Annotated in this window: 50 protein-coding genes and 5 pseudogenes (2 of these 55 cut by a window edge); 42 read left to right on the top strand and 13 right to left on the bottom strand. The window is 32.2% G+C overall.

Annotated features, from left to right (window positions below; genetic code table 11):
* The 9 genes in view from ACP7AV_RS13550 to ACP7AV_RS13590 are tightly spaced (at most 14 nt apart) and all read left to right on the top strand, a layout consistent with a single transcriptional unit that may run on beyond the window.
* Positions 1-1,851 carry the 3' portion of a SusC/RagA family TonB-linked outer membrane protein gene (locus ACP7AV_RS13550; protein ID WP_426092403.1) on the top strand. Its footprint begins 1,236 nt before the window's first position, so the window shows 1,851 of its 3,087 coding nt (coding positions 1,237-3,087); its start codon lies off the left edge, out of view; the stop codon is at positions 1,849-1,851.
* A 10-nt stretch (positions 1,852-1,861) separates the two neighbouring features.
* The gene (locus ACP7AV_RS13555) at positions 1,862-3,364 is read left to right on the top strand and encodes a SusD/RagB family nutrient-binding outer membrane lipoprotein (protein WP_426092404.1); all 1,503 of its coding nucleotides are present in this window, start codon (positions 1,862-1,864) and stop codon (positions 3,362-3,364) included.
* 6 nt (positions 3,365-3,370) lie between these two features.
* Positions 3,371-5,020, top strand: coding sequence for an alkaline phosphatase family protein (locus ACP7AV_RS13560; RefSeq protein WP_426092405.1), 1,650 nt, complete (start codon positions 3,371-3,373; stop codon positions 5,018-5,020).
* Between the two features lie 14 nt (positions 5,021-5,034).
* Positions 5,035-6,399: a (R)-1-hydroxy-2-aminoethylphosphonate ammonia-lyase gene (pbfA, locus tag ACP7AV_RS13565; protein ID WP_426092406.1), complete on the top strand. Its 1,365-nt coding sequence runs from the start codon at positions 5,035-5,037 to the stop codon at positions 6,397-6,399.
* 1 nt (position 6,400) lies between these two features.
* Entirely contained in the window at positions 6,401-7,993 is a 1,593-nt protein-coding gene (locus ACP7AV_RS13570; protein ID WP_426092407.1) for a metallophosphoesterase, read from the top strand.
* 1 nt (position 7,994) lies between these two features.
* Positions 7,995-9,095, top strand: coding sequence for a phosphoglyceromutase (locus ACP7AV_RS13575; RefSeq protein ID WP_426092408.1), 1,101 nt, complete (start codon positions 7,995-7,997; stop codon positions 9,093-9,095).
* Positions 9,095-10,399: a DUF5690 family protein gene (locus ACP7AV_RS13580; RefSeq protein WP_426092409.1), complete on the top strand. Its 1,305-nt coding sequence runs from the start codon at positions 9,095-9,097 to the stop codon at positions 10,397-10,399. The genes ACP7AV_RS13575 and ACP7AV_RS13580 overlap by 1 nt, the downstream gene beginning before the upstream one ends.
* Entirely contained in the window at positions 10,383-11,546 is a 1,164-nt protein-coding gene (locus tag ACP7AV_RS13585; RefSeq protein ID WP_426092410.1) for a TIGR03364 family FAD-dependent oxidoreductase, read from the top strand. The genes ACP7AV_RS13580 and ACP7AV_RS13585 overlap by 17 nt, the downstream gene beginning before the upstream one ends.
* Positions 11,543-12,226, top strand: coding sequence for a phosphonatase-like hydrolase (locus ACP7AV_RS13590; RefSeq protein WP_426092411.1), 684 nt, complete (start codon positions 11,543-11,545; stop codon positions 12,224-12,226). Before ACP7AV_RS13585 ends, ACP7AV_RS13590 begins: the two co-directional genes overlap by 4 nt.
* Positions 12,227-12,292: 66 nt before the next feature.
* On the opposite strand, the gene ACP7AV_RS13595 is transcribed toward ACP7AV_RS13590, so the two are convergent.
* Positions 12,293-12,874 carry a helix-turn-helix domain-containing protein gene (locus ACP7AV_RS13595; protein WP_426092412.1) on the bottom strand — a complete coding sequence of 194 codons (582 nt, stop codon included), beginning with the start codon at positions 12,872-12,874 and terminating at the stop codon, positions 12,293-12,295.
* Positions 12,875-13,537: 663 nt separating this feature from the next.
* Here ACP7AV_RS13595 and ACP7AV_RS13600 point away from each other — a divergent pair.
* The 3 genes from ACP7AV_RS13600 to ACP7AV_RS13610 all read left to right on the top strand — a co-directional run bounded on the left by ACP7AV_RS13600 (position 13,538) and on the right by ACP7AV_RS13610 (position 20,163).
* Positions 13,538-16,489 carry a SusC/RagA family TonB-linked outer membrane protein gene (locus tag ACP7AV_RS13600; protein ID WP_426092413.1) on the top strand — a complete coding sequence of 984 codons (2,952 nt, stop codon included), beginning with the start codon at positions 13,538-13,540 and terminating at the stop codon, positions 16,487-16,489.
* Between the two features lie 15 nt (positions 16,490-16,504).
* Positions 16,505-18,199, top strand: a complete 1,695-nt coding sequence (locus ACP7AV_RS13605) for a RagB/SusD family nutrient uptake outer membrane protein (protein WP_426092414.1) — start codon at positions 16,505-16,507, stop codon at positions 18,197-18,199.
* A gap of 164 nt (positions 18,200-18,363) precedes the next feature.
* On the top strand, positions 18,364-20,163 hold the full coding sequence (locus ACP7AV_RS13610) for an alkaline phosphatase (RefSeq protein WP_426092415.1): 1,800 nt from the start codon (positions 18,364-18,366) through the stop codon (positions 20,161-20,163).
* 68 nt (positions 20,164-20,231) lie between these two features.
* On the opposite strand, the gene ACP7AV_RS13615 is transcribed toward ACP7AV_RS13610, so the two are convergent.
* Positions 20,232-22,151, bottom strand: a complete 1,920-nt coding sequence (locus tag ACP7AV_RS13615; RefSeq protein ID WP_426092416.1) for a metallophosphoesterase — start codon at positions 22,149-22,151, stop codon at positions 20,232-20,234.
* An 849-nt stretch (positions 22,152-23,000) separates the two neighbouring features.
* On the opposite strand from ACP7AV_RS13615, the gene ACP7AV_RS13620 reads away from it, so the two are divergent.
* From ACP7AV_RS13620 to ACP7AV_RS13630, 3 genes and pseudogenes are all read left to right on the top strand, one after another.
* Positions 23,001-23,180: a hypothetical protein gene (locus tag ACP7AV_RS13620; protein WP_426092417.1), complete on the top strand. Its 180-nt coding sequence runs from the start codon at positions 23,001-23,003 to the stop codon at positions 23,178-23,180.
* 18 nt (positions 23,181-23,198) lie between these two features.
* Positions 23,199-23,621: pseudogene (locus ACP7AV_RS13625) on the top strand (IS110 family transposase); the annotation flags it as partial.
* 102 nt (positions 23,622-23,723) lie between these two features.
* Positions 23,724-24,008, top strand: a pseudogene (locus ACP7AV_RS13630) (transposase); the annotation flags it as partial.
* A 46-nt stretch (positions 24,009-24,054) separates the two neighbouring features.
* Here ACP7AV_RS13630 and ACP7AV_RS13635 read toward each other — a convergent pair.
* The 4 genes from ACP7AV_RS13635 to ACP7AV_RS13650 form a co-directional block, all read right to left on the bottom strand.
* On the bottom strand, positions 24,055-24,705 hold the full coding sequence (locus tag ACP7AV_RS13635) for a DUF6624 domain-containing protein (protein WP_426092418.1): 651 nt from the start codon (positions 24,703-24,705) through the stop codon (positions 24,055-24,057).
* 302 nt (positions 24,706-25,007) lie between these two features.
* The gene (locus tag ACP7AV_RS13640) at positions 25,008-25,865 is read right to left on the bottom strand and encodes a DUF3471 domain-containing protein (RefSeq protein ID WP_426092419.1); all 858 of its coding nucleotides are present in this window, start codon (positions 25,863-25,865) and stop codon (positions 25,008-25,010) included.
* A gap of 36 nt (positions 25,866-25,901) precedes the next feature.
* Positions 25,902-26,726, bottom strand: coding sequence for a serine hydrolase domain-containing protein (locus tag ACP7AV_RS13645; RefSeq protein WP_426092420.1), 825 nt, complete (start codon positions 26,724-26,726; stop codon positions 25,902-25,904).
* Between the two features lie 104 nt (positions 26,727-26,830).
* Positions 26,831-26,947, bottom strand: coding sequence for an SOS response-associated peptidase family protein (locus ACP7AV_RS13650; protein WP_426092472.1), 117 nt, complete (start codon positions 26,945-26,947; stop codon positions 26,831-26,833).
* Between the two features lie 1,412 nt (positions 26,948-28,359).
* On the opposite strand from ACP7AV_RS13650, the gene ACP7AV_RS13655 reads away from it, so the two are divergent.
* Positions 28,360-28,734, top strand: coding sequence for a response regulator transcription factor (locus ACP7AV_RS13655; protein ID WP_426092421.1), 375 nt, complete (start codon positions 28,360-28,362; stop codon positions 28,732-28,734).
* 73 nt (positions 28,735-28,807) lie between these two features.
* On the opposite strand, the gene ACP7AV_RS13660 is transcribed toward ACP7AV_RS13655, so the two are convergent.
* Complete coding sequence (locus tag ACP7AV_RS13660) at positions 28,808-29,284, bottom strand: hypothetical protein (protein WP_426092422.1); 477 nt, start codon at positions 29,282-29,284, stop codon at positions 28,808-28,810.
* 514 nt (positions 29,285-29,798) lie between these two features.
* Here ACP7AV_RS13660 and ACP7AV_RS13665 point away from each other — a divergent pair.
* From ACP7AV_RS13665 to ACP7AV_RS13695, 7 genes and pseudogenes are all read left to right on the top strand, one after another.
* Positions 29,799-29,903 carry a DUF4372 domain-containing protein gene (locus tag ACP7AV_RS13665; protein WP_426092423.1) on the top strand — a complete coding sequence of 35 codons (105 nt, stop codon included), beginning with the start codon at positions 29,799-29,801 and terminating at the stop codon, positions 29,901-29,903.
* A 405-nt stretch (positions 29,904-30,308) separates the two neighbouring features.
* Positions 30,309-30,521: a hypothetical protein gene (locus tag ACP7AV_RS13670; protein WP_426092424.1), complete on the top strand. Its 213-nt coding sequence runs from the start codon at positions 30,309-30,311 to the stop codon at positions 30,519-30,521.
* 585 nt (positions 30,522-31,106) lie between these two features.
* Positions 31,107-31,568: pseudogene (locus tag ACP7AV_RS13675) on the top strand (transposase); the annotation flags it as partial.
* Between the two features lie 55 nt (positions 31,569-31,623).
* Positions 31,624-31,944: a hypothetical protein gene (locus tag ACP7AV_RS13680; RefSeq protein WP_426092425.1), complete on the top strand. Its 321-nt coding sequence runs from the start codon at positions 31,624-31,626 to the stop codon at positions 31,942-31,944.
* A gap of 34 nt (positions 31,945-31,978) precedes the next feature.
* The gene (locus ACP7AV_RS13685; protein WP_426092426.1) at positions 31,979-32,317 is read left to right on the top strand and encodes an IS3 family transposase; all 339 of its coding nucleotides are present in this window, start codon (positions 31,979-31,981) and stop codon (positions 32,315-32,317) included.
* 9 nt (positions 32,318-32,326) lie between these two features.
* Positions 32,327-32,845: a transposase gene (locus ACP7AV_RS13690; RefSeq protein WP_426092427.1), complete on the top strand. Its 519-nt coding sequence runs from the start codon at positions 32,327-32,329 to the stop codon at positions 32,843-32,845.
* A 60-nt stretch (positions 32,846-32,905) separates the two neighbouring features.
* Positions 32,906-33,166, top strand: a pseudogene (locus ACP7AV_RS13695) (transposase); the annotation flags it as partial.
* Between the two features lie 257 nt (positions 33,167-33,423).
* Here ACP7AV_RS13695 and ACP7AV_RS13700 read toward each other — a convergent pair.
* Entirely contained in the window at positions 33,424-34,188 is a 765-nt protein-coding gene (locus ACP7AV_RS13700) for a response regulator (RefSeq protein WP_426092428.1), read from the bottom strand.
* Positions 34,189-35,568: 1,380 nt separating this feature from the next.
* Between ACP7AV_RS13700 and ACP7AV_RS13705 the strand changes: the two genes are divergently transcribed.
* From ACP7AV_RS13705 to ACP7AV_RS13715, 3 genes are all read left to right on the top strand, one after another.
* The gene (locus tag ACP7AV_RS13705; RefSeq protein ID WP_426092429.1) at positions 35,569-37,578 is read left to right on the top strand and encodes a PAS domain S-box protein; all 2,010 of its coding nucleotides are present in this window, start codon (positions 35,569-35,571) and stop codon (positions 37,576-37,578) included.
* Between the two features lie 108 nt (positions 37,579-37,686).
* Positions 37,687-37,851 carry a response regulator gene (locus ACP7AV_RS13710; protein WP_426092430.1) on the top strand — a complete coding sequence of 55 codons (165 nt, stop codon included), beginning with the start codon at positions 37,687-37,689 and terminating at the stop codon, positions 37,849-37,851.
* Between the two features lie 452 nt (positions 37,852-38,303).
* The gene (locus ACP7AV_RS13715; protein ID WP_426092431.1) at positions 38,304-38,654 is read left to right on the top strand and encodes an ATP-binding protein; all 351 of its coding nucleotides are present in this window, start codon (positions 38,304-38,306) and stop codon (positions 38,652-38,654) included.
* 89 nt (positions 38,655-38,743) lie between these two features.
* Here the strand turns inward: ACP7AV_RS13715 and ACP7AV_RS13720 are convergent.
* From ACP7AV_RS13720 to ACP7AV_RS13735, 4 genes and pseudogenes are all read right to left on the bottom strand, one after another.
* Positions 38,744-38,881 (bottom strand): annotated as a pseudogene (locus tag ACP7AV_RS13720) (IS1595-like element ISNia2 family transposase); the annotation flags it as partial.
* Between the two features lie 100 nt (positions 38,882-38,981).
* A complete protein-coding gene (locus ACP7AV_RS13725) occupies positions 38,982-39,368 on the bottom strand; it encodes a transposase (protein WP_426092432.1) in 387 nt (128 codons plus the stop codon).
* Positions 39,369-39,376: 8 nt separating this feature from the next.
* Positions 39,377-39,811, bottom strand: a complete 435-nt coding sequence (locus tag ACP7AV_RS13730; protein ID WP_426092433.1) for an IS3 family transposase — start codon at positions 39,809-39,811, stop codon at positions 39,377-39,379.
* A gap of 163 nt (positions 39,812-39,974) precedes the next feature.
* Positions 39,975-40,157 (bottom strand): hypothetical protein, encoded by a 183-nt coding sequence (locus ACP7AV_RS13735; RefSeq protein ID WP_426092434.1) that lies wholly within the window; start codon positions 40,155-40,157, stop codon positions 39,975-39,977.
* 213 nt (positions 40,158-40,370) lie between these two features.
* Between ACP7AV_RS13735 and ACP7AV_RS13740 the strand changes: the two genes are divergently transcribed.
* Positions 40,371-40,721, top strand: coding sequence for a helix-turn-helix domain-containing protein (locus ACP7AV_RS13740; RefSeq protein WP_426092435.1), 351 nt, complete (start codon positions 40,371-40,373; stop codon positions 40,719-40,721).
* Between the two features lie 304 nt (positions 40,722-41,025).
* On the opposite strand, the gene ACP7AV_RS13745 is transcribed toward ACP7AV_RS13740, so the two are convergent.
* Entirely contained in the window at positions 41,026-41,502 is a 477-nt protein-coding gene (locus ACP7AV_RS13745) for a UpxY family transcription antiterminator (protein ID WP_426092436.1), read from the bottom strand.
* 1,107 nt (positions 41,503-42,609) lie between these two features.
* Between ACP7AV_RS13745 and ACP7AV_RS13750 the strand changes: the two genes are divergently transcribed.
* The 15 genes from ACP7AV_RS13750 to ACP7AV_RS13820 all read left to right on the top strand — a co-directional run.
* Positions 42,610-43,044 (top strand): adenylyltransferase/cytidyltransferase family protein, encoded by a 435-nt coding sequence (locus ACP7AV_RS13750; RefSeq protein ID WP_426092437.1) that lies wholly within the window; start codon positions 42,610-42,612, stop codon positions 43,042-43,044.
* Positions 43,034-44,038 carry a mannose-1-phosphate guanylyltransferase gene (locus tag ACP7AV_RS13755; RefSeq protein ID WP_426092438.1) on the top strand — a complete coding sequence of 335 codons (1,005 nt, stop codon included), beginning with the start codon at positions 43,034-43,036 and terminating at the stop codon, positions 44,036-44,038. The genes ACP7AV_RS13750 and ACP7AV_RS13755 overlap by 11 nt, the downstream gene beginning before the upstream one ends.
* 19 nt (positions 44,039-44,057) lie before the next feature.
* The gene (locus ACP7AV_RS13760) at positions 44,058-44,399 is read left to right on the top strand and encodes a phosphomannose isomerase type II C-terminal cupin domain (protein ID WP_426092439.1); all 342 of its coding nucleotides are present in this window, start codon (positions 44,058-44,060) and stop codon (positions 44,397-44,399) included.
* 30 nt (positions 44,400-44,429) lie between these two features.
* Positions 44,430-44,804 carry a hypothetical protein gene (locus tag ACP7AV_RS13765; protein ID WP_426092440.1) on the top strand — a complete coding sequence of 125 codons (375 nt, stop codon included), beginning with the start codon at positions 44,430-44,432 and terminating at the stop codon, positions 44,802-44,804.
* A gap of 162 nt (positions 44,805-44,966) precedes the next feature.
* Entirely contained in the window at positions 44,967-45,917 is a 951-nt protein-coding gene (locus tag ACP7AV_RS13770) for a GDP-L-fucose synthase family protein (protein ID WP_426092473.1), read from the top strand.
* 140 nt (positions 45,918-46,057) lie between these two features.
* Entirely contained in the window at positions 46,058-47,182 is a 1,125-nt protein-coding gene (gene gmd / locus ACP7AV_RS13775) for a GDP-mannose 4,6-dehydratase (protein ID WP_426092441.1), read from the top strand.
* A 753-nt stretch (positions 47,183-47,935) separates the two neighbouring features.
* A complete protein-coding gene (locus ACP7AV_RS13780; RefSeq protein WP_426092442.1) occupies positions 47,936-49,348 on the top strand; it encodes a nucleotide sugar dehydrogenase in 1,413 nt (470 codons plus the stop codon).
* Positions 49,349-49,378: 30 nt separating this feature from the next.
* Entirely contained in the window at positions 49,379-50,365 is a 987-nt protein-coding gene (locus ACP7AV_RS13785) for an FAD-binding oxidoreductase (RefSeq protein WP_426092443.1), read from the top strand.
* Between the two features lie 23 nt (positions 50,366-50,388).
* Positions 50,389-51,165: a glucose-1-phosphate cytidylyltransferase gene (gene rfbF, locus ACP7AV_RS13790; RefSeq protein ID WP_426092444.1), complete on the top strand. Its 777-nt coding sequence runs from the start codon at positions 50,389-50,391 to the stop codon at positions 51,163-51,165.
* The gene (gene rfbG, locus ACP7AV_RS13795) at positions 51,144-52,232 is read left to right on the top strand and encodes a CDP-glucose 4,6-dehydratase (RefSeq protein WP_426092445.1); all 1,089 of its coding nucleotides are present in this window, start codon (positions 51,144-51,146) and stop codon (positions 52,230-52,232) included. The genes rfbF and rfbG overlap by 22 nt, the downstream gene beginning before the upstream one ends.
* A complete protein-coding gene (rfbH, locus tag ACP7AV_RS13800; RefSeq protein ID WP_426092446.1) occupies positions 52,232-53,557 on the top strand; it encodes a lipopolysaccharide biosynthesis protein RfbH in 1,326 nt (441 codons plus the stop codon). The genes rfbG and rfbH overlap by 1 nt, the downstream gene beginning before the upstream one ends.
* Before the next feature lie 4 nt (positions 53,558-53,561).
* Positions 53,562-54,443 (top strand): NAD-dependent epimerase/dehydratase family protein, encoded by an 882-nt coding sequence (locus ACP7AV_RS13805; protein WP_426092447.1) that lies wholly within the window; start codon positions 53,562-53,564, stop codon positions 54,441-54,443.
* Positions 54,440-55,468 carry a GDP-mannose 4,6-dehydratase gene (locus tag ACP7AV_RS13810; protein ID WP_426092448.1) on the top strand — a complete coding sequence of 343 codons (1,029 nt, stop codon included), beginning with the start codon at positions 54,440-54,442 and terminating at the stop codon, positions 55,466-55,468. Before ACP7AV_RS13805 ends, ACP7AV_RS13810 begins: the two co-directional genes overlap by 4 nt.
* Before the next feature lie 265 nt (positions 55,469-55,733).
* Positions 55,734-56,894, top strand: coding sequence for a hypothetical protein (locus ACP7AV_RS13815; protein WP_426092449.1), 1,161 nt, complete (start codon positions 55,734-55,736; stop codon positions 56,892-56,894).
* Positions 56,895-57,122: 228 nt separating this feature from the next.
* Positions 57,123-57,671, top strand: partial view of a lipopolysaccharide biosynthesis protein gene (locus ACP7AV_RS13820; RefSeq protein WP_426092450.1) — the 5' end (the start) only. It continues 741 nt past the right edge of the window; only the first 549 of its 1,290 coding nucleotides appear in the window; the start codon lies at positions 57,123-57,125; its stop codon lies off the right edge, out of view.

Consider the following 57,671-nt stretch of genomic DNA (forward strand, 5'->3'; position numbering starts at 1 on the left):
TATGATGTTAGAGATTTGAGAGATTACTGGCAAGAAGGAAAAGAAGGTTTACAAGTAAAAAGCTTTGAATATACGCGCTATAACAATCCTTATTTTATGGCTTATGAATGGTTAAAAGGATATTATAAAAATGACTATTCCGGACAAATTAGTTTAAATCATAAATTTAATACCAATTTTGATGTTATTTTAAGAACTAATGTGGCATTGAGTAATTTGTTTAGAGATGAGAAATTCGCGTATTCCATGACTACTTATGGAAGAGAAAAAGCACAAGGGGATTATAAGGAACAATACGATTACAAATTCAAAAATTATTCGGATTTGATGTTGAATTATACTAAAACCATCAATAATTTTGATATAAAAGCGACCCTTGGTTTGAATAATAACACGGAGAAGTATAGAAATTCCTATGCCACTACGAACTATTTAATTATTCCGGGATTGTATAACCTGAGCAATACTCAAACTCCAGTTCAACCTACTAATTATAAGAGTCACTTTGAAAGTAATAGCGCTTATGGTTCCTTAGATTTATCGTATAAATCATTCTTGTTTTTAGGAGCTACAGGAAGGTTTGATACTGATTCCAGATTGCCGAAACAAAATAATACCTTCTTTTATCCTTCTGTGGGTGTAAGTGCTATAGTAAGTGAGCTAATTAATATTCCTCATGTAGATTATTTGAAAGTAAGAAGTTCTTATGCAAAAGTAGGCAGTTCTTTAGATATTTATAGTAACCAAGATACTTATAGACTAAGAGATCCATTTACTATCGATGGAAAAACCTATAATGCAGCTTATGTTGGAGAGGTTTTATCCAATACGGATTTAGAACCTGCATTTAACTCTTCAATAGAAGTTGGTTTAGAAACCAGAATGCTTAAAAATAAATTTGGATTTGATGTCACTTATTTTGAAAATACCAATGGACCTCAAATTTTCGATTTAAAATATTCTGAAACTTCGGGATATTTAGGGAGTAAAGCGAACGGAATTACAACAAAAACAAAAGGAGTCGAAGTTTCTTTGTTCGTTAAAGCTATAGCAAGTAAAAATTTCAACTGGAATTTTAATGTAAACTGGTCTACTTATAAAGAGTATCTGAAAGAAGTTTATGCTGGTATTCAAAACAATGGTTTAATAAAAATTGGAGAACGAGTTGATGGGTTTTATATCTATGATTTTATGAGATCTAATACCGGAGCACTAATAGTGGGTGGTGACGGGAAACCTTTAATGAATTCGTATCAAACTAAGGTTGGGAACAAGACACCAGACTGGGCTTTAGGAGTTACTAACAATCTTAGTTATAAAAATTTTGGATTAAACTTCAGTTTTGATGGAAGATATGGTGGGAAAATCGAAAATTATGTCAATCTTAAAATGTGGCAAAGTGGTAGACATGAATTTAGTGATACTCCGGAAAGAGCCAATGATGTACAAGGCATTAAGTCTTATATCACGGATGGAGTAGTAGTTACTGGAGGAGAATTAGTCACTGATGGACAAGGAAATGTGTTGACAGATAGCAGAACTTATACCGCAAATACCACAAAAATGTATTTTCAAGATTATGCCAAATCATATCATGGTAAAACTGCGGCTAATATTATTGATAAAACCTTCTTTAAATTAAGAGAAATAAGTGTTACTTATAATTTACCTCAATCTGCGCTGAAAAATTCATTTATAAACGGAGCTTCTATCTCATTGATAGGAAGAGATTTATTGTATTTCTCTAAAAACAAGAACATCGATTTGGATCAATTTCTAAACGAAGGTTCTTCGCCTTTGCAAACACCAACCGTAAAAAGTTATGGTCTTAACTTAAACTTTAAACTTTAAAAATAAAAAGATGAAAACATTAAATAAGTATAAAAACATACTAATCATTGCACTAATTTTTATAATTAGTTCTTGTACCAATTTTGATGAATTAACGAATGATCCGAACAGAGCCACGAGTGTTCCGCCTTCCATGTTATTATCTGAGGTGTTAAGAGTGATGAATAATCTCGGTGAAGGTCCTTGGTCTGATGCACAAAGAGACAACCAATTTTGGACAATATCGTTTGATTATTACGGATCTCAAGATTATAATTGGGGATCAGCACCTTTGCGATATACGACCTTATCTAATGTTGTCGCGATGGAAAAAGAAGCTGCAAATTTAGATACCAAAAATAAATACGGTGCTTTGTCAAAGTTTTTTAAAGCTTACTTTTTAGATTATATGACAAAAAGAATGGGAGACATCCCGATGACAGAATCATTAAGAGCAACAGGTGTTGATGCCATTACACAACCTAAATACGATATCCAAAAAGAAGTTTACGTAGAAATATTAGCACTTCTTGAAGCGGCAAATGATCAAATAATTATTGCTAAGGGAGAAGTAGGAACTGGAGCTGTTGAAGGGGATTTTTTATTTCAAGGAGATTTAGACAAATGGCAAAAAACCATTAATGCTTTTCATCTAAGAGTTTTAATCAGTTTGAGTAAAAAAACAACAGAAATAGATGTTAAAACAAAATTTAATCAGATCGTATCCAATCCATCAAAATATCCAATTATGACCGGAATTGCGGATAATATGGCTCGTAGTTTTTCAGATGAGAATGGCAATAATTATGAATTAAACCCAAGTAGTTACGGTTTCAACAGAAACAGAAATATTATGGGAGGAACCTATTTAGATATTTTAAAACAAAATAATGATCCTAGAATCTACAAAGTAGCTGATCCTGCTCAATTTTATTACGATGCAAATGATCCCTTAAATTTAAACGTTTATATCGGTGCGAATACGGGTGATGACCAAGGTGCCATGCAAGTCGCATCAGATGAAGAAAAGTTTTCTTATCCAAACGAAAAAAGATTTTATAGTACTTACAGTGGAGAAGAGTATATCTTAATTGGGTATGCCGAACAACAATTTGGAATTGCTGAAGCCATTAATAGAGGATGGATTGCAGGTGATGCGGCCACTTATTATAATTTAGGGATTAAAGCTTCAATGGAGTTTTATGCTGTTTCCAAAACAGACATCGATACTTTTTTAGCTAGTGCCAATATTGTTTATAAGGGAAATACAGCAGATGGATTAGAACAAATTTTGAGTCAAAAGTATGTCGCCTTTTTTCAAAACTCAGAGCGCGAATCCTATTTTAATTATAGAAGAACAGGAATTCCCGTTTTTAATGTAGGGCCTGCCAATAAAAATGGGTTAAGAATTCCGATGCGATGGAAATATCCACAATCTGAATTTGAAACCAATAGTATGAATGTCAATGCTGCATTGACTAGTCAATACGGAGGATCAGATGATATCAATGCCATAATGTGGTTGTTAAAATAATCAAGGATGCACTATATAAAAATTTTAAGTATGGCCATAGGGATTTCTTCCTTATGGTCTTATACAGCAAAGGCGCAGATCAGCGCTCTTGAAGCAAAACCCAAGTATGTAATTGTGATTGGGTTTGATGGTTTGAGTCCAAGCGGGCTTGAAAATGCTGCAGCTCCTAATTTTCATAAAATCATGCAAGAAGGCGCTTATAGTCTTCATGCCAGGGCAGTTTTGCCCTCTAGTTCGAGCACGAATTGGGCTAGCATGATTATGGGAGCAGGATCAGAGCAACATGGTATTACATCGAATGATTGGGAAAAAGATAATTTCACTTTACCGGCAATTGTGCAAAGTGAAGATTTTTTGTTTCCTACTATTTTTTCTTTAATCGATAAGCAAATACCAAATGCTGAAATTGGAGCCATTTATCATTGGGACGATTTTGGTCGTTTATTCGAAAAAAGTGCCGTTGATTATGATGTGAACCCCAAAACAGAAGATGAAACGGCGAGAATTGCAAGCGAATACATAATCGCACGAAAACCGACTTTCACTTTTATCCATTTTGATCATATCGATCACGCTGGTCATGAATTTGGTCATGGTAGTCCAGAATATTATCAATCTGTTGAAAAAGCCGACGCGTTACTAGGGATGTTATTCCAAGCTATTAAAAAAGCTGGAATTGCCGATGAAACGATGGTGATTATTACTTCGGATCACGGTGGTATTGGTCACGGTCACGGCGGTGAATCTTTACAAGAAGTTGAAATTCCGTTTATTGTATGGGGCAAATCGATAAAGAAAAATTTTCAAATAACAAGTCCTGTTTATCAATACGATAATGCGGCAACGGTAGCGTATGGCTTAGGTATTTCTATTCCAACGGCTTGGATAGGAAAACCGGTTTTAAATGTATTTGAAGGACTAAATGTTACTGATGATTTTCCGGTAGTTTCGCGTTATTTGCCTCCTGTTTTACTTCCGGAAGGAAAGTTAAATAAAAAATCAGGTGGGCTTTTTGACAAAGAAACGGTAGTTGTTATCCAAAATTTAAACGCAAATGGGGCCGTTTTTTATACAACAGATGGTACTATACCTTCCAAAAAGGCTAACCTTTATACCGAAGCTTTCAAAATTACCAAAAACACAGTAGTCAAAAGTGCTGTTTTCAAAGATGGAAAAATAAACAGTTTGGTGTCAGAGGCTTTTTACAGAATTAAAGAGAAAGGTAGTGCGGCTCCTATTAATTATTCCGTTTACTATTTAGATAAACTAACCGATTTGCCTAATGTTGCCAAATTGAAACCTGATTTTAAGGGGCAATCTTTCGAAATCACTTCCGATGAAGTAAAAGCAGCAATCAAAGACAATACCGTGGTGCAGTTTTCCACTAAAATTAAAATTGAAAAAGAAGATAGCTATACTTTTTATTTACGCTCAGACGACGGAAGTAAATTATGGATTGATTCTAAATTGATAACTGACAATGACGGGGATCACGGTGTAAAAGAAAAGAGCGGTCAAATCGTATTGAAACCGGGGATTTATAGCTTAGAAGTTGGTTGGTTTAATGGTGGCGGTAATGGTTGGTTAGACGTTTTTTATAAAAGCAGTTTTATTCCCAAACAGATTATTCCCACAACAGTTTTAAACGCTCAATAGCTATTATAATTAAGATGCAACAAGAAATCCCCTTAAATAGTGTTACGGAAAGCGATATCAATCTAACAGCAGCGCGCAAGGATTGGTTGGCCACAGTAGTTGATGAAAAAACAAAAGCACTTTTAGATAAAGATGCCAGATATTTTTTTCATCAAGCTTTGTCAACACCTTGTCTGGATGTTTTAAGCGATTGTAATGATGCTACTATAACAGCTATTTCTGGTAAAAAATATTATGATTTTCATGGGAATAACGTACATCAAATTGGGTATTCGAATCCTAAACTGATTGAAAATATTAGCCAACAGTTACAAAGTTTGTCTTTTTCGCCAAGAAGATTCACAAACGAACCGGCCATTAATTTTGCGGAGAAATTAGCCAGTTTATGTCCGGGAAGTTTAAACAGAATCCTTTTAACGCCCAACGGAAGTTCGGCAGTGGGAATCGCCTTGAAATTGGCTCGAGCCATAACTAAAAAATATAAAGTTGTTTCTTTCTGGGACTCTTTTCACGGGGCTTCTTTGGATGCAATCAGTGTAGGAGGCGAGTCGGTTTTTAGAGAATTTATGGGGCCTTTATTGCCCGGCATTGAACGAATTACTCCTCCTGTCATCTATCGTGGTATTTTTGAAAACAACGAAAATAAATGTTTAGAATACCTGGAATATGTTTTTGCAAAAGAGGGAGATATTGGTGCTTTTATAGTGGAAACTATTAGAAATACCGATGTCCAAATTCCATCGAAACATTTTTGGAAAGTCGCCAGAAAGCTTTGTGATACCTACGGTGTTTTATTGATATTAGATGAAATACCAATTGCTTTAGGCAGAACCGGAAAAATGTTTGCTTTTGAACATTATGATATCGAGCCTGATGTTTTGTGTTTGGGTAAAGGTTTAGGAGGCGGTATTTTTCCACAGGCTGTAATTATTACCAGAGATGAATACAACGTTTTTGGCGCTGTTTCTTTGGGACATTATACCCATGAAAAAAGTCTTATAGGTGCTATTGCTGGGCTAACAACAATTCAATTTATTGAAAAAAATAATCTCTTAACAAAAGTACAGGAGGATGCCATTTATATGCAATCCGAATTAAATAGATTTCAAGAAAAATTCTCACTTATTGGAGATGTTCGAGGTATTGGCCTTTTGTGGGGCATAGAATTAGTAAAAGACCAAATCACCAAAGAAAAAGCGATTATTGAGGCTGAAAAAGTGATGTATGCTTGCTTGAAGCGCGGTCTTAGTTTTAAAGTTTCGGCGGGAAATGTATTGCAATTATCGCCGGCATTAACTATTAGTAGAGTAGAGTTGATGGACGCTTTACAAATTTTAGAAGAAAGTTTAACACTAGTACTAAATCAGAAAAACAATTAAAATGAAATATTTACGCCTATTATTAGCCCTCTTTTTGATCCCTTCTTTATCGATCCATGCACAAGAAAATCTAATGAAAATTACCATTCAACCCTATTTACAAGATGCTTATCCCAACTCTATAAAAATCCTTTGGGAAACAAATTCTGGAGAAGAAAGTATTGTAGAATGGGGATTGACAAGAAAATTAGGGAAAAGAACCTCTGGAAAATCTTTGGATGTTGATTATAGTTCTGCCAGAATTCATGAGGTGAAAATAGAAGGATTAAATCATTATACCGCTTATTATTACCGTGTATTTACGAAAGGAGTTCAATCGGATATTTTTGAATTTAAAACCCCACCTTTGTCAACTCAGGCGGAGTCCTTTAATATTATTGCTATGAGTGATATGCAAAAAGATCATAATAATCCAGACAAATTTTCGGAGATTGTAAATCAGGGAATTCTGGACTATTTACAAAAAGAATTTCCGGGTAAAATATCTAATAATTTAGCTATGGTTCTAATTCCAGGGGACTTGGTGGAAAATGGTACGAATTATTCCCAATGGAAAAATGATTTTTTTAATCCTGCCGAAAAACTTTTTTCTACAGTTCCTGTATATCCTGTTCTGGGAAACCATGAAAAAAACAGTATTTATTATTTTAAATATTTCAGTCTTCCAGAAAATGGTTCACCGGCTTATGCGGAACATTGGTGGCATAAAGATTACGGAAACACTAGAATCATTGGTTTGAACTCTAATGAAGGGTACGACGATAATAAACAGCAGTATGAATGGTTGCAAAAACTTTTAGATGAAACGGCTAAAAATCCTGAAATAGATTTTGTTTTTGCCCAATTGCATCATCCTCATAAATCGGAATTATGGATCCCGGGAGAATCTGATTTTACGGGTAAAGTAGTCCAATTATTAGAAGATTTTACCACCAAAACCGGAAAACCTAGTATTCACTTCTTTGGTCATACCCATGGCTATTCCAGAGGGCAATCAAAAGACCATAAACATTTGTGGATAAATGTTGCCTCAGCTGGAGGAGCAATAGATAATTGGGGAGAGTTTGAGGGAAAAGATTACGATGAGTTCACCGTTACACAAGACGAGTATGGGTTTGTAATGGTTGAGGTCGATGCCAATAAAAAAGATCCAAAGTTTACGATTAAAAGAATAAGCAGAGGAAATGAAGAACAATTTAAAGCAAATGAAGTAAGCGACCAAGTCGTTATTTATAAAAAAGAACGCCAACCCAATACTCCCATGCCTATTTCCCCTGATGATCCGGCAGCGGTTGATCTTAGCGGAGTGCTATTAAAAGCGGGTGTCTTTAGCAGCGAATTTGAAGGTGCTTTTCACGCTGCTTCCCATTGGCAAATTTCCAAAACAAAAGAATTTGAAAAACCTATTTTTGATAGTTGGAAACAACACGAAAACTGGTATTATAAAGAAAACAGACAAAAAAATGATGATCTTACCGATGAGAAGAGTAATCGATTGGAAACAAATGTTACCTATTATTGGCGCGTTCGTTACCGAGATCAGAATTTAAATTGGAGTGATTGGTCTGCTGTTGCAACATTTAAAACAAAATAACATGAAAAAATTAATTGTACTGACAAGTTTATTTGTCTTTTCCTTTTTAGGAACTAATGCTCAAAACCATACCGAAACCTCAAAAACAAAAGTTGTTCTAATCACTTTAGACGGTTTACGTTGGCAGGAACTTTTTAGCGGTGCCGATGCTAATCTTATCGAAAACAAAGACTTTGTGCGTGATGTAGCAGAACTAAAAACGGAATTTTGGAGAAACACCCCAGCCGAAAGAAGAGCGGTTTTGATGCCTTTTTTATGGAATAAAGTCACTCAAATGGGACAGCTACACGGAAACAGAAATGAAGGAAACAAAGTGAATCTTACTAATTCCAAGTGGTTTTCCTATCCTGGATATAACGAAATTTTAACCGGTTCGCCTGACGATAAAAGAATTGCGAGTAACGATAAATTCAATAATCCGAACACGACAGTTTTAGAAAAAATAAATAATATGACCCAATACAAAGGTAAAGTTGCCGCTTTTGGGAGCTGGGATGTGTTTCCGTACATCATAAACGAAGAACGTTCCGGAATTCCTGTAAATGCAGGTTTTGAATCTGCAACGGGAAATACTCTTAGTCCAAATGAAATTTTCCTGAACGAATTGCAAAAACAAATTCCGTCTCCGTTCGGGAGTGTGCGATTAGATGCTTTTACTTCCCATTATGCTTTGGAATACATGAAAAAAGAACATCCTGAATTGGTGTACATTTCCTATGGAGAAACAGATGATTTTGCGCATGAAGGCAATTATAGTGCGTATTTAACATCGGCTAATAATACAGATGCTTTGATTCAACAATTGTGGGATTTTACACAAAGTGATCCTTTTTATAAAGACAATACCGTTTTTATTCTTTCTACAGATCACGGAAGAGGGACACAACCATTAGAGACTTGGAAGAGTCATGGCTCAGATATAGCAGGAGCAGATCAAGTTTGGTTTGTAGTTTTCGGAAATAATGTTACCGCATTAGGCGAAGTTAAAACAACAGAACAGTTATTTAGTACTCAAATTGCACCTACCGTTTTACAGGTTTTAGACCGCAAATTGAAAGATGCTGAAATGAAAGGAAAAGCGATAAAAGTATTTGAAAATTAATGAAAAAGTCAGCGAAAAAATCGAATATTCCTTTTATACTGAACGCTTCACTGGCTTCGTTTGGTGCTTATTTTTGTATGTATGCCTTCCGGAAACCTTTTAGTGTAGCCACATTTAAAGGGATGGAAGTATTTCATATTGATTACAAAATTATTCTAATTATAGCACAAGTATTGGGTTATGCACTTTCTAAATTTATTGGAATTAAAGTGGTCTCCGAATTAAAAGCCAACCAACGAGCGTATTATTTGGTGGGATTAATTCTCATTGCGGAACTGGCTTTGGTTCTATTTGCTTTGGTTCCCAATCCGTTTAATGTTATTTTTATGTTCCTGAACGGAGTTCCTCTGGGTATGATTTGGGGAATTGTTTTTTCGTATCTTGAAGGCCGAAAATTCACCGAAATATTAGGGGTAGCCCTAAGTACCAGCTTTATAGTCTCGAGTGGGGTAGTGAAATCAGTTGGACTTTTCGTGATGACTTCTTGGGGGTTTTCAGAGTTTTGGATGCCTGCCATTACAGGAGCATTATTTGTTTTGCCCTTATTGTTTTTTAGCTGGTTATTGGAACGAATTCCAAAGCCCACACAAGAAGATATTGAACTGCGCTCCGAACGTATTCCGATGGCTGGAAAAGACAGGAAAAAGTTGTTGTTGCAATTTTTATTTCCAATAACGATATGGGTTTTATTTTACACGTTCCTGACCGCTTTTAGAGATTTTAGAGACAATTTTTCCCGTGAATTATGGGATACTATTGGGTATAAAGGTGATGTATCAGTCTATTCGAGTTCTGAAACATGGGTTGCTTTCATTGTATTGTTGGTTTTAGGATTTGCTTTTTATTTTAGAGACAATAGGAAAGCCTTATTTTTTTACCAATTTTTGCTTTTGATAGGATCCGTTTCCTTAGGATTTTCAACCTATTTATTTCACTTCGGAAATTTAAATCCATTCACTTGGATGGTCATTTCGGGCTTTGGATTATACATTTGTTACGTCCCTTTTAATTGTCTGTTTTTTGATCGTTTTATAGGAGCTTTCCGGATTAAAGGGAATGCCGGTTTCTTGATTTATCTTGCTGATGCCTTTGGCTATTTAGGAAGTGTTCTTGTTTTATTGTATAAAAATTTTGGTCAATCCGGTTTGTCCTGGATTAATTTTTTTATGTACAGCGCGTATTCGGTTGCAGGAATTGGAGTCCTTGTCACCATCTGTTCAACTCTTTATTTAAAAGGAAAATATAAAAAAAATAAAAATCATAATGAAAATTTTAAATTAGTATTAAATGAAACCAATGTATGATCTTATAGTTGTCGGTAGCGGAGTTTTAGGCACTTTTCATGCCTATCATGCCTTGAAAAAAGGACTTCGGGTAGCTATTATAGAAAAAGATAAAATGCCAAAAGGAGCTACAATTCAAAATTTCGGACAAGTTGTTCCCTCAGGAATGGACTCAAAATGGCAAGTATATGGAAGAGAAAGTTTAGCGATCTATAAAGAAATTCAAAGCCAATTTGATATCTCAATCCGTCAAAACGGCTCGGTTTATTTAGCTTCGAATGAGGAAGAAATGCAATTAATTGAAGAGTTGGCTCAAATTAACCAATCGAATAATTATCAATCCCATTTGTTAACTAAACAAGAATGTTTGGATAAGTATCCGGGTTTGCGTTCTGATTATGTAAAAGCAGGATTGTTTTTTTCCGAAGAAGTTACTGTGGAGCCCAGAATGATGATTTACAGATTACAAGAGTTTTTGATTCAGAATATGGGGTTAATGCTAATCACCAATACCAGTATTATTAATTGTGAATCTACGCCAAGCGGAGTCTCTCTTTTGAGTGCTGCAAGTGAGGAATTCTTAGCCAGTAAAGTGATTATTTGTAATGGGAATGAGTTTAAAAATTTGTTTCCAAAACTCTTTAACGAAAGTGATTTAGAAGTTTCTAAGTTGCAAATGATACAAACAAAACCGCAACAAAATTATACACTTGATGGTTCTATTCTTACGGGTTTGTCTATTAGAAGATATGAGGCTTTTTATGAATGCCCTTCCTTTAAATCAATTAAAGCAAGAGAAAATCCAGATAGCTTAGAAAAAAAATGGGGGGTGCATATCTTATTCAAACAAGCGGCCGATGGTTCCGTTATTTTGGGTGATTCTCATCAGTATGCCGACGCTAAAAACAGTGATGATTTGGGTTTTGATTTAGACATGGATATTGATAATTTCATGATCAAAGAAGCAAAAAAAATCATTGATTTACCCAATTATGAAATTCAAAACAGATGGTATGGCATGTATTCGCAATGCAAAACCAAAGACATTTTTGAGCACACAATAGGCGATAATATTCATATTATAACCGGAATAGGCGGTAAGGGAATGACTGGTAGTGCTGGATTTTCAAAAGAAAATATAAATAAAATTTTTAACACAAAAGAATGAAGCAAAGAATAGAATTAGTGGTCTTTGATATGGCCGGAACGACAGTAGATGAGGATAACGTTGTTTATAAAACAGTGCAAAAAGTAATTAATGATGAAGGATTTAATGTCAGTTTAGAAGATGTTTTGAAATATGGAGCGGGAAAAGAAAAACATCAGGCGATTACAGATGTTTTAAAAGAATATTCGCCCCTTATTAATGTTAGTCAGATTGCTGATGCTGCCTTTTCAAAATTTAAAATAGCGCTAAAAGAGGCTTATGTAACCTTGGAAATTAAAACGTTTGAAGGCACAGAACAGCTTTTCAAAGATTTAAGAAATAATCATTTTAAAGTTGTTTTAAATACGGGTTATGACCGCACAACGGCTCTTTTTTTATTAGAGAAATTAGGATGGATTGTAGGCGAAACCATTGACGGATTAGTAACAGCTGATGATGTAGAAAATGGAAGACCTGAAGGGGATATGATTCTTTTGGCAATGAAAAATACAGATGTAAATAATGCTGAAAAAGTAATGAAAGTTGGTGATTCAGCTATAGATGTTGAAGAGGGTAAAAATGCTAATTGTGGTATTACTGTTGGAGTGCTGACTGGCGCACAAAACAGAGCTCAAATTCAAGAAGCAAATCCAACTTACATTATAGACAGTTTAAATGAATTGAGAGCGATTCTTTTATGATTTTTGTTTAGTTTTTTTTTGAACTCTCCTTTTTGATATACTAAAAAGGGGAGTTTTTTTTAAAAATTATTCTTTTCCAGTGTTTAAAAAAAAGTAAAGCACTAGCATTTTAGCTGAAATTTTTCCTTTATTAACAGGCACATGAGGTATTCGTCCATCAAAAAAAAGAGAATCACCTTCTTTTAAAAGCACTTCTTTATCACCAATGATATAAGAACATTCGCCAGAAATCATGTATTTGAATTCATAAGCATCCGTTTCTACCTTGTCTCTTTGAGAATTAGGTTGCACTTCAAGTAAAACAGCTTCAAATCCAATTGAGGAAAGTTGTTTGCCAAAAATATATTTATAGGTAAAGCCTTTGGCCTCATCTTCCTTTTCGATAATCGGATTTTCTTCGGATCTAGATACAATATAACTAAGTTCTGAAGGTTTAGGCATACCTTCAAAAAAATCGGAAACGTTTATTTCTAACGCATTAATTATATTCAATAATACCGGTAAAGAGGGAATAGTTCTTCCATTTTCAATTCTGGAAATCAGGCCGTTACTTACCTCAGCAGCGCTAGCGACAGTGCTGATGGTTTTTTTATTGGCTTTTCGAATATCTTTAATTCGTTTCCCAATACCTATTAAATAGTCATTCATAACTTGTTTGTATTTATTACGAATATCTTAATTTAACTTGATATAAAAAAGCCGACCTATTGTTTTTAATCATTTTCTATTATCCGAATCAGAAAGGATATTAGAAAAGTTCATATGTTTTGGTACAGAGTATCTTAGGAATGTCACTTTTGCTTTAAAATAAATGAGATAGTTTTTTTTTTAAAATGGTAAAAATGATATTATACAAAGGTTAAATTTTTATTATCTGTTTAGTTTATTATTTTAATTTCTTTTTTAAGGCAAATTTTTCAAAATTTTTAATCTGAAAGTATTTTTTTGAATAAAAATTAGTAATCATTCCTAACTGCGGTAATCTCTTTAAAGAGTTAAATTTGCTTCTAATTTTCTAAAAAAAATATCTAATTCATTGTTTTTGTGTTTTTTAAAATAAAAAATCATCACTCTTTTTGGTATGAAACAGCTTTGCAATATAGTTTAGTAAATTAATGAAAGATAAAAAAAAAATAGTAATATTGTAAATTTAAAGAGTCATTTCGTTCGGATTTTACGCTGTTTGCATTTGTGTTTTTTTAACTAATATTCACTTTTTGTTTTTTAAATTTTACTTTTTCTTGTTTCGTAATTAACATTTGTTTGGCAATTAACGACTTCATTTGCCCATTATAAATAAATTGATGAATAATGAAAAAAATTAAATTTTTGATGCTATTTTTTTTAATGGTGTTTTCTGTGGCCTCTTGGGCACAAACAGAAGTGACAGGAGTAGTATTAGATGATGCAAATTCTCCAATACCAGGTGTTAATATTTTAGTAAAGGGAAATAAACAAGGAATAGTAACCGATTTAGATGGTCGTTTTAGTTTTAAGGCATCCGTTGGCGATGTTTTAGTGTTTTCTTATATAGGATTTGAAACACAATCAGTAATCCTTAAAAACTATAATAAATTAAATATAAAGTTGCAATCAAGCGCTATGCAATTAGCTGATTTGGTTGTAGTTGGATATGGTTCTAAACGAAAGAGCGATGTTACAGGTGCAGTTACTTCTGTAAAAAGTGATCAGTTTAATCGTGGTATAGTTACTTCTCCAGAACAATTGATTCAAGGTAAGGTTTCAGGGGTCAATATCACATCAGCAAGCGGAGAACCAGGAAGTAATCAAGCCATAAGCATACGTGGTCAAGGTGGTGTTCGTTCTGGAAGCACACCTTTATTTGTTGTCGATGGCTTTGCTCTTGATAATTCCGGTACAGGAGGAGCTACCAATCCGCTTAGTTTTATAAATTCGGATGATATAGAGTCAATTGATGTATTGAAAGATGCTTCTGCGACCGCTATTTATGGAGCAAGAGGTGCTAATGGGGTTATTTTGATTACTACCAAAAGAGGAAAAAAAGGGGTGTCTAAAGTAACGTATTCCACTAGTTTGGGGACTTCAAGTATGGCCAAAGAAATCCCGGTTTGTAGTGCTGACGCTTTTCGATCAAGAGTTGTTGAAATTGGCGGAGAGCTCACGGATTTAGGTGGATCGACAAATTGGCAAAAAGAAATTACGAGAGCCGCTTTTACGCAAAATCACAACGTATCCTTAAGTGGAGGTGCGGATAATATGACTTATTTTGCCTCTATAGGAAGTCAGGATCAGCAAGGAATTATAAAAAATAGTGAATTAAAGCGGCTTTCTGGCAGAATTAATATTACTCAAAAATTACTTAATAATAGACTCAAGATTGATTTGAACCTGAATGCTACTAATACCATTAGTGAGCGGCCAGCCATTGAAAGTCTTATAGGTACTGCATTAAGTCTCAATCCGACTTATCCCGCTTATGATGAAAATGGAGCTCCTTCTATATTTACTGATGTTTTCAATCCTTTGATACGTCTTAAATTGTATGAAGATTTGACTCAAACGAATCGTATTATAGCTAATATTTCTCCTTCATTTGAAATCATTAATGGATTGGACTATAAACTTAATTTTGGTGTTGATAACTCCAGTTCTGATCGCGATATTCAAAATAGACCAAGTACTTTGCCTCAAGAGGATGGTCGTCTTGATTCTTTTTATAGCAATAATAAAAACACTTTGATTGAGAATTACATTACCTATAATTTTGATTTAGGGGAGAATAATTTTTCGCTTTTGGCGGGGCATTCCTTCCAAAAAACATTTGTACAATACCGTCATTGGAGTATTGACCGATTTAAAGATAATGGTATCGATCCAAAATACAATCCAGGTTTGGGCCAAGAATTGGATTTAATAGATAATATGCCTTCGGGATCAGCGGTTAAAAATGAATTACAATCGTTTTTTGGAAGACTGGGATATAGTTTTAAAAACCGGTATTTATTAACTGCGACTTTTCGTAGAGATGGTTCTTCAAAATTTGGAAATAACAATAAATACGGAAATTTCCCTTCTTTTTCTGCAGGATGGAAGATTTCTGAAGAGGAGTTTATGCAAAAAAGTCCGTTTAGCAATCTTAAGATAAGAGCTGGTTGGGGTCGAACAGGAAATCAAGAAATTCCATCTAAAATTACTCAAGCTTCCTCGACAACCTCAGTGAGTGGGAGTACAAGTTATCCACTTTATTCAACGGGCACTTATCCTGGAGGAACTACTTTTGCTCGTTTTGCGAATCCGGACATTCAATGGGAAGTCTCTACACAAACTAACATTGGTTTGGATTTTGGATTCTTTAAAGGGGCTTTATCCGGAACTGTAGATTATTTTAATAAGGTTTCTGATAATATTTTGCTTGAAGTAGTACCATCTGATCCTATTCAGCCCGCTTCGACGTATTGGACAAATGTAAAAGACATGACTATTACCAATCGCGGTCTGGAATTCGCACTAGCGTATCAGTACAAAAGTGAGGAAGGAATTTCATTTGGATTTGGAGGTAACGTGTCTTTTATTGATAATAAAATTGAAAATTCGCCATTTACGGTGCTCACTACAGGAAGTGCCTCAGGATCAGGGCTTTCATCGGCTACGATTAACGGTTATGTAAACGGTCAACCGATTGGTACTTTTTTTATGAAAGAATTTATTGGAATCAATGATCAAGGAATGAGCCAGTTTAGAGATGCCAATAATGATGGTTTGGATACCGATGCGGATCGTGTTGTAGCCGGAAGTGCATTGCCAGACAAATTATTCAGTTTTTATGGTAATCTAGCGTACAAAGCATTTGATTTAAACTTTAATTTTAATGGTGTTGCCGGAAATAAAATCTATGACAATACAGCCAATTCCAATTTCTATAAAGCCCGTTTAGCCAAGTCATTAAACACAACTGCTCCAGCGGGAGAATTTCCTTCGGAGTCGATCACTAACCCGGCTTCGATTTCAACACGATACTTAAAAAATGGTGACTTTCTTCGCTTGAACAATGTATCTCTTGGTTATACTTTAAAACCAGAGTCGATTGGCGTTGGAGATTGGATTAGTTCCATGCAATTTTCAGTAACCGGTCAAAATTTATTTGTCATTACGGATTATGACGGTTATGATCCAGAGGTCAACTCAGATCGATCTGTAGCTGGAGTTACTTCTTACGGTATCGATTATTTGAGTTATCCTAAAGCAAGAACATTCCTTTTCGGATTTAATGTTTCCTTTTAATTAAATACAATTCACATGAAAAATAAAATTATACTATTACTGACCGTTTTTACCACTTTATTGCAATTTGGTTGTACAACACTTGAGGAAGAAGTTTTAGACGAGTCCCTAACTGGCGGTGCCACATCAGGTGCGGTTGCCGATGGAAGTATTGCACCAGCTTATGCCGTTTTGCCGGGATTATTTTTACACACCAGTTATTTTACACTTCAGGAAATATCAACGGATGAAGCTATTTTGCCATATCGAGGAGGAACTGATTGGGGTGATAATGGGATTTTTATTGATATGCATCGTCATACTTACAGTAGCTCCCACATTCGAATAAAAGATACTTGGGGATCCATCACTCAAGGTATTTCGAGATCCGTGACAGCAATCAATGCACTAAGTCCTTTGGCATCAAGCAATCCTGCGGCTAAACTTTATTTGGCTGAGGCCAAAGGGCTACGAGCGTATTACTCTATGTTGAGTTTAGATCTTTTTGGATTAATTTTTGTAAAAGAAAACCCTGCTGAAATTTCTACTGTTTTACGTGGTTCTGAAGCGGTAGATTATATCAAAAACGAATTTTTGTCTATTGAAAATGAGGTTTCTAAAACTTCAGGACCCGGTCGTATTACTCAAGGTGCTGTATGGGGACTTCTATCTCGTTTGCACTTAAATGCTGCAGTGTATCGGAATCCATATGCAAGTACTTTTGATTTCAAATCAGAGGACATGGATAAGGTCATTTTGTATACTTCTAAAATTATTGAATCGGGTCAATACAATCTTTCCTCCGAATATTTTGAAATATTTGATGATGAAAACCATACCAATAAGGAGTTAATTTTTGCTGTTGATCAACGAGCAGAATTGAATGGTCATAACCGACTGGCTTATTTTTCCTTATCAGGAGACCGGTTTCCGCTTCCCGCATTTGTAAAAGCAAATGGAACTGACGGTCCAGCCATTACATCTGATTTTTATCAGACTTGGGTCGCTGCTTATGGCTCTAAGGATCCCGCAACAATGGATCCTAGGTTTTCTAAAAAGAATCTTATAATACCTGCGGATTCGTGTGTTACGGCAGCTAATTTTGAAATTGATCGCGGGATCATCAGAGGCCAGCAATATGGATTACTTACTACGGCTAATGGCCAACCCTTTGCTCGTTGTGCTGACGGAATTGGATATAAAATTGGCAAACTGAGAAATATAACCAGAGCAGATAAAACAAAACTAGTCATCCATACGGAGAAAATAGATTTTACCGCAGAAGGGAGTGGTTACAGTAGTGGATACAGAGTATTGAAATATGAGTTTAGCAAAAAATCAGATAATGGGAGAAATAGAGGTGATGCCGATATTGTCATTCTTCGATTGGCCGATGTGTATATGATGCGTGCCGAAGCAAAACTTCATAAATCAAATGATGCAGCTGGTGCACTTGCCGATGTGAACTTGGTAAGAGTTTCAAGAACAGCCCGAATTGTTCCGCCAGCCTTGACAGCTATGACACTCGATCTTTTGTACAGAGAACGTGGATTTGAATTTTACTGGGAAATGCTCAGACGTACAGATATGATTCGTTTTGGAAAATATGAAGGAACCTGGACCGAAAAAACGGATGGTAATGTTCAGAAACGTCTTTTTCCAATTCCACAATCTGCTATTGATGGAGCTTCAGACAAGCCTGGATATTTAGTTCAAAACGCGGGCTATTAATTGGATCAAAAAAGTGGTTTTAGCATGGTTTTACAGGAGAAAATTAAACTGAGCTACTGAATTCACGTCATCAAATATAATTTTATTAAAGACCTTTCGGTGAACTGTAATAGCAGCCGAAAGGTCTACATAATTAAATACGTTTATTAACCAAAATTTATACTATGTCGCAATCAATTAAAATTTCAGTTCTGGCCTTGCTGTTTTCTTTGCAGTTCATTCAGGCACAAGAGATTCAAAAATATAAAATACATTCTCATAATGATTATGAGCAAAATATTCCGTTTTGGAGCGCTTACGCCAATGGTTTAAATTCTATTGAAGCGGATGTTTTTTTGAAGGATAACAACTTGTATGTAAGCCATACCGAGACCGATATCAAAAAAGAACGTACCCTTGAAAAGCTGTATTTAGATCCTTTGCAACAAGTAATGACACTAAAAATGGGCAATCAGCAACCCATACAATTACTGATTGATATTAAAACCGAGTCTGTTGCAACGTTAAAAAAACTGATTGCTGTTTTAGAAAATTACCCTAATATAATAAACAATAAAAATTTCTCCATTGTGATATCGGGAAACCGACCAGAAGCAAAAAGATATACACATTATCCGAATTATATTCAATTTGATTATCAAAGTTTAGTTAGTATTCCTGAAAAAGAACAATGGGATAAAGTAGCGCTAATTAGCAAAAGTTTTAGTGAATTTTCATCTTGGAACGGAAAAGGAAGGCTCACTGCCGAAGATTACAAAAAGGTATCCGAAGCGATCAATAAGGCGCATAGTTATGGAAAACCATTCCGTTTTTGGGGTTGTCCAGATTCTAAGACCGCATGGAAAACGTTCAAGGATCTCGGAGTCGATTTTATAAATACCGACATGCCTTACGAGAGTTCACGCTATTTGAATTCCTTAGACAGCAGAGTTTTTTACAATACGATTGATTCGTCGGTTTACACACCTACTTATTTGTCTGACAAGAAAAACAGTCCTATACAAAATGTTATTCTGCTTATAGGCGACGGGAATGGACTTGCTCAGATTTCTAGTGCTGTTTTGGCTAATGGTGGCCAATTGACACTGACGCAATTAAAATCGATAGGGTTTATAAAAACGCAATCTTCTGATGATTTTACCACCGATTCAGCTGCAGCAGGCACCGCATTAGCTATTGGTAAAAAAACCTTCAATCGGGCAATTGGAGTGGATTCCTTAGGGATTCCTACTGAAAATATTATGGAAGTTCTTACTAAAAAGGGATTTAGTACGGGTTTAATCACCACGGATCATATTACAGGAGCGACCCCTGCGTCTTTTTATGCGCATCAAAAAGAGCGCGATATGACAGCAGCCATCGCAAATGACCTTATAAATAGTAAGATTTCACTTTTTATGGGTGGCGGAAGCCGAAATTTCGCTGCTGGTTTTTCTAAAACTAATTTTTCAATTTTAAATTCCATTGCAGATGTTGCCAATAGTAACAAGAATCAAGTTGGTCTTTTTTTCTCTGAAAATACGGTTCCCAGTGTTTTAAAAGGACGTGGAAATTTATTGGCAGAAGCCACAAAAAACGGATTGGAATTTTTGAATGCCAAAAATAAACCGTTCTTTCTTATGGTTGAAGGCGCTCAGATTGATTCCTACGGTCATGCGAATAATGTACCCGGAATTGTTTCGGAAGGAATTGATTTTGACAAAGCGATAACCGAGGCTATAAAATTTGCGGATCAAACCGGCAACACTTTGGTTATTGTCACCGCAGATCATGAGACATCGGGGTTTACACTACCGCAAGGAAATATAAAAGACAAAATGATTGAAGGTGATTTTACAACTGATGATCATACTGGAATTATGGTGCCGATATTTAGCTATGGACCGCAATCGGATATTTTTTCTGGTGTATATGAAAACAATGAAGTTTTTCATAAAATCAAAGAAGTATTGGAGCTTAAATAATTTGATTGTATTCTCATAAAATTAAATCTAAAGAGAAAAAGAGATATCAATAAAAGGTATCTCTTTTTTTATTTTTGAATAACACCTGATTTCAAATCAACAAAAAAATGATCTGCAGGAGCTCCGTTTAAGAACTTATTCAGAATGGTCAGAAAAAGAATTGTATTTCTTGCTGTTTGATTTTCAGGATTTAATTTTCTTCCCTTTTGATGGTCAAGATACGAAGCGATAATAAATTGATATTGTTTTATTCTTTCTTTTCCAATTTCGGCTATAGCCAATTCATCAGCACTTCGAATGCGATAAAAGTCGGTGATCAGCTCCAAACCAGACCAATTAAAATCACTTTGATTGAACTGATTCTTTTTTAATTGTTGCTTTACTTTGTTTTCTGCTTTTTTCCATTCTTTTTCAAAATTGCGTTTGTGGTTTATAATGGTATTATAATCTGCTGTAGATTCTATATTGGCGAGTAGGAGCAAGTCTTCAGCGGAAACTTCTAAAATAAAATTTTTAAATTCTTCCGGCCAATCGTCTGGTAAAAAACGCAACCTGACCAATTCTTTCAAATGAAAATCGGTAAAATCATGGTAGTTTTTTGTTTCTAAAATTGCGGTATTCCAAATGCCTGCTGTGTTCTTACTTTTCAAAAAATCATATTCCATTTTATAAAGATCAAAAAGTTCATTGAATCTGGGCACTTCAGTGATTGGTATCGTTTCAATTTCCATGATCTCATTTTCTTTGACAGTGAGCAGTTCGTAGGCAGGAATGTAGGCTGCCAAAGAAGGGGTTTGAATGTTTACCAGCGTATTTCCTTTTTTAGTTTTTCGAACACCTGTGTCGTTGATGTGCATGTGTCCGCCAAAATGGATTCGCAATCCGGCATCAGCAAAGGTTTCTGCGACTTCTTCCTTCGGAACACGGTCTAATTGCCATTTTCCTTTGCCCATTAATTCTTCAATTTCAGTGGAAGCATCATCATTAAATTCTACCATTGGAAAGTGGCTAAATGCGATTAGGGTTTTCTCTCTTTTTTTAGCCTCTACGCTTATTTTTTCAATCCATTTTATCAGGTGTTTTTTATGGGAAAGCACCTTATTGTAGCCTAAACCTGCATCAGAATACTCTTTGGAGTCCTTTGAGTTTTCAGCACTCCCTTTTTTTGGAATATAAACATTCCCATCAATAGCCAGTAACCAAAGTCCCGGAACGGGTTCTACGACATAGCTCACATCAGGCACTGAATATCCGGGTGCTACGGAATAGGTTCTGTTAGTCAAAGAAGCCGCTTCTGTTGCTTTTGTATAAGTATAATTGTCTAATGAATAATTGCAGAAAGGAGTGGTCCAGAATAAATGGCTTTCTTTTGGGGAAAAACCAAAATCTTTCAGTTCAGTTGTAATACCGAGATATCCCATTTTGGCAATATCTTCGGTTACTACTACCGTATTTTCATCATTGCTGTTGGGTTTATATAATCCTTTTTTACTAAAAATAGGCTGGCGTTTTCCTTCATTGCCCAAAAAATCATTTTTTCCAGATTCCTGAGCAAAAGGTCCGGCAGGATCATGATTGCCTGTAGTGATAAAGAATTGGATCTCATATTTTTTAGTATAATCAGTAAGGATCTGCCTTAAACCCCGAATGTGAAGCGGTTGTCCGTCATCACTATAATCACCCGGAAGCGCCACGATTTTTATTCCTCGTTGTACAATATCATCTAGGGCTGCGAGAAACGCAAAATAGTTTTCATTAAAAATCCGAGTCGAATGTAACTGCGATTCCATCGTTCTTAATAAAGTATGCTTTCCGTTCTTAGGATTGGTAATTCCTTTATATTCGCTGTCTTGTAAGGTTCCATATATATCCTGAAAATGAACATCTGCCAGAAAAGCAATTTTTAATTCCTCAGGTGGAGACTGCCCTTTTGAAACTGTAGTAAAAAGCAATAGATAAAGGAATATATGTACGATTATTCGACTCATTGTAGATTTTAAATTAGTTGTATTTAATGTTTTTCAAAGGTTACAAGGATAGAAAAAAAAGAAAACAATTCATTTAAGAGAATGTTATTTTTTGGGTTTTAGGTTTTTGTATTATGTTATTAGATTTTCGATGATCGTTTTTTGCTTTAGTGGAATTGGATTAGGAGATCAGCCGTTTGAACATGCTGGTGATAAGCTACAGGAACCGTTTCTTATATAATAAGCCCAAAACCCTTTTTGATTGGGCTTTTGTTTTTATTGTGATAATACTAATTGTTGAGGATGTAAAAATGAAAATTGATTGCTAAGCATTAATCAACCTTTTATTTTGTCTTATGATGGTTTATGTTATAAGCCTTAGTTTGGTGTTTATAGGGTCTACATTCAAATGTACCTCTCATTTATTAGACCGTTACAATTGGATAGAGATGATTTTTTTGATTTTTGTGGTGATGAAGGGGGAAAGTTTTTCCTGATTAGACTGTATTTTATTATTGTTTGAATTTTGGTCAGACTGAATGCTGTTTTTTATTTAATGGAGTTTATTTTTGTGCAGCATTTCATTTTCCAATCGCGATCCAAGGTTTTGGAGTAATTCTTCATTTGATAATAGGAATGGGCACGGAATGCAAATCCGCCTTTACTTTGTATTATATAAAAAACACTAAATTTATTCAAAGGAAAACAGAGGTGAACTATCAATTCCGCTAAGTATGACTTATATAGCGCATTAGTCCTCTGTCTTCTCCTTGAATCCCGTTGAATTGCTTCAAATAGAATGATAGACATCGAGGTCTAATAAAAGCTTTAAAGAAGTTCAACATTTTTGTTTATCCTAAATTCAAAGTTATGAAAAACTATTTATTTTACGTAGGTGTTGACATTGCAAAATTAAAATTGGATGTAGTTATTTTAGAAAAACAGTCTCCCAATGTATCTAATCATTTCATTGTAGAGAACAATTTAAAAGGAATAAAGGAAATTTTAAAAAACTTAATAAAACAGAAAATTGATTTGACTACTGTTTAGTTTTGTTGTGAAAACACAGGTGTTTACACATTTCCTTTGAGTAGTCATTTGTCTGATGAAAAACTGGATTACTGGATTGTTCCTGCCATAGAAATTAAGCGTTCTAAAGGTATTTCAAGAGGTAAAAATGATAAAGCAGACGCAAAGGATATTGCTTTGTATATTATTCGAAATATTGACAAACTTAAACTTTCAGCATTACCCGAAACCGCAATTCAACAACTAAAATTACTTTATACTGAACGAGAAAAAGTGATGAAATCCTTTAAGATTTTTGAAGCTACAAAAGAGAATATTGATTTTATGCCAAAACAAGTTTACAAATCAATTTCAGCAATAAATGATAAAACTGTAAAGTTTCTAAAAACGACATTAAAAGCGATTGAAAAAGAAATGAAAGTAATAGTTTCAACTGAAATTGAATTAAAAAAACAATTTTAGTTAATAAAAAGTGTTCTTGGTGTTGGAGACAAAACAGCAATCTGTATGCTGATTGCTACAAGAGCATTTACGGCTTTTGATAATGCTTGAAAATTTGCTTGTTATGCTGGAATTGCCCGTTTTGAATATAGTTCGGGTTCGAGTATTAAAGGCAGAACCAAAGTAAATCATATGGTAGATAAAAAGATGAAATCAATATTACAAATGTGTGCTTTAGTGGCAGTGAAACACGATCCACAACTTAAAGAATATTATGAAAGAAAAAAAGCAGAGGGTAAGAATGCTATGCTGGTTTTAAACAATGTAAAATGCAAAATTATTGCATGGGTCTTTTCAGTAATTAACAGGCAAACCCCATACATAAATACATATAAATTTGCCTGCTAATTTTTAAAATATCACTTGTTTTTTATCATAGAATGCGCGAACGGGTTTAATTGTATAAATTCGGTTTTGTGATTCCTTTTTTAGAAAAGTATTCTTTATTCATTTCAAAATGCAATTCAGTCATTTGATTTAAATAATCTTTTAACGGTTTTAAACCGTATTCGTTTCTTCGTTTATCAACATTTGAACTGTCAATTAATCCATTTTTTGGTTTTGCTTGTCCGTTTAGTCTATAGTCAACTTGAGTGCCGAAATATTGTTTTATTCCACCATTTGAATTTACTCTATCACATAGATATGCATAATTATCTTGATTTGCATTTCCTTTTTTTACTTCTTTTTTCATAGATTTCAACACACTTTTTTGAAATTCAGGAAATTTGTCACAATGTTGAACAATTAGCCAAAAATCATTGCTTCCACTTTCGCCCAATTCATTAATCCCTAAGTATCCGTATTTTTTGAATAAACTTTCGGTTCTGTTTTTATTTTTTGTAAAAACACTGTCTTTAAATTTGCCCCAGTTTTCATTTGGATAATTTATGAATTCACCATTTGGTTTTGCAGCAGCTGCAATTTGGTCAATTTGATGCATTTCTGTAAATTCTGCTTTCAGATATTGAGATTCAGTTTTACTTAATTTGGTTGTTGAACAACTAAAAATTAAAAAAGTAAATATTAAAACTATTTTTTTCATTGCTTAATTTAGATTTTTTTGGTTTATTCTTTGCGAAAATTTTGGTTTTAATTAGCACACAATAGGCGCGCTAGGCTCTGCTTCCAAGTTGCGTTTAAAGCGAAGTTGGGAGAAGTGCGCGCCTATGAAAAAAAAGCGTCATTTTCCGCAATGTTTCGCTAATACGCGATGGGCGGGGTAAGTAAACTTCATACTGCGGAAAATCACTGTTTTTCCACGTACAAAAAAATCTTTAAGTACAGCCTAATTCCGCACTATTGCGAAGCTTGTGTTGTGCGTTCGTTTTTTATAAACTCTTAATTTTAGTTCAACTTTTTAGCATTCATGTCTTTTCCCATATTCAATGTCAAACTATCAATATGCCCATTTTTATCACTATTAAAAGTAAACTGAGCTGTAATTATCTTGCTATAAAATCTATTTTGCGCCATTGGATATACAGTTGTAATTTTTTCGCCCGTTCCTTGTATATACAACTGCCCTTTGTCTTCGGTTACGGTAAAAAAACAATTTTCATTTAACTGATATTTTCCCAAATAGGTTTTAAGAACTTTTGGCGCAATTTTTACTTCAGTAATCATGTCAGTTGTCTCAATACCTAATTTTTTTAAAACCTTAATTGCTTTTGCATTATCTGGATTCAAAGCCACTGATTTTTTATAATTTTCAATAGCGTTAACCGTATCTTTTTGCAATAGATAAATTTCGCCTAAACTATCATAAACATTTGAAGAGTTTGGATTTAGTGCTACATTAAATTTGAAAATGGAGAAAGCACCTGCTAATTTTTTGTCGGTAAGATATTTGTAACCCAATTCATTAATAGCGGCATCGTCTATCATAAATAGATTTGGATTAGATTGTATAGATTTTGCTGTTTTGGTAATAGCATCATCCACAGAGTTTATTTCTAACGCTTTTTGAAATTCTGAAAAAGCAGTAATCTTAGGTATTTCATAAGGCTTAGAGGCCAATATATTCTCAATAGCAACATTTATCATATCTTTAGAAATAGCATTTCCAGCATTCGTAAGCCATATATAAGAGTTTTTTTTATCTAAATCTCTCATGATAAATGTACGATAACCAAAATCACTTCCTGAATGGTTAACTGATTTTTTTTCTGGAGTGAGAAACCATCCAAATCCGTAATTAGACAAAGAACCATTATTTAAAACTGCAGGGGACAATGCTTCCTAAATTGTTTTCTTTGAAACTAACTTTTCAGTATATAAAGCTTGATCCCACAAAAATAAATCGTCAACGTTTGAAAACAAACTAGTTGAACCAGTATGTGAAACTGTATAATCATCGAGCTCACCAATCACAGAATATCCCAGAGCCCTATTTTTTAGATCGATTTTTGGGGCATCACTAATCAAACTATTTTTCATTTTTAATGGTTTAAAAATATTTTCTTTCAAAAATTCCGCTAAGGACATATTCGAAACTTTTTCTATAATTAAACCCAACATCACGTAACCAGCATTATTGTAGACATATCGCTCGCCGATATTGGCGTCTAAGGCTTCTCTTTCCTCAATTATTTTTAAAATTTCAGCATTTGTCAAGTTATCTTTATTAGCGAATGGCTGATATAAAGGCATTCCTGAAGTATTATTGAGTAAATTACGAATTGTAATATCCTTCCCAAAAGCAGGGAATTCAGGGAAATACTTGGTGATTTTATCATCGTAAGAAAGTTTATTTCTTTCTTTTAAAATCATAATTCCCATAGCAGTAAATTGCTTTGAAACGGATGCTAAATCAAAACAAAATTCTGGTTTTAATAACTGTTTTGTTTCTTTATTTGCATAACCAAAACCTTTACGATAAATAACTTTCCCGTTTTCAGCAACTAAAATACTTCCATTAAATACACCATTTGCGTGAGCTTGATTCATTAATTTATCTAATTCAGCAGTTTTATTTTGCGCTACAGCATTTGTTATAGTAGTTAATAAAATAAAAATACTTAAAAAAAATGTTTTTAAAATAGAGGGATTTGATTTTTTGTTCATAATGATTTTTAATGTGTACCAAAGTAGAAATGACCATAGTTTTTGAATATTACTATTTGTAGTTTTTCAAGCATTAAAACTACAGAGTAGGGAAATGCAAAGTTTTATATTGGTTTATAATTTAACCATTTGGCTTCCTCTTTTCGTTTTAAAATAACCGGCATTCTTTTTTTATGACTGTGGATTTTAGCCAAAAGTGGATTAGCTTCTATGGTAAAAATGGTTTAGGTATTTTTTATTTCTCCGGTTTCTTTGACCACCCAGTGCCAATATAACGAGATAAAAGCAAGCATTTCATCGTTCGTTAATCACAATTCGTCAATTTATTTTACTTTCCGTTTTAGATCCAATTATCACCATTCGTAATAGCTATTAGCAATAACCAAGCATCTTTTATCACCTGAATCTTTAGATTAAGATTTTTCGTTTATGGTTTTTATTTTGGTCTTCACGGTGTATTTCTGAACTTCCTCATCCTTTCAGCATGATGGTATTAAACTCCAATTATAAAGAGTATTGATGTTTGGTTTTTTATCAATAATTATAGGAATGTAAGAGAATCAAAAACCATTATCTTGAAAACCAAATTTTAATCCCAGCGGATCATTAACAGTCGCATTGAATCTGCTTTATACTGCTGAAGCTAATTTGGTTTGTTTTCAGGATTTAATCGGTAAATGACCTAAAGATTACTACTTCCAAGTTACTTTGAAAATACGGAAGAGAGCATGTTGTCTTTAATTTCTGAAGTGGAAAGTGTATTTATAAAGTTAGACGTTCAGAAATGTGAAAGGTAAATATTTTTGGTTTGAGAGTAAAGCAATTTTAGTAAAAACAGTGGTGTACTAGTAGGTGTTCAGCTAAATGTAAGGGATATATCACGATGAAAAAAAGCAGAGAAAATTATTGAGAATACATTAATTTAAGAATGTGATTTAAACGAATTACTTACAAATTTGGTTTCCACGATTTTTTATGAATTCAGAACTTCAATGATGATTATCAGGATAAGTGCAGAATTCATAGCTATAGATTTCGAAGAATATGAATTTAAAAATTCCTCTCAAGTAGACAAACGAGTAAATACCATAATTAAAGAAATTGATAGAATAACTGAATTAGTGAATTTTGTATTAACTATTTTTAAAGATGGCTTTGATAAAACAATTTTTAATCCAATTAAATTTGCTTTGCAGAAAATATGTTTTTACTTGATTAATAATTGTTTTAGTGTCAAAAACTATAAAAAAAGGTGCAAACATCATTAAAACGGAATACATTTTATATATTTGCAAGTACGAACTTAATGAAATACTCGTTATTTCATTTATTAAATAATTCTCTTAAATTTTCAAAAGAATTTGGATATGTTGTTATAAATATTTTAAGTAGTGATAGTTCAATTAGTGTTGAAGTAATCGATGTTGATATTATTATCGTAGAAAACAAGTAAATGAAATTATTTAATATTTTTTTTGAGCAGGGAGTACCGATGAATTTAAGGCATTGGTCTGAGATTACAGATTGTTAAGACTTTTACTAAAAAAAATTAAGATGCTGTTAAATTAGGAAGCCATATTGGAAAAGTAAAAAAAGTAACATTGACATTTCCATTAAAAAAGTAAAGGTAACGATGGCTAAAATATTGATTATAGACGATGAATTAAAGTTAAGGGAAACTATCGTAGAATTACTTTCCTTCGTCGGTTATGAAGTTTTTGAAGCCCAAGATGGGAAAGACGGATTAAATAAAGTTAGACAATATAAGCCCGATCTCATTATTTGCGATGTTATGATGCCTGTCCTTGATGGATATGGTTTTATGAAAGAGCATAAAATTTCTGAATATTCAAATATCCCAGTAATTTTTGTCACCGCGAGAATTAAACAAAAAGATCAAAAAAAAGGCTTTGCTTTGGGAGTAATGGGATATTTTAAAAAACCTTTTGTTTTTAAAGAATTAAAGCAGTTAATCGAAACTTCTTTGTTATGTAAAAGAAGCGGGTGATGGCTAAATATTTAATTAAGATTTTCCCTTTTAAAATAAAATATTAATTTCACAAAGTTTTTATGCTACTATCTTAATAACACTTTTTCATTATAAAATCTTCCTGTTTTTCTCTGTCGCCTTGTGCTATTTTATTTTGTTTAAAGTCATTTAGAAATTTTTTTGCATACTTGATATTTTTTTTTGAAAGTGTTATTTCATAAAAACCAAAAGAATTAGTGTTTAACAAAAGGCTGTACTTGTAGCTTTTCAAAATATAAGAAAAAATAAATAAAATGAAAACTAACAAAATTCGAATGTACTCACTAGCAATTTGGTGATTTTTAGTTTTTAACGTAACTATAAGTAAAATACCGGACAAAGTTAATACAGTGAAATTAGGGATTAAGTTTCTTTTTTTTAATACCCTTAAATTACGAATTTGATTTAAATTAAATTGGAGACTTTCTTCATTTTTTTTAATAATAATTTTGTGTTTTAAAATCTGAAGTAAAGGATTCTCTTCGAAGATTTTTTCAACTCTGTTTTCATTATAAATATGTTTATTCATAAACTCATTTTTAAATAAATCCTAAATTCTTACCAAAACAGCTTACTTTAACAAAAAGTGGTATTTTCAATTTTTATTTCCCCAACAATAAGTAAGCTGATTGATAAGCTTAATTCAAAATATTATAATAAAATTACATATAATTGTTCTTCATTTCGCTTTTTTAATTTATAGTTTAAAAAAGAAGACTAATAATTTATATTTTAGAAAATAACTGATTTAAAGTGTAAATCAAGTTCTGTTTTTCTTTAATAAAAAAAAGTATTTCCGCCGAAGTATTTTCTAAAATATTTGTAGGGAAGTAAAATTATTGAGTTAGTTGAAAATGTTTTGCTAGAGATAATTTTTTACACTATTGTTCGATAAAAAAAAAGAAAAAATAATGGCTTCTTTGTAAAAATCATAATTTAGTTTTGCAAAATTAAAAAACGATGAAGAAAAATAGATATTTTTCGATTGAATTAGTTTTCGGACAGTTGATTTCTTTAATAGATGATTCGATGCCTAAAAGGTAATGAAAAAGCATTATTCGGATAGGTATGTAAAACATTTCAGATGTCAAGAGCATTTGTGGACCATCATTTTTTGTAGTTTGGTTAAGTGTAATTCTTTGAGATAAGTAGCTGGTGAAATGCTGGGATTATGTAAAAAAAAAGAAACTTTAAGACTAAAGCACCTTCCTGAAAAAAAGCACTTTAGCCGATGGAAACAAAATTAGAAAAGTTGAATTTTTCGAAGATATTTACAATGGGTTGCTAAAAAAAATAATTATGTTTTGTCGAACAGCCGAGTTCGTGATGCCTTTGGAAGGTCTGTTAAAATATTGGATAATACTGCAATTAGTTTATTTCAAGATATTTTATGTTGCGTTGGTAAAAAGTTTCATAATGGAAAAAAATAAGGGAGGAATAAAGGTACGCAGGGTTATTAATTGAGATGAAAAAGTTTCTAATTTAGTTTAGCTCCGGAACAACACATAATCATGATTTTTTAAAAAAGCTAAAGTGCGATAAAAACACTTTTTATGTATTCGACAAGGGGTATAATGATTACAATGCTTTTAAGCACTTTAAAAAAAAAAACAGGTTTTGTAACCTTATTAAAAGACAATGCAAAATATAACATAATTGATCAAAGAGTCATTTTAGAAGAAATTCAAAGCCGAGTTTTGTCAGATGAAAGTATCGAAGTTGATGTTCAGGAAGCTAAGGTAATATCAAAGCTGAAAGTTGAATAGATAAAATTTTAAAATAAAGAAAATAAAAGAGCGTTTAAATTCATCTCCAATTTATTTGATTTTAGAGGTGACACTATTGTGGCTCCTTATAAAATACGGCGGCAAATAGAATTATTATTCAAGCAAATTTAGCAAAACGTCCCTCGGAAATATTTTTTACCAGATAATGAGAATACGATCAAAATTAAGATTTATTTTGAAGTAATCGTAAATCTTCTTATTGGAGTGATTAAGAAAGGATTGAAAAGAAGATGCGCTTTTTTTAATTTAGTTAGTTTTTGCAGAATTACTTTAGTCAATTATACACATCTAACCAAATTTTTGGAAAGCCCTGAAAAAGAATGGGAGATTAATACAGCCGTCGATAAACAACTTTGTCTTTTTTGGCAATGATTTAAAAATTGTATGTGAAGTGTACGGACTTCCAAAACTTTTTTCCCGATTATTAAATTCTCAAAGAAATGGGAAAAAATAAGCTATTACAAGTCAAGTTGTCGTTGACTTTTAAATATAAAGATGAGCAACTTTTAAAAGTTTTTTGAGGTGTTCTGATAATTACTTATAATTTTTATGTACAGTAAAAGAATGGAAAAATTTACAGGAGAAAGTATTTTAGAATTCACTGATAAGTTCAAAACGGATTTAGATTGTTTAGAATATTTGGCAGAAATAAAGTGGAAAGCAGGTTTTAAATGTGTGAAATGTAATCACACAAAATTCACTATTCGTAAAAATAATTTTGCGAGGGATTGTAACGCTTGCCATCATATTGAAAGCCCGATTGTAGATACTATTTTTCACAGAGTTCGATTTGGTTTGAGAAAAGCATTTACAATTGTTTTTGAGATGAGTGCAACCACAAAAGGTTTCTCTACAAAACAAATAGCAAAACGATTAAAAATCAGCAGAACTACGGCAACTAATTTCATTAAAAAAGTTAGAATTAGTATGGCAAGTAGTGCCTCACAGCCAATGATTGGTCAGATTTTTGTCGATGAATTTGTTTTTGGAGGCAAAGAAGATCTCAAACAAGGAAGGAGCAATGATTTAGTTTAGCCCCTTAATAGTTCGGAGTGTTATTTTAAATTTCAAACTTATATATTTGAGATATGAAATACAAGAAATGGACTTTAACGCAGAAGCTAGAAATACTAGCTGCTTCAGCAGATATTGGTATAGTAGAGGCCTGCCGTATGGCCTAATTACAGGAAGTTTATATAGCTGGAAGAAGAAGTTTGAGCACAAAGGAGAGGCTGGCTTAAAAGTGACTTATGACACTAAGAGCAAAGAGTTAAAAGAGGAAAATCGTATTCTACGTAAGCTACTAAGTGACAGAGAAATCGAATTAGAGATACAAAGGGAACTTTTAAAAAAAAGTTTGGGACATCCGATCCAAGAAAGATTTAGTGAACTATATTTATGAAAAGCATAAGTGTAGCAAGGCTAAAATCATAAAGATGGTGGGTATTGTTACCAGTATCTATTATAGACAACCTAGTTTTAGAAAGAAAGGGAATCATCCGACGGCAGCGACCATTCATCAAAAAAATGGTTTAGTTAGCCAATCAGTTGTTGTAAAGTCTATTAAAGATATTTTAAAACAAGAATTTATAGACTGTGGTTATCGGTTGATGACCAAATATCTAAATAGAGATGGCTACCTAATAAATCATAAAAAACTATACCGAATTATGAAAGAAGAAGGTCTTTTAAAACTCGAGAATAGAATTAATAGAAGTGGTTCTGGACGTAAGTTTGTGAAATTTAGGAAGGTTTATACTTCTAGACCATTGTAATGTTTAGAAATGGATATTAAAATGGTATGGGTGCCAAATGTTGGTAAAAACGCTTATTTGCTATCTATAATTGATGTTCATACACGAAGAATTTTAAAGGATTATTTTTCTTTCAATATAAAGCAAAATCATGTTATAGACTTACTCTCGACACTCTTTGACGAATATAACTACCCTGAAAATGTAATTATTAGGAGTGATAATGGTAGTCAATTTATAGCTAAAAGTGTCCGTGAGTATTTAGGTTTAATAGGTGTGCAACAAGAATTCACCCACGTTGCAACACCTGAAGAAAATGCTCATATTGAAGCCTATCATGGCATCTTGAAGAAGGAAGTATTTTCTAGGTTCGATTATCGAACTTTTGGAGAAATCCAACAGATATTGAAAAGATTTGTGTCGTTTTACAACAATGAAAGACTTCACGGACTCTTAGGTAGAATTACTCCTATGGAGAAATGGAACTCAGATAAATTTCTAATAATAATAATAATAATAATAATAATAATAATAAAATTAACCGCGTAATTAAAAATCGAAATCTATAATAGTACTCTTGTTTTATAGGGGTCAAAACATGATTCAAAAAAAAAGAAGTTGATAATCGCCGTTGAAACAAATGATACTGGCGGAATTAAAAGGGTTTATTTTGACCAGCTTGAAGATTATTTCTGTAAAGAAATACGTAAAATATTTGATAAACATATTTCTAAATCTGCGACAATAAAAACAGACAAATGGACTGGTTATAATCCATTAAAAAAAGAGTTTGATTTAAAACAGATTAAGAGTGACAAAGGAAAATCTTCAAAAGAATTACACACTATAATTCATCAAGTAAAATCTTAGTTGAGAAGTACTTTTTCTGGGGTTCATAAAGAACATATTCAGAAGTATTTAGACGAGTTTAATTACCGAATTAATAGGTCAATTTACAAGGAAAAAATATTTGACCTACTTATAAACAGAATGATGAATACTCAAAAAGTTTTATATCAAGACATTATAATAAGTAAATAAGTGCACACCTTAAAAAGTTTTTTATCGGATAAATATAAACGTTTTCATTTATTCTATTTAATTTAAAGACTTTTACTACAATTATTTTATTTTAATTGGGTGGATTTTATAAAATCTCTAGGGCTTAAATCTAGATATAATTTAAAGCTAGTTGAAAAATAGGAAAAAGAACTAAATCCAGTTTCATCTACTAAATACTGAATATTTCGCTCTCCTAAATGTATTAGATTTACTGCATAGTCCAATTTAAATTCTCTAATATATTGACTTGCATTTTTAGAAGTAAGTTTGCGAATTCTTTTATCTAATGTTGATTTACTAATAAAAAGTTCGCTACACAAGTTATCAATATTAACCTTTGATTTTATATTTTTTGCTAAAACTTCATCCAGGGATGTTAAAAAATCTTTTTTTGATAATTTTATCGTGATTCTCGAGAAAGGATCAGGTCTAAATTTTTTTTCAAAATTATTTTTAAGTGAAATTAAATTTTTAATTTTATAAATTAATTCTACTACTTTAAATGGTTTCATTATAAAATCGTTTACTCCATTCTTTAACTGTTTAATTTTAACATCATCGTCTATATTTGCAGTAATTATGATGAATGGAATAGTACTAAATTTTTTATTTTGCCGAATTCTTAAAAATAATTCTTCACCATTCATAATTGGCATCATCAAATCACTGATAATAATATCCGGTAAGTTTATATTTAGATTAATTAGTGCTTCATTGCCATCTTTGAACCACTTTACCTCAAACCCACTTAGTGTTAATAATTCTGATATTGAATTTCCTAGCGCCAGATCGTCTTCAATCAAAACTAATTTTATGTTTGGATTTATCATTTGTCTAAACTAAATAATTTTATTTTAAATTATAGCTGTTTTTTTTTAAATTATCAATACTCATATTCATATAATATTTGATTTAAAATACTTTTATTTTTTGAATAACCAAGAGAATAAAAAATTAGTCCAACATCGTGGTGCTGGTAAGTAAATAATTTTCACCCTGTTTTTTTTTCGAAATTTATGATATAAAACTTTACTATTTGTATATCTCAGAAATCCCTACATTTTATAATCGTTAAAAAAAAATTTGTAGAAATAAAGTGTAAAGATTTAAAGTCATTATTTAAATATGCGAATTAAGGAATAGCAGAGCAAAAATTAATTTAAAAAAAGAAAGGAATATCGTTATAATAATTTATTTTAAAGTTTGTTAATAATTAAATTTATGGCGTGTTTGAAGCATTTTTAAAAACAAGATTTTTAATACTAAAACTGTAAAATTAATACAAATTTATTTAACAATTTGTGTTCAATTTAGAAAAGATTACAACATACCTGTCAACGAGGAAGTAATAATTTCATGCAAGATTTAACAGATAAAGAAATTATCACAATTTACTTATTTGTATCAGAAGAGAATTAACGCACCAATATAAAGCATACCTGTCCATTCGCTCCCGAATATATGTATTGTTGCTTTTCAAAGCTCGGCTCTTTTTCTGCGTTTTATAATATTTTGAACCGTTTGTTAGAAACTTTTAGTGAATTAGTAAATAGCAGGATTGCTGATAACTTCCCGGAAGATTATTTTTTAGATCAAAGCTTGTGGAACTTGACGTCGATTATTACTTTTTAAGACAAGTGCTCTGGAAAAGTTTCCAAAGACTTTACAGATAAAGGATATTATTTTACAAAAGGCATTTATCACTTTAATGTTATGCTTCATGCTTTAACTTTTAGAGTAAAAAAGAATTCCTTTTCCCGAGGAGTTACAAATTACCTCCCGCATCTGTTAATAATCTAGATATACTCAAAGAAGTATGGTCAACTAAAAAAAATAATTCTTTTGTGGTAATAAAAATATACCAAAACAAAAAGTTTTTCTCTTGTTTTGAGATAAAAAAACGCTGTAATGATGACTCTTGTTAAATTAATTAAAGGAAAATATCAAGCAATTAGAAATAGAGAAAAAGTTTTAGACGAATTATAATAAATGGCAGTGTCTGGCTTTAAACAATCTGAAAAATCTTTTTTTTAAAAGGTTAATAAAAAAATAAATTAGTTAAAAATGATATAAATTTGCGATTACAAAAGTATTGTTAATTCAGCTGTTTAGCAAGAGTGCATTTGTCTTTACAAACTTAATATTTTAACTTTTACTTCACATATAACACCAGTAACAAAATTTTATTAATCCAAAATTTACCTAGAAAAATGAAAAACCTTCTATTAAGTATTTCCAACGCCAACAATTATTTATTAAAAGAACCTCGTATCGCTGATGCATTGAATTTATGCATTGGTAATATTGGAGCGGGTCAAAATATTGATCGATGTTATATTTTTAAAAATAAATTTCACAATGGTGAACTAAAACTTTATTATGAATATGAATGGTGTAATAAAGATGTAGAACCTTATATTGGTAGTCCTGCTTTAAATGGAATATCTTATGATCAAATGCCAGGACTTTTTAAAATATTATCACAAGATAAGCCTATGCATGGATTGGTTAAAGTTAGCGATAATGAATTATTCAAAAAGACAATGGAAATGCAAAGTATTAAGTCTTTTCTTTTCACCCCGATTTTCTCCGATAGTAGTTTCTGGGGATGGATTGGGTACGACGACTGTAAAAATGAAAGAGAATGGAAGGAGGAGGAAGTGTACGCATTACATACCATCGCAAAAAATATCGGACTTCGGATAAATCAAGACGTAACAATTCTTAAATTAAAAACAGCGTTAGAAAAAATTGACTATTATATGTCGGTTTCTAATCAAGCAATGTGGGAATATGATATTGAGACTAATGAAACGATTATTTCTTATAATTGGGCAGGTATGTTAGGATATACAGAAAATGAAATATTGGATGTTTATGGTTTTTGGATTAACAGTATTCATCATGAAGATAGAGTGCCTGTTTTAAACAATTTAAAAAATTATATTGCTGGGATATTAGATAGTTATGAGGGAATTGCAAGATTAATTCATAAAAATGGGCATTTTGTTTCAGTAAAATATTTTGGTTTACTTGAAAAAAATGTGGATGGTACACCAAAAAAAATTGTTGGAACTCATATCGATATTAGTGAGTTAAAAGAAAGAGAATTCCAGTTAAAAATATCAGAGGAAAAATTTAGATTTATAGCTGAAAACTGTAATGATTTGATTTGCCAGCATGCAAATGACGGTAACTTCACATATATTTCACCTTCCATAAATGAAATTCTTGGTTACGCACCTGAAGAACTAATTAATAAAAATCCTAAGGATTTTATCCAAAAAAATGATTTAAAAAATATTCAAAATTATTATGAAACTGTTATTAAGCAAAAGCAGAATGGGGTAATAGTCTTTAGGTTTAGAAATAAAAATGGAATCTACGTTTGGTTAGAGACTTCAACAAAAGTAATTGTAGATGCGGAAAACCTTGTGATTGGATTTCAGACGTCAAACCGAGATATAAGCGAAAGAATTAAAATTGAAAAAGTAAAAACAGCAGCCTTTCGGAAAGAAAAAAAATTCCATGAATTGAAGTCTAAATTTGTGTCGATGGCTTCACATCAATTTAGAACACCTTTAACGGTTATTTATTCTAATGCTGAGCTTTTAGATCTTAAAATTGGACATTTGGGAAAAAAAATAAATGACGACTACATTTCTGTTACAAGAAGGATAAAAGATGAAGTCGATAGAATGACTGAGCTGATGGATAATATTTTAATTTTTGGCAAGTCGGAAGCTAAAAAAATTGAAATAAATATACAACCAGTTGACTTTGATAAATTTGTTAAAACATTAATAAAAACCTATTTTGATTGTGAAATATATGAGCGTAAAATCGAAATACAAACTAAGGGAAAAAACAAAATCTTTTTTACTGATGAAACCTTGATTATTCATATTATGACAAATCTGATAAGTAATGCATTTAAATATTCTGTTGGCAAATCTGATCCGTTATTATTGATAACATATCTTGAAAAAGAAATCACAATAGAAGTGATTGACTACGGAATAGGAATTCCGCAGAATGAAATTCAACATTTGTTTACGTCCTTTTTTAGAGCGTCAAATACTAGTAATATTAGAGGTTCTGGATTAGGTTTAGCTATTGTAAAACAATTTACAGAATCTTTAAATGGTGATGTAAAAGTTAAAACGAAAGTAAATTGTGGAACAACAATAAAATTAACATTTCCTTATGAACAAAAATAAAATCCTTATCGTTGACGATGACTTCGATATTAAGTAAGCTGTTACAGAGCTTCTTTTTTTCAAAATTATGATGTTAAAACGGCTGCAAATGAACAAGAAGCGTCAGATGTGGTAGAAAATTGGACTCCGGATTTAATTATATACGATATAATGATGCCTGTAGTTGATGGTACAATGCTACATAAAACGGTTAAAGAAGATTACTCGTTAAGTGCTATTCCCTTTATTTTTTTAACAGCAAAAAAAGAAAATAATTTAATTCGCAAATGTTGACTTGAAGGGGCAGATTGTTTTTTGTCTAAACCATTTAAAATTAAAGAACTTATAAAAATTATTAAAGTGAAAATAGAACGTTTTAAAAAGATAAAAAATGCTAAAAATAATCTGTATGTGGGAAGAAAAAACCATTTTTTTTTTACGAAATTGCGACCCATCTGAATGGTATTTTAGATTGAATTGATATTCTGATTAAAAATAATGATTTGTTTTAAAAAAATGAAATTAAAAACTTTTTTAATGCAATTAAAGTTTCATGTAAGCGTGTAAACAGAACTATTCAAAACTTAATTTTATACCAAAATATTAAAATTAATTTAGAATAATTTAATAACGCAGCTGAGACCGTAATATTAAAAAGTTTTCTGAACGTAAAAACAAAGCTTTTTTGGATTCATGCCAATCAAGAAGAAAGAATTATTTTTGAAATTGATAAAGCATGTATAAAAATGAGTGAAAAATATTTGAGTTATATTCTTCTCGAATTGATAGATAATGCCATAAAGTTTTCTGACAACAGTAAAATTATAAGTGTATTAGGTGAACGCTACAATAATTCCTATTACAAATTAGTTATAAGGGATTTTGGAATCGGTTTTAGTGAAGAAAAATTAAAAAGAATTGGCGTTGTTGAACAATTTAATCGAGAAGAAAGAGCGCAAGAAGGATTGGGTTTAGGTCTTTTTCTCAGCAAAATTATTATAAAAAATGTAAAAGGAATTTCTACTACTAAATCTAAAACTGATAGAGGTACCAAAATAAAGATATATCTTCCTTTGAGTTCTATGGAATGTAAATAATAACAACTCGTTGTGTGTAATTAATTAATTGATTTGGTTTTTGATTTTATATTGGTCTTTTAAAAATAAATTTACATGACAATCCGTAACTAATACCAAGTTGTTTTTAAAGCAGCAATTATCAGTCTATCCGATAGATTGTCTCTAAAATTCCGTCGATTAAATTTCTAGCAGAACTCATCCAGATAATTCTGTATAAATTGCTGGTTTATATAATTATTATAAATCTGGATATGCAAATAAAAAGTGCACATTAAGTTAAGCTAGATTTTTGTAATTAATTTGATTGTCAAATTTTGGATATGCAAATAAAACTTGCAGTATTAGTTAAGCAACATTTTTAGAATTATTTTTCTGTTTCCAGAATTCTTCAATAGTCTTGTAATCTAGTGCTGAATGCCTTCTTTTTCTATTGTACCAAATTTCAATAAATTTAAATTTATCTCGTTCCATCTGTTCTTTTGATATAAGTTTATTTCCATAAATTTGTTGTGTTTTCAAAGTCTTAAAAAAGCTCTCAGCTACTGCATTGTCCCAACAATTCCCTTTTCCACTTATGCTTTCTGTAGTCATTTTATAGGAATCAATTACATTGGTGAACTTTTTACTAGCATATTGAACTCCTCGGTCAGAATAAAATAGTAATCCTTTTTCAACACATCTGTTTTTAATAGCCATTCTCCAGGCAGCCAACGAAGTTTCCTCTATGCTCATTCCATTACTCAAACTCCAGCCAATAATTTTCTGTCATAGAGGTCTAAAAAGGTTGTTAAATATATAAATCCTTCTTTTACTTTAATATATGTAATGTCCGACACCCAAACTTTTGACGGTTCTGTAACTAAAAATTCTCTATTCAAAATATTTGGTACAATTAAATACTTATGCTTTGTGTTGGTGGTAACCTTGAATTTCTTGCTTAATTTGCTTCGTAAACTGAGTTGATTCATATATTTGGCAACGCTAACTCTTGATGTATTATTACCCAAAGAAGCCAACTCTGCCGTCATTCTGGGACTCCCATATCTTTGTTTTAAATCAAAATAAATGGAAGTTATTTTTTCTTTAACCAGCTCAGCTCTATGTTTTCTATGCGAAATAGCCCCACTTTTCCATTGATAATAATTTCTTTGACCGACTTGTAATACTTTGCACATCTTTTGAATCGGAAATATCTTTTCATTGTTTCTGATAAAAGTATAAATCATTGACCGTTTTTGGAAAAGATCCCTATTGCTTTTTTTAATATATCTCTTTCTACTTCCGCATCTTTGAGTTTTCTTTCAAGCTCTGCAATTCGCTCCTGTTCTGCTGTTTGCTTTACATTGCAGTTACCAGAAAAACTTCCTTGCCCAAACTCTTCATATTCTTTTCTACACTTATAAAATTGTGAAGCATTAATACCAGTTCTCTAGCTAATTCCGAAATGTTATGCCTTTCATAACTCAATTGAACCGCTTTCTCTTTAAAAACGCGTCCGTAAATTTTTCGCATCTTTTTCATAAATTAAAATTAAAGTTTTTACTATTAACTTTTTGTGAGGGTAAAGTTATCATGGCCATTCTTTTTAAAATTAATTTTCATTTTATGCTACATTTTTTTAAGCATTGCGTATAATTTGTGCTTTACTTGTTCAAATTTTATTTATTTACAAACAATAGTAAATTAGGTTATGGTTTTTAAATTATGTAATCCGTTTAAATTAGATCTTTGAACATGAATAAAATTATCGCTAAAAATATTAGAACAATAAGGGAAATGAAAAATCTTACCAGAGACTTTGTTGCTGGTGAAATGGAAATGAGTACCAGCGGCTACGGCAAAATTGAAAGAGGCGAAATTGATTTAACAATCTCTAAAATCGTTAGAATTGCTAAAATTTTTGATATCACTTTATCAGATTTATTGTTTTTTGATGTTTCTTTATTTTTTACTAAAGAAAAAAATAAAACATTATATTCTGATAATTTTATAAATAAAGAAGTAAGGGTGATGAAATTGAATAATGACGGTTTTAAGGAAAATTTAAATTTTGATGACTCAGGTTATAAATTTAATAGTTTTTAATTCCTTTTCGCTTTTTTTTGATGTTAAACTCATTAAAAAAAGGAAACGGTTCTTGATATTATTTTCAAGCTATCTTTTTTCAATACTATTAGAAATTATACAATTCATTGATAAAAACACGTAATTTCTCTTACTCTCAATTTTTAATTCCGCGCTGCAGTTTTAACTTTCATATAGTACAAATACTGTCTAAAAGCGTTACTTTTTTTGATAAAGCAAAATGCAATTAATTGCAATCGTTTCAGGAATAAAATGGGAAATTATGCCAATTTTAATATGGAAAAAACGAGTTTTTCCGCAACTGTTATTTAATGACGATAGAATGTTTCATTTTTAAAATACATCCCAAAGATTCTAAAATTAAAATATAGTGTGTTTGGGTAATGTCTTTTACTACTGCATGTTGCTCAGAAAAAGGTCCTGAGTTTAATTTTATTTTATTTCCAATTTGATATTCCAATACTGAGATATTTGAAGCATTATCACCTTTAAGCCACTCTTTTATTGTGTTAATTTCTTTCTCTTTTACGATAGCATGTTTGCCAAGCCAATACAAAAAATTTATTACCCCGGGAGAATGAAAAATATGATTTTTTTCTTTATCACCTAATTGCACAAATATATAGCGGTTAAACAATGGAACTTCTACCTTTTTTTTTCTGTCCGACCACTGGTGTACTCTATTAATTGTCGGACAATAGCAATTAACGCCAAATTTAGTTAACTGCTCTGCTGCTTTTTTTTCCCATTTGGGTTTTGTGTATACTACGTACCAATTCATAATTTTTTTATTTTTTAACAGGTATTTTCTTTTTGGAATCCTATTTGTTGGAGACCAAACCCTGTATATTTTAATTCAGTTTTAAAATGCCTTTGTTTTTACGAAATAACTGGGTTTGATGAAATTTTAATAGTATCCATTTCAGAGAAATCAAGAATATTGATTGTATCCTAAGCAGTTTGTATCGGAATTGTATATTTTTTCACTAAATTCTTACCTTCTATGGTTATTTTGACAATTTGCCACAGACATAATTTGATGTACTTCAAATTATTAACCATCGCTTTTCTTTACCAACCGGTTTTCGTAAGGATGTAACGCGAATAAAAGATAGTTTGTGCACAATAACTTGCCATCTGTACAACTGCTGACAATAGATTATTCTCTCTTTCTTCGGCAACAATTGCGTTAAAGTTTAGATTATTAATTGTGATATTATCTACATTGTAATCTTTTTAAGCGGCGATTCATCCTTTATTTAAATTAACTGTAACAAACTTAATATTTAAACTCTTTTTTCAACTGCAGTCATTGACGATCCGATAAAGTGGCTTGGAATGAGACAACATATATTGTTGATTTTTATTCCAATTTTAATTTGAAAAAGAACGATTTAGCTCCTTTTTTAATTTTCAAAAAACAACAATGATTTAATAATTTACTTAACTACTAATCCTTTTTTTTAATTCATTTGTTTGGGGGTAATATTTTGAAATAATAAATATTTTTTTAAATATTGTGGTTTTTTTAAGACGTTAAAGATAATTTATTCGTCATTATTTTACATCCATATAAAGAGTAAATAGTCCTAAATTAGACTTTATCGTTACATTAATTTACTTCACCGACAGGGTTCTTACAGTAATTTTGTGTTCGCAGATGCTACTAGATAGCAGATGCAATATTGTTAAGCTGTACTCTTTGTGACAGTAAATTTAATTAACAGTTTTATTTATTTTTTTTGAACAGTTATAATGTAACTATTCACGGGGTACCCTTGCTTAATTTTAAATAACTTAAAATTTTATTGTTGATTATAATGTCGATTTTTTGATTGACGATACGATGTTTAACTTTTAGCATAATAAATCTTAACTCAGAATAATAATGAAAATTGGAATAACTTTTAGTGCTTTTGATTTATTACACGCCGGGCATATTAAAATGCTTGAAGAAGCTAAGCTTCATTGTAACTATTTAATTGTTGGTTTACAAACCGATCCCTCAATAGATCGACCTACCAAAAATAAACCTACCCAGTCCGTGGTGGAACGCTACATACAATTGAAGGGCTGTAAGTTTGTGGATGAAATAGTGCCTTATACGACTGAACAAGATCTTGTGGATATTTTACAATCTTTTCAAATTGATTTGCGTATTGTAGGGGATGAGTATATGGAAAAAGATTTTACAGGAAGAGATTTTTGTAAAGAGAAGGGTATTGAATTATATTTTAATACAAGGTCACATCGTTTTTCGAGTAGTAGCCTTCGACTAAATATATATGAAAAAGAACTTTTAAAAAAAAATAATGGAAATTGAAAATAATATTATAAATGTTGTTTTAAGTGGTGGAATAGGCAGCAGATTATGGCCGCTTTCTCGAAAATTTCAACCAAAACAATATCTAGAATTGTTTAAGAAAAAATCGTTGTTTGAAATGACGATTGAAAGAAATGCTAATATCGCCGATAAAATAGTAGTTGTTGGTAATATTGAAAATTATAATCTCAGTTGCGAGGTCATGAAGAAATTTAGTATACCTCACTCTTTTATTACCGAGGCGACTCCACGAAATACTGCTGCGGCGATTGCATTTGCAGCATTCGATGCTAACCCTGAGGACATTTTAATCATAACACCTTCTGATCATATTATAGATTTAGAGGATTTATATGTTGGTGCTTTAACTCAGGCAGTAGCTTTTGCCAAAAACAATTATATTGTCACATTTGGTATCAAGCCCTCTAAGCCTGAATCGGGATATGGGTATATTGAATTTAAAGGCGAAAACGTGTTAGCATTTCATGAAAAACCAAATTTAGAAAAAGCTTCAGAATTTTTAGAAAAAGGAAATTACTATTGGAACAGTGGTCTTTTTTGCTTTAAATCGGGACTATACTTAGCTGAACTAGAAAAGCATGAACCGGAAGTATATCGCACTGCTAAATTAGCATGGGATTCTAATATTGTAGGGGTTTTAAATTACGAATTGTCGCTTCAAATTCCTTCCATAAGTGTAGATTATGCTGTTATGGAGCAAAGCAAAAAAATTAAAGTGGTGCCATCATATTTTAATTGGTCAGATTTAGGATCATATGAATCGGTTTACGATTATTTGGTTCAAGAAGGACATCCGATTGATGCGAATGGCAACATTACAATAGGTTCTGATATTTCTACTTTTTTTGTAGGAATCAAAAATTGTTTATTAGTTCACACTCCCGACGCACTTTTAGTTTTGCAAAAAGAAAAATCACAAGATATTAAACAACTATATAAACATTTAAAGTCAATTAATTCTCCTTTGCTGTAGGATTTTAAAAATTTAAAAAATGGAACATGACATAAGGCCTTGGGGTCAATATTGGGTATTAGACGATGCTACTACACATAAAGTAAAAAGAATTTTAGTGGATCCGGATGAACGTTTGTCTTATCAATATCACCATCATCGATCTGAAGCTTGGACTATAGTTTCTGGAGTTGGTCGCATCACATTAGATGGAATTGTTAAAGACTATAAAGTGGGTGATACAGCCATAATTCCGCAAGGTGTTAAACACCGAATAGAAAATGCTTTCAATGAACCTCTTATTTTTATTGAGGTGCAACATGGCAGTTATTTTGGTGAAGATGATATTGTTCGTGTTGAAGATGATTATCAAAGAGTTTAGATTATATTAATTTTTAATTTTAATTCATTAATGATTGAAAAAAAAATAAATTCATTACAATTCGATGAAGCTTTAAAACTTATAGCGGCTTATAAATTGCAGTTAATGCATGAGTTAAAAGAAAATGTTTTAGCAGACAACATTAATATTAATATTCAAAATGATGTTAATGAAAAAACTTTTAATGCGCTAAAAATTTACTATCAGCTGTATTACAAAATAGAACTTAATTGGGATGATTTGGCAGCTATGGATATCTCTTTATTGAAATCAATTGATTATAAAAAGTTAGCTCTAGTAAAAGGATTTGGATTCATTTCTTTGTTTAATTTTAAAGAATTAATGATTTCTAGCTCTATTTTGAAAGAAGAAGAGTTTTGTATACTTAAAAAACGTTATCGTTAAACGGTTGGATTTTCGTCAACAAACTACATTATTATTATTATTATTATTATTATTATTATTATTATTAATTTAAGTTCATTGTATTTAAAAAGAAAAAACTTTTTTTGTTCAAAATTTATTTAAAAAAGAAAATTCACAAAAGGCTAACTATTTTAAAAGATGATTAATAAAAACAGTACAATTTATATTGCCGGACACAAGGGAATGGTAGGTTCTGCTATTTGGAGAACTTTGACGGAACTAGGTTATACGAATCTAATAGGGTCTTCAAGGAAAGAGGTTGATTTAAGAAAGCAATCTGTTGTTCGCGATTTCATCCGAAAAATAAAACCCGATGTTATTATTGATGCTGCAGCCAAAGTAGGCGGGATTTTAGCGAATAATAATTTTCCGTATGCATTCCTGATGGAAAACCTGCAAATTCAAAATAACCTTATTGATGCCGCCCACCGTTTGGGGGTGGATAAATTTATCTTTTTAGGAAGTTCTTGTATTTTTCCCAAATTAGCCCCGCAACCTCTGAAGGAAGAGTATTTATTGGCAGGACCTTTGGAACCGACTAACGAATGGTATGCTCTAGCCAAAATCACGGGTATAAAAGCTTGTGAAGCTCTACGGAACGAATACGATAAGGATTTTGTGAGTTTGATGCCTACTAATTTATACGGTACTCACGATAATTTTGATTTGAACAGTTCGCATGTTTTGCCAGCTATGATTCGCAAATTTCATGAAGCCAAATTAAATAATCATGCAGTTGTAACATTATGGGGAAGCGGTACTCCTTTGCGCGAATTTTTATTTGTAGATGATATGGCAGCAGCTGTTGTTTTTGCCTTAGAGAATAAATTACCAGACTCCTTATATAATGTAGGTAGCGGAATCGATTTAACTATTCGAGAATTAGCCTTAACGATTCAAAGAATTATCGGTCATGAAGGCGATATTATATGGGACGATACTAAACCCGATGGTACTCCAAGAAAATTAATGGATGTTTCTAAAATGCATAATTTGGGTTGGAAACATAAGGTTGACTTAGAAACAGGAATACAATTGACTTATGATTGGTTTTTGGATCATACTGATATTATTAAAGAAATTAAGCTATAAATAGTTTTTTTTAAAAATTCTGATTTCAAAAAAATCTACATTCGCTTAAGGCATTTTTACTTTAGGCTACTATACAACTTTACTATTTTAATCCCATTGCGCTTTAGCGTAGACGCATTTTTGTGCCTTAGAACAAACTTATGAATCCAACACCAAAAACAGCTTTTATTACCGGAGTTACCGGACAAGACGGCGCTTATCTTAGTGAATTTTTATTGAAAAAGGGTTACATCGTACACGGTTTAAAAAGACGTTCCTCTTTATTTAATACGGATCGGATTGATCATTTGTATCAGGATCCTCATGTGGAAAATCGGAATTTCATTTTGCACTATGGCGATATGACCGATAGTACGAATTTAACCCGATTGATTCAGGAAATTCAACCAGATGAAATTTACAATTTGGCTGCCATGAGTCATGTAGCGGTTTCTTTTGAAACACCGGAATATACCGGAAATGCGGATGGATTAGGAACGCTCCGTATTTTAGATGCTGTTCGTTTGTTAGGATTGGAGAAAAAGACGCGTATTTACCAGGCTTCAACCTCTGAATTATATGGTAAAGTTCAGGAAGTACCGCAATCCGAAACAACGCCTTTTTACCCAAGATCTCCTTATGCTGTAGCAAAGATGTATGCGTTTTGGATTACGGTTAATTATAGAGAGGCTTATGGCTTGTATGCCTGTAATGGGATTTTGTTCAATCATGAATCACCGATACGTGGCGAAACTTTTGTTACTCGAAAAATTACCAGAGCCACATCCAGGATTGCCCTGGGATTGCAAGATAAGTTATACTTGGGGAATTTGGATGCCAAACGTGATTGGGGTCATGCCAAGGATTACGTCCGCATGATGTGGATGATTTTGCAAGCAGACGTAGCAGAGGATTGGGTAATTGCTACAGGAAAAACAACAGCAGTACGTGACTTTGTTAGCATGAGTTTTGCAGAAGTTGGGATTGAATTAGAATTTAGAGGGGAAGGAATTAAGGAACGAGGATTTGTTGCGTCTTGCACTAATCCAGACTACCAATTGGAAATTGGAAAAGAAGTATTGGCGGTAGATCCGGCTTATTTTAGACCTACTGAAGTCGATTTGCTTATTGGTGATCCAACGAAAGCCAAAACTAAACTAGGATGGGAATGTCAATATGATTTAGCAGTATTGGTCGAAGATATGATGGAAAGTGATTTGCATTTGGTGAAGAAAGACCAGTATTTGAAAGAGGGTGGGTATATTACTTTGAATTATTTTGAGTAAGATTTTGTTGCTTAAGAGAAGGTTAATTCTTACCGGCAAGGTAATTGGTTAACTGTTTAATCGATTAGGAAAAGATTAATTAGTTTATCTAGCAATATTACATGAGAGGATAGTCCTTGACTGGATATTGAATAAAGATATTATAAACAAGCAGCCAAGACTTTAGCATTATTGGAATATGCGTTGAAATTTAAAACATTAAATAATAGTCAAAGATAAATTTCTAAACCATTGTAATTGAGGTCGTATTTTTATTGTGGCGATTTTTGGGGATTGGTAAGTAATTAGTTATCCACATTTTATTAATACGACCGAAATTACTTTAATTGTATCAAATTTAGAAAAAATTTGTATTAAAGGTATTGAATACCGCCTGACAGGCAGGAAATGAACACGATCGTAATTCCTCATTTGACACAGTAGCAGCAAACTCTAATGACTCTAAAGTTACATGGTTAAAAATAAAAATTAGATTTTCCAAATCTTTTGAGCTTATTTATTTGTGTGTGTCAATAAATCATAATACAGTAAAGTTTATCTAAAATTTTTAATATTTATATACGTGTTGGTTTTAGTCATCGCTTTGTTAGTATTGGTTGGTTAGGTGAACTTAATCGGTTTGGAAGGATTAAAAAGTTAATCCTCTAAGAGAGTTAAATGTTAAGAGAAATTTAATAAGCATATATCTAATTCTATTTTATTAGTATTGTATTTCGCTGTTTATCAGCGTTTTCATGTATAAAAATCACAAAAATGAAAGTTAAAAATATTTGTTGTCTAGGTGCCGGTTACGTTGGTGGTCCAACCATGTCGGTTATTGCCTTGAAATGTCCTGAAATTAGAGTGACGGTAGTCGATTTAAATGATGCACGGATTGCAGCTTGGAATAGTGAAGATTTAGAAAATTTGCCTGTGTACGAGCCTAGACTCGCGGAAGTGGTTGCGGAAGCTCGTGGTCGTAATCTTTTTTTTAGTACTGATGTCGATGCTGCTATTGATGCTGCCGATATGATTTTTATTGCTGTTAACACGCCCACTAAAACATACGGTGAAGGAAAAGGCATGGCAGCGGATCTCAAATTTGTAGAATTATGTGCCCGACAAATTGCTCGTGTGGCTACAACCGATAAAATTATTGTTGAAAAATCAACCTTGCCCGTACGAACTGCCGAAACGTTGCAGACTATTTTGGACAGTACCGGAAACGACGTTCATTTTGAAGTGTTGAGCAATCCTGAATTTTTGGCTGAAGGAACTGCTATTGAGGATTTATTCAATGCTGACCGAGTTTTGATTGGTGGAAAACAAACAGAAAGTGGTCGAAAAGCGACACAAGCCTTGGTGGATATTTATGCGCATTGGTTAAGCCCAAAACAAATATTAACTACGAATGTTTGGTCGTCCGAATTATCGAAATTAACCGCGAATGCTTTTCTTGCCCAACGAATTTCATCAATCAATGCTTTATCGGCATTGTGTGAAGCGACCGAAGCCGACGTCGATGAAGTGGCGAATGCCATTGGAACGGATAGCAGGATAGGACCTAAGTTCCTGAAAGCCTCTGTGGGTTTTGGAGGATCTTGTTTCCAGAAAGATATTTTAAATTTAGTGTATTTGTGTCGCTATTTTAATTTACCAGAAGTAGCTGCTTATTGGGAACAAGTTATTATTTTGAATGATTATCAAAAACACCGGTTTGCTAAAAACATCATTACTTCTCTTTTTAATACCGTAAGCGGAAAAAAAATTGCTTTTTTGGGTTGGGCCTTTAAAAAAGACACCAATGACACCCGAGAGTCTGCCGCTATCTATGTGGCTGATCATCTGATTGAAGATGGTGCAGAAGTTCATGTATATGATCCAAAAGTATCAGAAGCTAAAATTAAAGGGGATATGCGTTATTTGTGGGAATTAAACGGTGTTACCGAACAACGAATTATCTTCAAATTGAAACAAATTTTTGTTTACAAAACTCCGATGGAGGCTGTTGATCTAGCCCATGCTATTGCGTTATTGACGGAATGGGATGAATTCAAGACCTATGATTGGGAAACTATTTACGAAAAAATGTACAAACCTGCTTTTGTATTTGATGGTCGTAATATTTTAGATGTGATTAAATTAACAGCTATAGGTTTTCAAGTTAAGGGTATTGGGAAGGGGTAATAATAATAATAATAATAAGCACGATATATATTGTTTAAAATTCAATTAAAAAACAGCAAATCATTTATTTGTTCTGAAGATCAGACCATCTTTGAAGCTGCGAAAATCGCAGGTTTAATATTAGAACACAGTTGTTTATCTGCACGTTGTAAAAGTTGCTTGGCTAAGGTTGTTGAAGGAAAAACTATAGAAATAGGAGAGGATCTTGTTTTAAGTAGTTCAGATAAACAAGAAGGATATATTTTAACGTGTAACACAAAACCGTTATCCCATGTAATATTAAATATTGAAGATATAGATAATGTGGATTTAAGTCATCCTAAAACTATTCCTTCAAAAATCGATGTTTTAGAGTTTGTAAGTAAGGATGTTGTCAAACTAGTTTTAAGAACTCCTCCTAATTCTTATATTGATTTTCTATCAGGTCAGTATGTTAACATTATTATGGGATCTATTAAAAGAAGTTATTCTTTAGCTGCTGCTAGAAGAAATGATCACAAGCTGGAGTTTTTTATAAAGAATTACAAAGGCGGTGTAATGAGTAACTATTTATTTGAAAGTGCCAAAATAAATGATGTTTTAAGATTAGAAGGAGCATTAGGTACTTTTTTTTATAGACATAAGAAATCAAAGAATATAGTTTTTTTAGCAACAGGTACAGGAATCGCTCCTGTTAAGTCAATTTTAGACCACTTTGACGGTAATCCTGAGTTAGTATCCAATAAAAACATATGGGTTCTATGGGGAGCTAGGTATGAAGAGGAATTATTTTGGGCTCCAAAATACCAAAATATAAAATTGCATTTCATCCCAGTTCTATCCCGCACAAACCCTAATTGGAAAGGAGCAAAAGGGTATGTACAAAATGTTTTACAAGAACACGAAATAGATTTGTCAGACGCACAAGTATATGCTTGTGGTTGTAATGACATGATTAACTCTGCTTTTAAACTTTTAGCGGAAAAGGGGCTACCCGAGCATCAATTTTATTCGGATGCCTTTGTCAGTTCTAATTAAACAATCATTAAAAAATTATAAACATGAAAGCAGTTATTTTAGCTGGGGGTCTTGGTACTCGCCTAAGTGAAGAAACCGTATCCAAGCCTAAACCGATGGTGGAAATTGGTGGTAAACCCATTTTATGGCATATTATGAAGACCTATTCCTATTATGGAATTAATGATTTTATCATTTGCTGCGGTTACAAGGGTTATGTTATTAAAGAATATTTTGAAAACTATTTTTTACACCAATCTGATATTACTTTTAATATGAAAGATAATAAGATGGTGGTTCACAAAGAAAGAGCTGAACCATGGACGATTACTCTTGTAGATACGGGTGATAATTCGATGACAGGTGGAAGGCTTAAAAGAATAGCATCGTATTTAAACGAAGATGAAGATTTTTGTTTTACTTATGGTGATGGCGTTGCAGATGTAGATATTGATGCCTTGTTAAAATTTCACAAGTCGCATGGAAAAGAAGCGACGCTAACAGCTACTTTCCCACCAGGACGATTTGGAGCATTAGAAATAGTAGAAAATGAAGTACGTCAATTTCAAGAAAAACCCAGAGGTGACGGTGCTTTAATTAATGGTGGTTTTTTTGTGCTATCACCAAAAGTGATCAGTAGAATTAAAGACGATTCGACAATTTGGGAACAAGAACCGTTAAAAGGCCTAGCAAAAGACAATCAATTGATGGCATTCAAACATGAAGGTTTTTGGCAGCCTATGGATACTTTAAGAGATAAAAATCTTTTAGAAGAATTATTGGAAACTAACACAGCACCATGGAAATTATGGGAGGACTAAAAGGTCAGGTTTGTGTAGAATTTTGGAAAAACAAACGGGTCTACTTAACGGGTCATACCGGTTTCAAAGGAAGTTGGTTGTCACTATGGTTGCATGAGATGGGTGCAATTGTAAAAGGGTATTCCTTAGCTCCATATACGAGTACTAGTTTATTTGAAGAGGCCAGAGTTTTTGAGGGAATGGATTCTGAAATTGGAGATATTAGGAATTTAGAATTAGTAACTAAAAGTATGACTTCTTTTGATCCTGATATATTGATACACATGGCGGCGCAGCCCTTAGTCCGTTTGTCGTATGCCTCACCTGTAGATACCTATGCTACTAATGTGATGGGTACCATTCACGTACTTGAAGCTGCTCGTCAATGTAAAAAACTGAAATCGATTGTTGCTATTACTACTGATAAATGTTATGAAAATAAGGAATGGACTTGGGGGTATCGTGAAAATGAACCTATGGGAGGCCACGATCCATATAGCAGTAGCAAAGGCTGTTGTGAATTGTTAATCGCTTCTTACAGAAAATCTTTTTTTAATGATATAAATTCTCCTGCATTGGCTTCAGTTCGTGCTGGTAATGTTATCGGAGGAGGAGATTGGTCAGATGATCGCTTGATTCCCGACATTTTGAAGGCTTTTGAAAAATCAAATCCTGTAATAGTTAGAAATCCGCTTTCTACAAGACCTTGGCAACATGTTTTAGAACCTTTATCCGGTTATTTGGTTTTAGCTCAAGAATTATATAACAATGGAGATCAATTTGCAGAAGGATGGAATTTTGGCCCCAAAGACGAAGATTGTCAATCAGTAGAATGGATTTTAAATACCATGATAAAAACATGGGGTGAAGGAGCATCTTGGCAATTAGATACCAATAGCAACCCTCATGAAGCGGGTTTTTTGAAATTAGATTGTTCCAAAGCAGCCCAAGAATTGAAATGGATGCCTCAATGGAATTTAGAATTCACCCTAAAATCGATTGTTGATTGGCACAAAGCCTGGATTAATAATGCAGACATGAAAAAACAATGTTTACAAGAAATAAAATTATACGCTAATAAATTATAATGGATAAGAAAGAACAATTAGAAAATTTAAGAAATGAGATTGCAGGTTTAGTTTCAAAATTTGCAGCTATAAACTATGCTCCAACTCCGTTTGTTCCTGGCGAAACCGTTGTTCCGCCTTCTGGAAAATTATTAGGCGAGGAGGAGATGCAAAATATGGTGGCAGCCTCGCTTGATGCATGGCTAACGACAGGACGCTTTAATGCAGAATTTGAAAAAAAATTAGCTGAATTTTTAGGGGTTAAGCACTGTTTATCCGTAAACTCTGGTTCTTCTGCCAATTTGGTTGCTTTTAGTACTTTGACATCACCTAGATTGGGTAATCGTGCCATTAAAAAAGGAGATGAAGTTATTGGAGTGGCAGCTGGTTTTCCTACAACGGTTAATCCCATCGTACAATTTGGAGCTATTCCTGTTTTTGTAGATGTTGACATACGGACACATAATGTAAATGCCGACTTGATCGAGGCGGCTATTACACCAAAAACGAAAGCGATTATGCTGGCGCATGCCTTAGGAAACCCTTTTAATTTGAACAAAGTAACGGAGCTTTGTAAAAAATATAATTTATGGTTGATAGAAGATACTTGTGATGCCCTTGGAGCGGAATATAATGGACAAAAAGTAGGTACTTTTGGAGACATAGGGACTCTTAGTTTTTATCCTGCTCACCACATGACTATGGGTGAGGGTGGTGCTGTATTCATGAACTCATTAGAATTAAAATCTATTGCTGAATCTTTTAGAGACTGGGGAAGAGACTGTTATTGTGCGCCCGGCTGTGATAATACCTGTGGCTGTCGCTTTGAGCAAAAACATGGTGATTTGCCTTATGGTTATGACCATAAATATGTTTATTCTCACTTGGGCTACAATTTGAAAATTACTGACATGCAAGCAGCTTGTGGCTTGGCTCAATTAGATAAATTAGATTTTTTTATTGCCAGACGGCGTGAAAATTTTAGCTATTTAAAAGAAAAATTACAGTCCTTGAATGAATTTATTAATTTGCCTGAAGCTACAGAAAACAGTAATCCATCTTGGTTTGGATTCCCAATTACTTTAAAAGATGGCTGTGGATCGAACCGTGTTGACTTGTTGCGATTTTTAGATGGCCATAAAATTGGTTCTCGTTTGTTGTTTGCAGGTAATGTAAGTAAGCAGCCCTATTTTGCAGATGTAGAATATCGTATAGTTGGTGAGTTAACTCATACTGATAAAACAATGAACGATACTTTCTGGATTGGGGTTCAACCGGCTTTAACTAATGATCATCTTGATTTTGTAGTGGAGAAGATGGAAGAGTTTTTCGGATTAAATTTTTAGTTTTATGCAAAAGACTATATTGTTAACTGGTGCTACAGGCTTTTTAGGAAGTCATCTTTTGGAATCTTTTATTAAACAAGATTTTAAAGTAATCATATTAAAAAGAACTTCATCTGATTCTTGGCGGATAAACCATTTATTTGATAAAGTAAAAATTTATGATACAGATATCGATGGTTTTAAAAAAATTTTCGAGAACGAAAAAATTGAAATTGTTATAAATACGGTATGTAATTATGAAAGAGCTAGTGAAAGTTTAATTGATGTCGTTAATGCAAATTTGATATTTGGTTTGAATTTATTAGATGAAGCAATAAAAAATAATGTAAAGACATTCATAAATACGGATTCGCTACTACCAAGAAATCTTAATAATTATAGTTTGTCAAAGGCACAATTGTCAGATTGGCTTTATAAATATTCAAATCAAATACAAGTAATTAATTTTAAGATTGAGCACATGTATGGACCTAGGGATGACAAAAAGAAGTTTCTTCCTTGGTTAATAGGTGAAATGATTAATGGAACAAATGATATTAATTTAACTTCAGGTATTCAAAAAAGAGATTTTATTTACATCGATGATGTGGTTGATGTTTATAATATTGTCATACAAAAAAAACTTACTTTACCAAAGTGGAACCAATTCGATGTGGGTACAAATTTATTCACAGAAGTTAAGGAGTTTGTCTTGACAATTGCAAATAATTTAGAAAAAACAACATCTAAAGTCATAATTGCTAGACTAAAGTTTGGAGCGATAAGTTATCGACAAGGTGATATAATGATACCAGAATTAGATAATTCTAAATTATTAGATTTAGGATGGTATCCGAAAATAACATTTAACAAAGGAATTATTAATTTATTAAAAACATTAAAATGAAATATTTAATAACAGGTGGTTGTGGTTTTATTGGAAGTAATTTAGCCGCCGAAGTATTAAAACGAGGAGAAGAATTGGTGGTTTTTGATAATTTGTTTCGTTTTGGAAGTGCTAAAAATTTAGAATGGCTTAAAAATATTGGAGATTTTAAATATTACCCACATGATATTCGTAATCTAAACGATATGGAAACGGTAATTAAAGACGAAAAACCTGATGTTGTTTTTCATTTAGCTGGTCAGGTTGCCATGACAACTTCCATCAGTAACCCCCGGTTGGACTTTGAAATTAATGCTATGGGTACTTTTAATTTATTAGATTCAATTAGAAAGTATTCGCCAAATACCATGGTCTTATATTCTTCTTCAAATAAAGTTTATGGGGATTTTGAAGATTTAACTTTTGAAGAAAATGAGACACGTTATACTTGTAAAGAATATCCAAATGGATTTGATGAATTCGCACCACTTAATTTTCATTCACCTTATGGTTGTTCTAAAGGAACCGCAGATCAATATTTATTAGATTTTAATAGAATTTACGGCATTAAAACAGTTGTATTTAGACATTCATCAATGTATGGTGGAAATCAACATGCAACAATAGATCAGGGTTGGGTAGGATGGTTTATCCAAAAAGCTTTAGAAATTAAAAATGGAAATTCAAAAGATCAATTTACAATTTCTGGAAACGGAAAACAGGTTCGAGATGTATTGCATGCTTCAGATGTAGTAAGACTATATTTTAAAGCAGTTGAAAATATTGAAATTGCAAAAGGGAACTCATTTAATATAGGTGGAGGTATTAGTAATAGCCTCTCGCTATTGGAGTTATTTAAATTATTAGAAGAATTGCTAAAAATTAAAATGGCATATAAACAACTTCCATTTAGGGAAAGTGACCAATTAGTTTTCATCGCAAATAATGACAAGGCAAAAAAATTATTGAACTGGTCTCCTAAAACAACTACTGAAAAGGGAATAGAAGATAGTATTGAATGGGCTGAGACAATTTATGCAATTTAGTCTGTTTTTTGGTATTTGTAAAGAGTTTAGTACTTGTATCAAAATTCAGCAAGTATGATGATTTATAGACATTTTTTAATAAATGTTTGCTGAGACGTATTTTTAATAAAAAGAATTTAAAAAGTTCCTCGTGGTAAGATTGTTAAGGATAGTAGTAGTATATAACATTAGATCAACGAATTATTATAATTATTTTTAAAGCGAGGACAATTGCTTAAATTAATACCCGAAACTTTAATTAAAATACTTAAACTATGTAGTACAAATGGATAATCAAAATATTTATATAATAGGAATTGTAAAGGGGACTAGTAGAACTCAAAATCTTATTAAATTTTTGTTAGATCAAAACAGAGATATATTTTATAATTCTCTTGAAACTAAGATTTTTTTTAATAAAAAAGGTTTTAAAGGAATACTGAGAAAAATTTTGAGGGGGTTCGAAGAAACTTTAAAATATATAGACAAGGTCTATAACATATTAATCTCAGATATTGTTGTGCTTCCAGCGATGTGTAATAACTATCAATTTGATTTATACATAGCTAAAATATTAAAAAAAACAATTATCACAGATTTTTATATTTCGTTTTATGATACATGGGTTCTAGATAGAAATGAAGTTGATCGTTTTTCAAAGCAAGCCAAAAAGTTACTTAGCTATGATGTAAATTGCATTAGCAATGCTGATTACGTATTGTTTTTAAATAGTACAGAACGTAAATATTATTTAGACATTTTAAATATTCCTTACAATATCAATAAACATTTAATTGTCCCTTTATGTATTGAAGAATCAATAAAAACACCTAATAGTTATTATTCTAAAAATTTTGAAGAAAGAGTTTTTAATATTTGTTGGTGGGGTGGTTATATCCCTTTACATGGATTAGAAAAAATTATTAGTGCTTGTAATATTCTTAATAAGGAGTATGAATTAAATTTTCATTTATATTTATTTGGGAGTAGTGATGGAAAAAATAAGGAATATTTGGATTTGATTTCTAGTTTAAATCTATCTTCAGTCATTTCCATAGATAATACGAGTACTTTTAAGAACGGAAAACTTGGTAATTTTCTTCAAAATAATTGTGATCTAGTTTTAGGTAATTTTGGTGATAGTGAGAAGGCAAAAAAAGTTTTAGTTAATAAATTAATTGATGGAGTTGCAATGAAATCTCCAGTACTTACTGGTGAATCAGTAGCTCCTCATGAATATTTTAGCGAAAATGAAATTTTCTATACATTAAATACACCTGAGTCGATGGCAGCTAAAATGTATTTTATATCCCAACTAGACGCTAAGGAAATTCAAAATAGGGTTGATAAAGCGTACTTAATATATTTAAAAGAATTTTCTGTAAATGCATATACTAATAAAATGAAGGAAGTATTAGATAGAATCAATTCAGAGATTTCTAATTAGATGAATTCAATTTGCAAGAACAATTAATTAAGTTTAATTAATTGTATTTGTTAAATATTTTAAATTTTAGCAGTTATTAGATAAACATAAAACTTCGGTAAAGGAAGCTGTATGTTTTTTCTAGTTTTTATTGGTATTAGTAGTGAATTTTAATTAAAGAGGTTTGAGGAATTCTAAGTCAAATGAATTATAACAGTATTCTAATTTTTTAACATTTTTATTTTCATTTTGAAAGACAAATTAATTACAATCAAACAACATTCGAAGTACAATAAAGTATTGAATTGGGGGAAGCTGATTAGTATTACTGGTAGTGCCCAAATCATTGTACAAGGTGTGGGATTACTTAGTGGTATTCTTGTTATTAGGATATTACCCTTACATGATTATGCGTTTTATACGCTAGCTAATACCATGCTGGGAACTATGACGGTATTATCTAATGGGGGTATCTCTCATGGAGTCATGGCCCAAGGCGGAAAAGTATGGCAGGATAAGAAAAAACTAGGTACTGTACTTGCGACTGGAATGGATTTAAGACGAAAATTTGCGATATTTAGTTTACTAATTGCCGTGCCTATTTTAATTTATCTTTTATTGAACAACGGAGCTAGTTGGTTAACGAGCGTACTGATAGTAGCGGCTTTAATTCCTGCTTTTTTTGCTGCACTATCGGATTCTCTGCTTGAAATAGTACCTAAACTACATCAAAATATACTGCCATTACAAAAAAACCAAGTGGCTGTTGGAATAGGCCGATTGTTATTGACCACGTTA

This window comes from Flavobacterium sp. DSR3-2, assembly GCF_049896525.1.
Taxonomy (GTDB): Bacteria; Bacteroidota; Bacteroidia; order Flavobacteriales; family Flavobacteriaceae; genus Flavobacterium.

Bases quoted from the DNA above. Each gene is read 5' to 3' on its own strand.
- ACP7AV_RS13555 (WP_426092404.1), top strand. From the start codon at position 1,862: ATGAAAACATTAAATAAGTATAAAAACATACTAATCATTGCACTAATT.
- ACP7AV_RS13560 (WP_426092405.1), top strand. From the start codon at position 3,371: ATGCACTATATAAAAATTTTAAGTATGGCCATAGGGATTTCTTCCTTA.
- pbfA (WP_426092406.1), top strand. From the start codon at position 5,035: ATGCAACAAGAAATCCCCTTAAATAGTGTTACGGAAAGCGATATCAAT.
- ACP7AV_RS13570 (WP_426092407.1), top strand. From the start codon at position 6,401: ATGAAATATTTACGCCTATTATTAGCCCTCTTTTTGATCCCTTCTTTA.
- ACP7AV_RS13575 (WP_426092408.1), top strand. From the start codon at position 7,995: ATGAAAAAATTAATTGTACTGACAAGTTTATTTGTCTTTTCCTTTTTA.
- ACP7AV_RS13580 (WP_426092409.1), top strand. From the start codon at position 9,095: ATGAAAAAGTCAGCGAAAAAATCGAATATTCCTTTTATACTGAACGCT.
- ACP7AV_RS13585 (WP_426092410.1), top strand. From the start codon at position 10,383: ATGAAACCAATGTATGATCTTATAGTTGTCGGTAGCGGAGTTTTAGGC.
- ACP7AV_RS13590 (WP_426092411.1), top strand. From the start codon at position 11,543: ATGAAGCAAAGAATAGAATTAGTGGTCTTTGATATGGCCGGAACGACA.
- ACP7AV_RS13595 (WP_426092412.1), bottom strand. From the start codon at position 12,874: ATGAATGACTATTTAATAGGTATTGGGAAACGAATTAAAGATATTCGA.
- ACP7AV_RS13600 (WP_426092413.1), top strand. From the start codon at position 13,538: ATGAAAAAAATTAAATTTTTGATGCTATTTTTTTTAATGGTGTTTTCT.
- ACP7AV_RS13605 (WP_426092414.1), top strand. From the start codon at position 16,505: ATGAAAAATAAAATTATACTATTACTGACCGTTTTTACCACTTTATTG.
- ACP7AV_RS13610 (WP_426092415.1), top strand. From the start codon at position 18,364: ATGTCGCAATCAATTAAAATTTCAGTTCTGGCCTTGCTGTTTTCTTTG.
- ACP7AV_RS13615 (WP_426092416.1), bottom strand. From the start codon at position 22,151: ATGAGTCGAATAATCGTACATATATTCCTTTATCTATTGCTTTTTACT.
- ACP7AV_RS13620 (WP_426092417.1), top strand. From the start codon at position 23,001: ATGAAAAACTATTTATTTTACGTAGGTGTTGACATTGCAAAATTAAAA.
- ACP7AV_RS13635 (WP_426092418.1), bottom strand. From the start codon at position 24,705: ATGAAAAAAATAGTTTTAATATTTACTTTTTTAATTTTTAGTTGTTCA.
- ACP7AV_RS13645 (WP_426092420.1), bottom strand. From the start codon at position 26,726: ATGAACAAAAAATCAAATCCCTCTATTTTAAAAACATTTTTTTTAAGT.
- ACP7AV_RS13655 (WP_426092421.1), top strand. From the start codon at position 28,360: ATGGCTAAAATATTGATTATAGACGATGAATTAAAGTTAAGGGAAACT.
- ACP7AV_RS13660 (WP_426092422.1), bottom strand. From the start codon at position 29,284: ATGAATAAACATATTTATAATGAAAACAGAGTTGAAAAAATCTTCGAA.
- ACP7AV_RS13665 (WP_426092423.1), top strand. From the start codon at position 29,799: ATGAAAAAGCATTATTCGGATAGGTATGTAAAACATTTCAGATGTCAA.
- ACP7AV_RS13670 (WP_426092424.1), top strand. From the start codon at position 30,309: ATGTATTCGACAAGGGGTATAATGATTACAATGCTTTTAAGCACTTTA.
- ACP7AV_RS13685 (WP_426092426.1), top strand. From the start codon at position 31,979: ATGGTGGGTATTGTTACCAGTATCTATTATAGACAACCTAGTTTTAGA.
- ACP7AV_RS13690 (WP_426092427.1), top strand. From the start codon at position 32,327: ATGGATATTAAAATGGTATGGGTGCCAAATGTTGGTAAAAACGCTTAT.
- ACP7AV_RS13700 (WP_426092428.1), bottom strand. From the start codon at position 34,188: ATGATAAATCCAAACATAAAATTAGTTTTGATTGAAGACGATCTGGCG.
- ACP7AV_RS13705 (WP_426092429.1), top strand. From the start codon at position 35,569: ATGAAAAACCTTCTATTAAGTATTTCCAACGCCAACAATTATTTATTA.
- ACP7AV_RS13715 (WP_426092431.1), top strand. From the start codon at position 38,304: ATGAGTGAAAAATATTTGAGTTATATTCTTCTCGAATTGATAGATAAT.
- ACP7AV_RS13725 (WP_426092432.1), bottom strand. From the start codon at position 39,368: ATGAGCATAGAGGAAACTTCGTTGGCTGCCTGGAGAATGGCTATTAAA.
- ACP7AV_RS13730 (WP_426092433.1), bottom strand. From the start codon at position 39,811: ATGTGCAAAGTATTACAAGTCGGTCAAAGAAATTATTATCAATGGAAA.
- ACP7AV_RS13735 (WP_426092434.1), bottom strand. From the start codon at position 40,157: ATGAAAAAGATGCGAAAAATTTACGGACGCGTTTTTAAAGAGAAAGCG.
- ACP7AV_RS13740 (WP_426092435.1), top strand. From the start codon at position 40,371: ATGAATAAAATTATCGCTAAAAATATTAGAACAATAAGGGAAATGAAA.
- ACP7AV_RS13745 (WP_426092436.1), bottom strand. From the start codon at position 41,502: ATGAATTGGTACGTAGTATACACAAAACCCAAATGGGAAAAAAAAGCA.
- ACP7AV_RS13750 (WP_426092437.1), top strand. From the start codon at position 42,610: ATGAAAATTGGAATAACTTTTAGTGCTTTTGATTTATTACACGCCGGG.
- ACP7AV_RS13755 (WP_426092438.1), top strand. From the start codon at position 43,034: ATGGAAATTGAAAATAATATTATAAATGTTGTTTTAAGTGGTGGAATA.
- ACP7AV_RS13760 (WP_426092439.1), top strand. From the start codon at position 44,058: ATGGAACATGACATAAGGCCTTGGGGTCAATATTGGGTATTAGACGAT.
- ACP7AV_RS13765 (WP_426092440.1), top strand. From the start codon at position 44,430: ATGATTGAAAAAAAAATAAATTCATTACAATTCGATGAAGCTTTAAAA.
- gmd (WP_426092441.1), top strand. From the start codon at position 46,058: ATGAATCCAACACCAAAAACAGCTTTTATTACCGGAGTTACCGGACAA.
- ACP7AV_RS13780 (WP_426092442.1), top strand. From the start codon at position 47,936: ATGAAAGTTAAAAATATTTGTTGTCTAGGTGCCGGTTACGTTGGTGGT.
- rfbF (WP_426092444.1), top strand. From the start codon at position 50,389: ATGAAAGCAGTTATTTTAGCTGGGGGTCTTGGTACTCGCCTAAGTGAA.
- rfbG (WP_426092445.1), top strand. From the start codon at position 51,144: ATGGAAATTATGGGAGGACTAAAAGGTCAGGTTTGTGTAGAATTTTGG.
- rfbH (WP_426092446.1), top strand. From the start codon at position 52,232: ATGGATAAGAAAGAACAATTAGAAAATTTAAGAAATGAGATTGCAGGT.
- ACP7AV_RS13805 (WP_426092447.1), top strand. From the start codon at position 53,562: ATGCAAAAGACTATATTGTTAACTGGTGCTACAGGCTTTTTAGGAAGT.
- ACP7AV_RS13810 (WP_426092448.1), top strand. From the start codon at position 54,440: ATGAAATATTTAATAACAGGTGGTTGTGGTTTTATTGGAAGTAATTTA.
- ACP7AV_RS13815 (WP_426092449.1), top strand. From the start codon at position 55,734: ATGGATAATCAAAATATTTATATAATAGGAATTGTAAAGGGGACTAGT.